55 protein-coding genes, 5 tRNA genes and 1 pseudogene (2 of these 61 only partly in view) are annotated in these 57671 nt (G+C 55.5%); 30 read left to right on the top strand and 31 right to left on the bottom strand.

The window, feature by feature from the left end; all coding sequences use genetic code 11:
- Positions 1–1693, bottom strand: partial view of a DUF1631 domain-containing protein gene (locus RHM59_RS20935; protein WP_322285318.1) — the 5' portion only. 551 nt of this gene lie to the left of the window's left edge; the window shows 1693 of its 2244 coding nt (coding positions 1–1693); it begins with the start codon at positions 1691–1693; the stop codon falls past the left edge of the window.
- 330 nt (positions 1694–2023) lie between these two features.
- On the opposite strand from RHM59_RS20935, the gene nadC reads away from it, so the two are divergent.
- A complete protein-coding gene (gene nadC / locus RHM59_RS20930) occupies positions 2024–2872 on the top strand; it encodes a carboxylating nicotinate-nucleotide diphosphorylase (RefSeq protein ID WP_322166091.1) in 849 nt (282 codons plus the stop codon).
- A gap of 57 nt (positions 2873–2929) precedes the next feature.
- On the opposite strand, the gene RHM59_RS20925 is transcribed toward nadC, so the two are convergent.
- Both RHM59_RS20925 and RHM59_RS20920 read right to left on the bottom strand, forming a co-directional pair.
- Positions 2930–3006, bottom strand: a tRNA-Thr gene (locus tag RHM59_RS20925).
- 131 nt (positions 3007–3137) lie between these two features.
- Complete coding sequence (locus tag RHM59_RS20920) at positions 3138–3575, bottom strand: pilin (protein WP_416195104.1); 438 nt, start codon at positions 3573–3575, stop codon at positions 3138–3140.
- Positions 3576–3793: 218 nt separating this feature from the next.
- On the opposite strand from RHM59_RS20920, the gene pilB reads away from it, so the two are divergent.
- The 5 genes from pilB to yacG are packed head-to-tail and all read left to right on the top strand — an operon-like array spanning position 3794 to position 8408.
- Positions 3794–5494 carry a type IV-A pilus assembly ATPase PilB gene (gene pilB, locus RHM59_RS20915; protein ID WP_322285316.1) on the top strand — a complete coding sequence of 567 codons (1701 nt, stop codon included), beginning with the start codon at positions 3794–3796 and terminating at the stop codon, positions 5492–5494.
- A 2-nt stretch (positions 5495–5496) separates the two neighbouring features.
- Entirely contained in the window at positions 5497–6714 is a 1218-nt protein-coding gene (locus tag RHM59_RS20910; protein WP_322285315.1) for a type II secretion system F family protein, read from the top strand.
- A 1-nt stretch (position 6715) separates the two neighbouring features.
- Positions 6716–7588, top strand: a complete 873-nt coding sequence (locus tag RHM59_RS20905; RefSeq protein ID WP_322285314.1) for an A24 family peptidase — start codon at positions 6716–6718, stop codon at positions 7586–7588.
- Complete coding sequence (gene coaE / locus RHM59_RS20900) at positions 7585–8208, top strand: dephospho-CoA kinase (protein WP_322285313.1); 624 nt, start codon at positions 7585–7587, stop codon at positions 8206–8208. Before RHM59_RS20905 ends, coaE begins: the two co-directional genes overlap by 4 nt.
- Positions 8205–8408 (top strand): DNA gyrase inhibitor YacG, encoded by a 204-nt coding sequence (gene yacG, locus RHM59_RS20895; RefSeq protein WP_322285312.1) that lies wholly within the window; start codon positions 8205–8207, stop codon positions 8406–8408. The genes coaE and yacG overlap by 4 nt, the downstream gene beginning before the upstream one ends.
- 27 nt (positions 8409–8435) lie before the next feature.
- Here the strand turns inward: yacG and RHM59_RS20890 are convergent, their stop codons facing one another.
- Complete coding sequence (locus RHM59_RS20890; RefSeq protein ID WP_322285311.1) at positions 8436–9134, bottom strand: energy-coupling factor ABC transporter permease; 699 nt, start codon at positions 9132–9134, stop codon at positions 8436–8438.
- Positions 9135–9333: 199 nt separating this feature from the next.
- Here RHM59_RS20890 and RHM59_RS20885 point away from each other — a divergent pair, with 199 nt between their 5' ends.
- Genes RHM59_RS20885 through RHM59_RS20875 form a run of 3 tightly spaced genes read left to right on the top strand, consistent with a single transcriptional unit; the run spans position 9334 to position 10679 of the window.
- Positions 9334–9963: a DUF1780 domain-containing protein gene (locus RHM59_RS20885; protein WP_322166099.1), complete on the top strand. Its 630-nt coding sequence runs from the start codon at positions 9334–9336 to the stop codon at positions 9961–9963.
- On the top strand, positions 9960–10469 hold the full coding sequence (locus RHM59_RS20880) for an MOSC domain-containing protein (protein WP_322166100.1): 510 nt from the start codon (positions 9960–9962) through the stop codon (positions 10467–10469). Before RHM59_RS20885 ends, RHM59_RS20880 begins: the two co-directional genes overlap by 4 nt.
- A 36-nt stretch (positions 10470–10505) precedes the next feature.
- Entirely contained in the window at positions 10506–10679 is a 174-nt protein-coding gene (locus RHM59_RS20875) for a DUF3094 family protein (protein ID WP_322285310.1), read from the top strand.
- 307 nt (positions 10680–10986) lie between these two features.
- Here the strand turns inward: RHM59_RS20875 and RHM59_RS20870 are convergent.
- The 7 genes from RHM59_RS20870 to rluD form a co-directional block, all read right to left on the bottom strand.
- Positions 10987–11063, bottom strand: a tRNA-Pro gene (locus tag RHM59_RS20870).
- 98 nt (positions 11064–11161) lie between these two features.
- A tRNA-Lys gene (locus RHM59_RS20865) sits at positions 11162–11237 on the bottom strand.
- 5 nt (positions 11238–11242) lie between these two features.
- Positions 11243–11319: transfer RNA gene (locus RHM59_RS20860), tRNA-Pro, on the bottom strand.
- Between the two features lie 23 nt (positions 11320–11342).
- Positions 11343–11418: transfer RNA gene (locus tag RHM59_RS20855), tRNA-Asn, on the bottom strand.
- 289 nt (positions 11419–11707) lie between these two features.
- On the bottom strand, positions 11708–14272 hold the full coding sequence (clpB, locus tag RHM59_RS20850; protein ID WP_322166102.1) for an ATP-dependent chaperone ClpB: 2565 nt from the start codon (positions 14270–14272) through the stop codon (positions 11708–11710).
- 259 nt (positions 14273–14531) lie between these two features.
- Entirely contained in the window at positions 14532–15257 is a 726-nt protein-coding gene (gene pgeF, locus RHM59_RS20845; protein ID WP_322285309.1) for a peptidoglycan editing factor PgeF, read from the bottom strand.
- An 8-nt stretch (positions 15258–15265) separates the two neighbouring features.
- A complete protein-coding gene (gene rluD, locus RHM59_RS20840; RefSeq protein ID WP_322285308.1) occupies positions 15266–16228 on the bottom strand; it encodes a 23S rRNA pseudouridine(1911/1915/1917) synthase RluD in 963 nt (320 codons plus the stop codon).
- A gap of 151 nt (positions 16229–16379) precedes the next feature.
- Here rluD and RHM59_RS20835 point away from each other — a divergent pair, with 151 nt between their 5' ends.
- The 6 genes and pseudogenes from RHM59_RS20835 to RHM59_RS20810 all read left to right on the top strand — a co-directional run bounded on the left by RHM59_RS20835 (position 16380) and on the right by RHM59_RS20810 (position 21829).
- Positions 16380–17396 (top strand): outer membrane protein assembly factor BamD, encoded by a 1017-nt coding sequence (locus tag RHM59_RS20835; protein WP_322166105.1) that lies wholly within the window; start codon positions 16380–16382, stop codon positions 17394–17396.
- Positions 17397–17512: 116 nt separating this feature from the next.
- On the top strand, positions 17513–17752 hold the full coding sequence (locus tag RHM59_RS20830; protein ID WP_322166108.1) for a PP0621 family protein: 240 nt from the start codon (positions 17513–17515) through the stop codon (positions 17750–17752).
- A complete protein-coding gene (locus RHM59_RS20825; RefSeq protein WP_322285307.1) occupies positions 17742–19334 on the top strand; it encodes a sensor histidine kinase in 1593 nt (530 codons plus the stop codon). Before RHM59_RS20830 ends, RHM59_RS20825 begins: the two co-directional genes overlap by 11 nt.
- Before the next feature lie 2 nt (positions 19335–19336).
- Positions 19337–20680, top strand: a complete 1344-nt coding sequence (locus tag RHM59_RS20820; RefSeq protein ID WP_322285306.1) for a sigma-54 dependent transcriptional regulator — start codon at positions 19337–19339, stop codon at positions 20678–20680.
- Positions 20681–20822: 142 nt separating this feature from the next.
- The gene (locus tag RHM59_RS20815; protein WP_416194726.1) at positions 20823–21407 is read left to right on the top strand and encodes a transcriptional regulator; all 585 of its coding nucleotides are present in this window, start codon (positions 20823–20825) and stop codon (positions 21405–21407) included.
- Positions 21400–21829 (top strand): annotated as a pseudogene (locus RHM59_RS20810) (hypothetical protein). The gene RHM59_RS20815 and the pseudogene RHM59_RS20810 overlap by 8 nt, the downstream one beginning before the upstream one ends.
- 62 nt (positions 21830–21891) lie before the next feature.
- On the opposite strand, the gene thiO reads toward RHM59_RS20810, so the two are convergent.
- Complete coding sequence (gene thiO / locus RHM59_RS20805) at positions 21892–22998, bottom strand: glycine oxidase ThiO (RefSeq protein ID WP_322166111.1); 1107 nt, start codon at positions 22996–22998, stop codon at positions 21892–21894.
- 345 nt (positions 22999–23343) lie between these two features.
- Here thiO and RHM59_RS20800 point away from each other — a divergent pair, with 345 nt between their 5' ends.
- The 6 genes from RHM59_RS20800 to RHM59_RS20775 are packed head-to-tail and all read left to right on the top strand — an operon-like array spanning position 23344 to position 30468.
- On the top strand, positions 23344–23811 hold the full coding sequence (locus RHM59_RS20800; protein WP_322184865.1) for a GspH/FimT family pseudopilin: 468 nt from the start codon (positions 23344–23346) through the stop codon (positions 23809–23811).
- A 35-nt stretch (positions 23812–23846) separates the two neighbouring features.
- Positions 23847–24338, top strand: a complete 492-nt coding sequence (gene pilV, locus RHM59_RS20795; protein WP_322285305.1) for a type IV pilus modification protein PilV — start codon at positions 23847–23849, stop codon at positions 24336–24338.
- On the top strand, positions 24338–25138 hold the full coding sequence (locus RHM59_RS20790) for a PilW family protein (protein WP_322166114.1): 801 nt from the start codon (positions 24338–24340) through the stop codon (positions 25136–25138). Before pilV (RHM59_RS20795) ends, RHM59_RS20790 begins: the two co-directional genes overlap by 1 nt.
- Positions 25135–25701 carry a pilus assembly PilX family protein gene (locus RHM59_RS20785; protein ID WP_322166115.1) on the top strand — a complete coding sequence of 189 codons (567 nt, stop codon included), beginning with the start codon at positions 25135–25137 and terminating at the stop codon, positions 25699–25701. The genes RHM59_RS20790 and RHM59_RS20785 overlap by 4 nt, the downstream gene beginning before the upstream one ends.
- A 24-nt stretch (positions 25702–25725) precedes the next feature.
- Positions 25726–30051: a pilus assembly protein gene (locus RHM59_RS20780; protein ID WP_322166116.1), complete on the top strand. Its 4326-nt coding sequence runs from the start codon at positions 25726–25728 to the stop codon at positions 30049–30051.
- A gap of 9 nt (positions 30052–30060) precedes the next feature.
- Positions 30061–30468, top strand: coding sequence for a type IV pilin protein (locus RHM59_RS20775; RefSeq protein WP_322166117.1), 408 nt, complete (start codon positions 30061–30063; stop codon positions 30466–30468).
- A 46-nt stretch (positions 30469–30514) separates the two neighbouring features.
- On the opposite strand, the gene RHM59_RS20770 is transcribed toward RHM59_RS20775, so the two are convergent.
- The 4 genes from RHM59_RS20770 to pilV (RHM59_RS20755) all read right to left on the bottom strand — a co-directional run bounded on the left by RHM59_RS20770 (position 30515) and on the right by pilV (RHM59_RS20755) (position 32659).
- Positions 30515–30901, bottom strand: coding sequence for a type IV pilin protein (locus tag RHM59_RS20770; protein WP_322286734.1), 387 nt, complete (start codon positions 30899–30901; stop codon positions 30515–30517).
- 29 nt (positions 30902–30930) lie between these two features.
- The gene (locus RHM59_RS20765) at positions 30931–31455 is read right to left on the bottom strand and encodes a PilX N-terminal domain-containing pilus assembly protein (protein WP_416195033.1); all 525 of its coding nucleotides are present in this window, start codon (positions 31453–31455) and stop codon (positions 30931–30933) included.
- 65 nt (positions 31456–31520) lie between these two features.
- On the bottom strand, positions 31521–32201 hold the full coding sequence (locus RHM59_RS20760) for a pilus assembly protein PilW (RefSeq protein ID WP_322285303.1): 681 nt from the start codon (positions 32199–32201) through the stop codon (positions 31521–31523).
- Positions 32198–32659, bottom strand: coding sequence for a type IV pilus modification protein PilV (pilV, locus tag RHM59_RS20755; RefSeq protein ID WP_322166121.1), 462 nt, complete (start codon positions 32657–32659; stop codon positions 32198–32200). Before pilV (RHM59_RS20755) ends, RHM59_RS20760 begins: the two co-directional genes overlap by 4 nt.
- Before the next feature lie 206 nt (positions 32660–32865).
- Between pilV (RHM59_RS20755) and RHM59_RS20750 the strand changes: the two genes are divergently transcribed.
- Positions 32866–33360 (top strand): GspH/FimT family pseudopilin, encoded by a 495-nt coding sequence (locus RHM59_RS20750; RefSeq protein ID WP_322184855.1) that lies wholly within the window; start codon positions 32866–32868, stop codon positions 33358–33360.
- 6 nt (positions 33361–33366) lie between these two features.
- Here the strand turns inward: RHM59_RS20750 and ispH are convergent, their stop codons facing one another.
- The 6 genes from ispH to murJ form a co-directional block, all read right to left on the bottom strand.
- Positions 33367–34314: a 4-hydroxy-3-methylbut-2-enyl diphosphate reductase gene (ispH, locus tag RHM59_RS20745; protein ID WP_322166123.1), complete on the bottom strand. Its 948-nt coding sequence runs from the start codon at positions 34312–34314 to the stop codon at positions 33367–33369.
- Between the two features lie 97 nt (positions 34315–34411).
- On the bottom strand, positions 34412–34879 hold the full coding sequence (locus RHM59_RS20740) for a peptidylprolyl isomerase (protein ID WP_322166124.1): 468 nt from the start codon (positions 34877–34879) through the stop codon (positions 34412–34414).
- Positions 34872–35372: a signal peptidase II gene (lspA, locus tag RHM59_RS20735; protein WP_322166125.1), complete on the bottom strand. Its 501-nt coding sequence runs from the start codon at positions 35370–35372 to the stop codon at positions 34872–34874. Before lspA ends, RHM59_RS20740 begins: the two co-directional genes overlap by 8 nt.
- The gene (gene ileS, locus RHM59_RS20730; RefSeq protein ID WP_322285302.1) at positions 35365–38196 is read right to left on the bottom strand and encodes an isoleucine--tRNA ligase; all 2832 of its coding nucleotides are present in this window, start codon (positions 38194–38196) and stop codon (positions 35365–35367) included. The genes lspA and ileS overlap by 8 nt, the downstream gene beginning before the upstream one ends.
- A 35-nt stretch (positions 38197–38231) precedes the next feature.
- Positions 38232–39158, bottom strand: a complete 927-nt coding sequence (ribF, locus tag RHM59_RS20725; RefSeq protein ID WP_322166127.1) for a bifunctional riboflavin kinase/FAD synthetase — start codon at positions 39156–39158, stop codon at positions 38232–38234.
- A gap of 120 nt (positions 39159–39278) precedes the next feature.
- The gene (murJ, locus tag RHM59_RS20720) at positions 39279–40817 is read right to left on the bottom strand and encodes a murein biosynthesis integral membrane protein MurJ (protein ID WP_322166128.1); all 1539 of its coding nucleotides are present in this window, start codon (positions 40815–40817) and stop codon (positions 39279–39281) included.
- 249 nt (positions 40818–41066) lie between these two features.
- Here murJ and rpsT point away from each other — a divergent pair, with 249 nt between their 5' ends.
- Positions 41067–41345, top strand: coding sequence for a 30S ribosomal protein S20 (gene rpsT, locus RHM59_RS20715; protein ID WP_322166129.1), 279 nt, complete (start codon positions 41067–41069; stop codon positions 41343–41345).
- Positions 41346–41425: 80 nt separating this feature from the next.
- Here the strand turns inward: rpsT and RHM59_RS20710 are convergent, their stop codons facing one another.
- The 5 genes from RHM59_RS20710 to rplU form a co-directional block, all read right to left on the bottom strand.
- Positions 41426–41899: a CreA family protein gene (locus RHM59_RS20710; protein ID WP_322285301.1), complete on the bottom strand. Its 474-nt coding sequence runs from the start codon at positions 41897–41899 to the stop codon at positions 41426–41428.
- 28 nt (positions 41900–41927) lie between these two features.
- On the bottom strand, positions 41928–43046 hold the full coding sequence (gene proB / locus RHM59_RS20705; protein WP_322171154.1) for a glutamate 5-kinase: 1119 nt from the start codon (positions 43044–43046) through the stop codon (positions 41928–41930).
- Positions 43047–43134: 88 nt separating this feature from the next.
- On the bottom strand, positions 43135–44358 hold the full coding sequence (gene cgtA, locus RHM59_RS20700; protein WP_322166131.1) for an Obg family GTPase CgtA: 1224 nt from the start codon (positions 44356–44358) through the stop codon (positions 43135–43137).
- Positions 44359–44571: 213 nt separating this feature from the next.
- Positions 44572–44856 carry a 50S ribosomal protein L27 gene (rpmA, locus tag RHM59_RS20695; protein ID WP_297836646.1) on the bottom strand — a complete coding sequence of 95 codons (285 nt, stop codon included), beginning with the start codon at positions 44854–44856 and terminating at the stop codon, positions 44572–44574.
- Positions 44857–44890: 34 nt separating this feature from the next.
- On the bottom strand, positions 44891–45202 hold the full coding sequence (gene rplU / locus RHM59_RS20690; protein WP_322166132.1) for a 50S ribosomal protein L21: 312 nt from the start codon (positions 45200–45202) through the stop codon (positions 44891–44893).
- Between the two features lie 238 nt (positions 45203–45440).
- On the opposite strand from rplU, the gene RHM59_RS20685 reads away from it, so the two are divergent.
- Together RHM59_RS20685 and RHM59_RS20680 are read left to right on the top strand one after the other, a co-directional pair.
- A complete protein-coding gene (locus RHM59_RS20685; protein ID WP_322166133.1) occupies positions 45441–46409 on the top strand; it encodes a polyprenyl synthetase family protein in 969 nt (322 codons plus the stop codon).
- A 252-nt stretch (positions 46410–46661) separates the two neighbouring features.
- Positions 46662–46904, top strand: a complete 243-nt coding sequence (locus RHM59_RS20680) for a hypothetical protein (RefSeq protein WP_322166134.1) — start codon at positions 46662–46664, stop codon at positions 46902–46904.
- A gap of 88 nt (positions 46905–46992) precedes the next feature.
- Here the strand turns inward: RHM59_RS20680 and RHM59_RS20675 are convergent, their stop codons facing one another.
- Both RHM59_RS20675 and RHM59_RS20670 read right to left on the bottom strand, forming a co-directional pair.
- Entirely contained in the window at positions 46993–47610 is a 618-nt protein-coding gene (locus RHM59_RS20675; protein WP_322166135.1) for an FKBP-type peptidyl-prolyl cis-trans isomerase, read from the bottom strand.
- Between the two features lie 93 nt (positions 47611–47703).
- Complete coding sequence (locus RHM59_RS20670) at positions 47704–48009, bottom strand: DUF6482 family protein (protein ID WP_322166136.1); 306 nt, start codon at positions 48007–48009, stop codon at positions 47704–47706.
- Positions 48010–48258: 249 nt separating this feature from the next.
- Here RHM59_RS20670 and RHM59_RS20665 point away from each other — a divergent pair, with 249 nt between their 5' ends.
- Positions 48259–50136: a hypothetical protein gene (locus RHM59_RS20665; protein ID WP_322285300.1), complete on the top strand. Its 1878-nt coding sequence runs from the start codon at positions 48259–48261 to the stop codon at positions 50134–50136.
- A 19-nt stretch (positions 50137–50155) separates the two neighbouring features.
- Here RHM59_RS20665 and RHM59_RS20660 read toward each other — a convergent pair whose 3' ends face one another.
- Together RHM59_RS20660 and RHM59_RS20655 are read right to left on the bottom strand one after the other, a co-directional pair.
- Positions 50156–50485, bottom strand: a complete 330-nt coding sequence (locus RHM59_RS20660) for a hypothetical protein (RefSeq protein WP_322166138.1) — start codon at positions 50483–50485, stop codon at positions 50156–50158.
- A gap of 168 nt (positions 50486–50653) precedes the next feature.
- The gene (locus RHM59_RS20655; RefSeq protein WP_322166139.1) at positions 50654–53107 is read right to left on the bottom strand and encodes a Lon protease family protein; all 2454 of its coding nucleotides are present in this window, start codon (positions 53105–53107) and stop codon (positions 50654–50656) included.
- A gap of 280 nt (positions 53108–53387) precedes the next feature.
- Between RHM59_RS20655 and RHM59_RS20650 the strand changes: the two genes are divergently transcribed.
- The 4 genes from RHM59_RS20650 to RHM59_RS20635 form a co-directional block, all read left to right on the top strand.
- Entirely contained in the window at positions 53388–53876 is a 489-nt protein-coding gene (locus RHM59_RS20650) for a DUF3015 domain-containing protein (RefSeq protein ID WP_322285299.1), read from the top strand.
- Positions 53877–53963: 87 nt separating this feature from the next.
- Positions 53964–55829, top strand: coding sequence for a DUF4105 domain-containing protein (locus tag RHM59_RS20645; protein ID WP_322285298.1), 1866 nt, complete (start codon positions 53964–53966; stop codon positions 55827–55829).
- 517 nt (positions 55830–56346) lie between these two features.
- Positions 56347–56844, top strand: a complete 498-nt coding sequence (locus tag RHM59_RS20640) for a GreA/GreB family elongation factor (RefSeq protein ID WP_322285297.1) — start codon at positions 56347–56349, stop codon at positions 56842–56844.
- 131 nt (positions 56845–56975) lie between these two features.
- Positions 56976–57671, top strand: partial view of an IS110 family transposase gene (locus RHM59_RS20635; RefSeq protein WP_322167083.1) — the 5' portion only. 405 nt of this gene lie beyond the right edge of the window; only the first 696 of its 1101 coding nucleotides appear in the window; the start codon lies at positions 56976–56978; the stop codon falls past the right edge of the window.

Below are 57671 nucleotides of genomic sequence, written 5' to 3'. Positions count from 1 at the left end.
CCAGCAATCGCTGCCGAGCTTCGGGCTCTTCATGGGGCTCGACGCTCCAGATCAAATCGTCCATGGCGCCCAAACCCGCACGCCATTCTGCCGACTGATCCCCGTGTTTCAAGCAGGTCAGCAGCAGCACCTTGCTCCAAGCTTCCTGAAGGAGACGCACCACCACTTCAGGCAAGGTTTTGCCCAGCAGGCGATGATTCAACTCATGCTGTACCAGCTCCCGTGCCAACTCAGCCCGGGCACGGCCTTCTTCCGCATCGCGGGTGCGTTGCTCAAGTAGCTCACTGCGACGACGCTCGTCGCCCGTAAACGCGAGGAAATCCACCAACAATTCGGAAAAGATCGCCGGGTCGTCGACGAAATCATTAAGTAACCGCTGCACAATCTGTTCGATTCGCACATAGAGCGTGTCGCGTTGATAGTCGTCGCGACCGCCCCAGCCCAATGCAGCGTAGGCGATTTCATTGAGCAGACGTCGCGCGGGATGGCTGCCACGACTGAAAAAACTTTTGTCGATCACCGCGACTTTCAACATCGGAATTTGCAGACGCCCAATCAACGCTTTGAGCGAGTCCGGCAAATTGCGGTCGTCGAGGATGAACTCAAACAGCATGGCGATCAGGTTGATGACATCTTCGTCAACGACACCCACCACACGATACTTGCCACTTTTCATGCTGACGCGGGCCAGCAACTCTTCGAGCTGGTTGCGCAGATTGAATTCGTCGTGCGCCTCGGGCGCCGGCACGTACTGCTGCAGGTGCGACAGAAGGCGTAGCAGGTCCTGGCTGGAAATCGGTTTGGCTTCAGTGGTGGGGTCAGGCAATGGCGCGACACTGCGCACGTATAAAAGCAACTCTTGAAGCGCAGCAAACACTTCGTGGACATCTTGGTCGAGTTGCCGACTGGCGATGGCTGCGGCGGCTGCATCGACCGCATCGGCCCCTTGCGAAGCTCGCGAACTGGCCTTTGCTCGATCAGAAACCCGCCGGGCAGGCGCGCCCTTGAGGTCCGGGAGAACGCCGCTGGTAATCAATAACTGGTTGGCTTCGTCGTAGAGTTGGTCGGCATCGGTCAGCACATATTTTTCAAACAATTTGAAAATGATCAATCTGACCTTTATTTCAACGCCCAAAGTGCGACAAGACTGCAAAAAGAAATCGCACAGCGCCGTCGGCCCCATTGGGTTGGACAGGTCGGTCAGGTGTTGGGGAATCAGGGTATTCAAGCGGGTGGTCAACTGAGAGAGAGCAAACCCGTCGCGGCTCAGGACCTTGGACACCATCGCGTCGACAGCAACGATTTTCTCCAGATCGTCGTTGTGTACCAGCGCCAGTTTATCGAACGTCATCGGCGAGTCGACTTCAGGCTCGCTGACCTCGTACTGACCCAGACGCAAAAAGGCTTCATAAAACTTATCGATGAAACCCCGCTCTATGCTTTTACGTTTGAGGCGAAGATCGCGCATCGCCTCAAAAAAACTGTTTTGCTCAGCATTGTTGTGGGCACGATCGGCCATTTCAAACAGCGTGTCATCAGCGTTGTCGAACAGCGTCTGCAACGCGTCCTTCACCTGCTGTGCGGCTTTGTCGCGAACTTGCAGCAATACAACGGGAATCCGAACCAGCGACGAGGCCGGCACTTGCTCTGGGGCACCCTTGTTCAGCGGAACCACTTTCCCGTCGTTTTGCATCAACGTCTCCAATGAGAACATCCGCGACCCCACTACAGACAAGACGCAATAGGTCGATCTGTAAAGTCAGTTTCTACGAAAAAGTTTGCGCCAAAGTCATGACGTCAATTGACCGACACAGTATCTTGCAAAAGATGTCAGTTAAGCCAGTGGTGATTACAGCTATTTACGTCCGTTAGCGCTGAATAGACCGCAGGTCTCAACTTCCATCGCGTAGACCACGGCAAAACCGACGAACTGCAGGCGCAGGCTCATGCCTGCGGCGCTTCGCGGGGTGGGTTGCTGCGATGGGGTGCCTTATACTCGGCCCACCTAGAAGTGGAGTTCGCAATGCCAAACCTACGCCTCGCCCCCCTGACGGCTGAAATTGAAGCCAACGTGCGCCGCGCGCTGCTAGAGGATGTAGGCAGTGGCGACATTACCGCCCAGCTGATTCCGGCAGAACGCCTGGCCAAGGCCACGATCATTACCCGTGATGCTGCCGTAATCAGCGGCACAGCCTGGGTGGACACGGTTTTTCGGCAACTGGACCCCCGTGTCGCGGTGCATTGGCAAGTCGCCGATGGTGAGCGGGTCAAACCCAATCAACCACTGTTCCACCTCGAAGGGCCCGCACGCTCATTGCTGACAGGCGAACGCAGCGCGTTAAACTTTCTGCAAATGCTCTCCGGCGTAGCCACTCGCGCGCAGTACTACGCCGACAAAGTGGCCAACACCCACGTCAAAATTCTCGACACCCGCAAAACCCTGCCCGGTCTGCGCCTGGCGCAGAAATACGCCGTCACCTGCGGCGGTTGCCATAACCACCGCATCGGCCTGTTCGACGCGTTCCTGATCAAAGAAAACCACATCGCTGCCTGCGGCGGCATCGCCCAGGCAATCGCCACCGCCCGCAAAATCGCCCCCGGCAAACCGGTAGAAATCGAAGTTGAAAGCCTTGATGAACTGAATCAAGCGCTGCTGGCGGGTGCCGACATCATCATGCTCGACGAACTGAGCCTGGACGACATGCGCGAAGCCGTACGCATTACCGCCGGACGAGCGAAACTGGAAGCCAGTGGCGGGATTAACGACACCACGCTGGTGCCGATTGCTGAGACCGGGGTGGATTACATTTCGATTGGTGCACTGACGAAAGATATAAAGGCGGTGGATTTGTCGATGCGGTTGAGTTTGTGAGGGGTTAGGTTTGCCAGATGTGAAAAAGCCCCGAATCGTGAGAATCGGGGCTTTTTTTGGTGCCGAAAATAGGAATCGAACCTACGACCTTCGCGTTACGAGTGCGCTGCTCTACCGGACTGAGCTATTTCGGCGATTGAGTGAGGCTAGCACTGAGCCAAACCTCTCACAACTTGACAATGGCCCAGCAATCCGTGGCATTGACGCATCGATAACCGAAACCAGTGACTGACTAAACTCCGATTCAAACATCATCCACTAAGGCTTAGTTTCTGATGTAGCCAGCCGTTACGCAGGAACCGCCCCACGTCCAAGTTATAGCGGTGTTAGCGACTGGTGCAGAAGGCGTAAGTGTGCAAGTTTCTCCAACCAAAATCCCTTTATATGCGTTTGGTGTAGCTGTAATCACAGCTGTCGAAGCAGTGATTGCAATACTGGCCAAAGCGGGCCCGGCACCTGGCATGGTTATACCTATAAGCGCAGGGGTATCGCAGCCAAGGTAGTTCGCACCGCCTTGAACTTGCTGCTGAGCACAAATACTGATGGCCGCCTTAATTGGGTCCATAGCCGACGTAATTTCTGCATAGGCCGCTTTCTTGATGTAGTTCTGGTACGCAGGAAGGGCCACGGCCGCTAGAATCCCGACAATCGCAACCACGATCATCAGTTCGATAAGTGTGAAGCCTTTTTGCAATTTCATGATATTTCTCCGTACGCCAATAGGTACCATCTGAAACAATCAAAGCACGGCCCGTGCCAAGCCGTTCAACGCTTCCCTTTAAAGGCAAACCGCACACGTGCGCAGGAAAAACCTCGCCTATAACCGCACAAACTGACAAATTTGGTCAGTTTGTCTTCGAGGGTTTGGCAGCACAGCCCGACTGCGCTATAACCGTCGCATTGTCTGTGTCCGGTGGTCTTATGACTGATGTCGCTTTAACAGGTTTGGCCAAGCAACTGGCGGTAGCGGGGCTGCTAAATGAAAAGGTCGCTCAAGACGCTTATCAGAAAGCTCAGCGCAGCAAAATATCGCTGGTTAGCTACCTGGTGCAGAATAAACTGCTTAAAAGCATCGTTTTGGCTGAGATTGCTTCAGAGCAATTTGGTGTGCCCTTTCTAGATTTAAGCACGCTTGATAAAGAGGGACAGCCCAAGGGGTTAGTAAGCGAAAAATTGATTCGCCAACACCATGTCTTGCCGTTATGGCGACGGGGCAATAAATTATTTGTAGGAATTTCAGACCCTACCAACCACCAAGCTGTCACCGATGTTCAGTTCAGCACCGGCCTCAACACTGAAGCTATCTTGGTAGAGGATGACAAATTAACTGACGCTATAGAAAAATTTTTCGAGGGTGCCAACGCCGGTTTAGGCGAAATGGCGGATGTCGACCTTGATAGTCTCGACATAGACACTTCGGATGACAAGAAACAAGACACCATCGCCGGGCAAGATGCCGACGATGCACCCGTAGTTCGTTTCGTTAATAAAATGCTTTTGGACGCCATTAAGCTGGGCTCATCGGACCTGCACTTTGAACCATATGAAAAGACTTACCGGGTGCGTCTACGCACCGACGGCATTCTTCACGAGGTAGCAAAGCCGCCCGTTCAGTTGGCCAGCAGGATCGCTGCGCGCTTAAAGGTCATGGCTAGCCTGGATATCTCAGAACGCCGCCGCCCACAAGACGGCCGGATCAAATTGCGGATTTCAAAAACCAAGGCGATCGACTTTCGAGTCAATACCTTGCCCACCTTGTGGGGCGAAAAGATCGTGATGCGGATTCTTGATCCGTCCACCGCACAGATGGGAATTGATGCACTCGGCTATGAGCCCGATCAAAAAGAGCTGTATCTGGCGGCGCTTAAACAGCCCCAGGGCATGATATTAGTTACCGGACCTACCGGTTCAGGAAAAACCGTTTCGCTTTACACCGGCCTGAATATTCTCAACACCGTTGACATCAACATTTCCACTGCAGAAGACCCGGTGGAGATCAACCTGGAAGGTATCAATCAGGTTAACGTCAACCCACGCCAAGGCATGGACTTTTCACAGGCATTGCGCGCCTTCTTGCGTCAAGACCCGGATGTAATCATGGTCGGGGAAATTCGCGACTTGGAAACGGCGGAAATTGCCATCAAGGCCTCGCAAACAGGCCACATGGTGTTGTCTACGTTACACACCAACAGCGCAGCTGAAACCCTGACTCGCCTTCAGCACATGGGCGTGGCTGCATTCAATATTGCTACCGCTATTAACCTGATCATCGCTCAACGTTTGGCACGAAAATTGTGTCCCTTGTGCAAGAAGGAAGCAGATATACCCCGTGAAACGCTGATCAGGGAAGGGTTTCCCGAAGAAAAAATTGGCACGTTTAAGATTTACTCTCCGGTTGGCTGTGACCATTGCAACAATGGCTATAAAGGCCGGGTCGGGATTTATGAGGTGGTGAAAAGCACCCCCGAGCTGCAACGGCTCATCATGGAGGAAGGTAACTCGATGGATATCGCTGTTCAAATGCGTAAGGACGGCTTTAACGACCTGCGTACGTCGGGATTGATGAAGGCGATGCAAGGTGTCACCAGCCTCGAAGAAATCAACCGTGTGACCAAGGATTAAGCATGGCGACCAAGGCAGTCAAAGTGAGTGTTTACGCTTGGGAAGGCAAGGACAAAAAGGGTGCAAAACTGACCGGAGAACTAAACGGGCACAATCCAGCCCTGGTCAAAGCACTGTTGCGCAAGCAGGGCATCACACCGATCAAGGTGCGTAAAAAAACCGCCTCATTTTTTGGTGAAGGCAAAAAGATAAAGCCCATTGATATTGCGTTTTTCACACGGCAGATGGCGACCATGATGAAAGCAGGGGTTCCGCTATTGCAATCTTTCGACATCATCGGCGAAAGCTCTGATAACCCGCGAATGAGAACCTTAGTCAACGAAATCAAACAAGAAGTGGCGGCAGGTAACAGCTTCGCGTCGTCGTTACGGAAAAAGCCAGAATACTTCGATGATCTTTATTGCAGTTTGGTAGACGCAGGCGAGCAAGCGGGTGCATTGGAAGCCTTGCTGGAAAGGGTAGCGACCTATAAAGAAAAGACAGAAATGCTCAAGGCAAAAATAAAGAAGGCCATGACCTACCCAATCGCGGTAGTTATCGTAGCCTTGATTGTGTCGTCAATTCTACTAATGAAAGTTGTTCCTCAATTCCAGACCGTTTTTTCAAGCTTTGGCGCAAAGCTACCCGCCTTTACGTTGATGGTCATTGGCCTTTCAGACCTGTTACAGAATTGGTGGTATATCGTTTTAGCGGGAGTTGTTCTTTCAATCTTTTGCTTTAAACGAGCCTATAAAACTTCTCAAAAATTCCGGGACGCGATAGACCGAGGCTTACTCAAAGTCCCCATTGTCGGCCCATTGATCTACAAATCATCCGTCGCCCGCTACGCCCGTACTTTGTCGACCACGTTCGCGGCTGGCGTACCGCTGGTCGAAGCACTGGAATCTGTCGCCAGCGCCACGGGGAATGTGGTGTTCAGAAACGCAGTGAACCGCATAAAACTCGACGTATCTACCGGCATGCAACTGAACTTTTCAATGCGCACCACCGGAGTGTTTCCCACATTAGCGATTCAAATGACAGCCATTGGTGAAGAGTCAGGCGCCTTGGATTCGATGCTCGATAAAGTCGCAACCTTTTACGAAGACGAAGTTGACGGCATGGTCGATAACATGACCGCGCTGATGGAGCCCTTCATCATGGCAGTCCTCGGCGTAGTAGTCGGTGGCCTCGTCATCGCGATGTACCTCCCCATCTTCCAGCTCGGAAACGTCGTTTAACATGCCGCTCATTAATTTGCTGGCCAGCTCTCCCCTGGCCTGTGTCATCTGCACTCTGGTATTGGGCCTGCTGGTCGGCAGCTTTCTAAACGTCGTCATCTACCGCCTGCCCATCATGCTCGACCGCGATTGGAAGTCTCAATCCCGCGAAATGCTTTCGCTCCCGGCTGAGCCGGAACCTGACACCTTTAACCTGATGCTCCCCCACTCCCGCTGCCCGCGCTGTGCGCACAAGATCCGAGCATGGGAGAACTTGCCGGTGATCAGTTATCTGTTCCTCGGCGGCAAGTGCTCCGGCTGTAAAGCGCCTATCAGTAAGCGTTACCCTATCATCGAACTCGCCTGCGGGCTGCTCTCGGCGTTTATTGCCTGGCATTTCGGGTTCGGCTGGCAGGCGGCGGCGATGTTAGTGCTGGCGTGGGGCCTGCTGGCGATGAGTTTGATTGATGCGGACCATCAACTGTTGCCCGACGCGTTGGTGCTGCCACTGTTATGGCTGGGTTTGATCGTTAACACCTTTGGGCTGTTCACTAACTTGCACGATGCCTTGTGGGGCGCGGTGGCCGGTTACATGAGCCTGTGGTTGGTGTTTTGGACGTTTAAGTTGGTGACCGGCAAGGAAGGCATGGGCTATGGCGACTTTAAGTTGCTGGCGATGCTCGGTGCGTGGGGTGGCTGGCAGATACTTCCGCTGACGATTTTGCTGGCGTCACTGGTGGGTGCGGTGTTGGGCCTGATTATGTTGCGGTTGCGCAACGCGAGCACCAGCACGCCGATCCCCTTCGGTCCTTATTTGGCAATTGCAGGCTGGATCGCGCTGCTCTGGGGTGGTCAAATAACCGCCTCTTACATGCAGTTTGCCGGTTTCAGATGACCAAAAACCCTTTCAAACCCTGGATTCTCGGCCTCACTGGCGGCATCGGCAGCGGTAAAAGTGCAGCGGCGCAGCACTTTATTGACCTAGGCGTGCACTTGGTCGACGCTGACCACGCCGCACGCTGGGTCGTTGAACCTGGCCGTCCCGCACTGGCGCAGATTGCCGAGCACTTCGGCGCTGGTGTGCTGCAGCCCGATGGCCAGCTGGACCGCACGGCGTTGCGCGGCCTGATCTTTCAAAATCCCGAACAGCGTCGCTGGCTTGAGACCTTGCTGCATCCGCTGATCGGCCAAGAGATCATGAGCTACTTGGCTCGGGCAGAATCGCCGTATGCGATTCTGGTTTCGCCGCTGCTGGTGGAATCAGGTCAATACAAGCTGACCCAGCGCGTGTTAGTGATCGATGCTCCAGAGCGGTTGCAAATTCAGCGCACCATGCTTCGCGACAGCACCAGCGAGGAGCAGGTCAAAGCCATTCTCAACGTTCAGGCCAACCGCGAACTACGCCTGAGTCACGCTGATGATGTGCTGGTCAACGACCGCGATCCCGCGTGGTTGAAAAGCGAAGTCGGGCGCCTGCATCATTTCTATTTAACTTTACATGGAGGCCAACCATGAGCCAGCCCTTGACCGTCGAATGCCCTACCTGTGGCGCCCCTGTGGAATGGGGCGCTACTAGCACCTTCCGGCCGTTTTGCTCTGATCGCTGCAAGTTGATTGATTTAGGCGCATGGGCCTCAGAAGAACACGCGATTCCAGTGAGCCCGGACGCAGAAGACGAATCGTTCTCCGGCGACTTCCCGTCCCGCGAACATTGATGGGGCACGACCGCTGGTTTGCAACGATCAGCGGTCGCCCTTGGACGGCCCCTCCTCGTTCCACGGCGCAGACAAGTACCGGGTACGGTTGAATGTCTCAAGCCATTCAGGGCAAAACACCACCAACGCGCTGACCACCATACCGTTGATGAAGGCCTCGGGGAAAATGATCAGCCACAAGTACCCGACAAAGTCCTCTAGCCAAAACGGCATCGCAAACAACCCGTCGAACCACAGCACGACCAACACCAGCAGCAGGCACAGCAAAGCAGATATCGCTGCGGCTAAAAAACCTGAGCAGTAGATGTACACGAAGGGATTTTTTGGCCGTGCGCGCTCTACCAGCAGGGCGCACGCTTCGGTCACTAACACCGGCAGGACGATCAGCAACAGACCATTCACGCCCAATGCGCCAAGGTCCTGCCGCCCGAGCAGCAACAGCCCCAATTGCGCCAGCAGCCCACCGACAACCGCCAGCGGCCAATCCAGCAGCAGGGTGACGGCGGTCATGCCGATAAAGTGATACGACACGCCGGTGTCGAAATCCCGACGCACTAGCCATAGCAAAAACAGCGCGAACACCGTGCCGTAAAACAAATGTTGCCGGCGGTTATCGGTGAACAACTCGACCCAAGGCGTGCGCCATATTGCCCACAGCACCACCGGCACATAGAGCAACCAACCAACGGTCATGGTTTCTGGGGAGAGCACTTGAGCACTGATCATGGTGCGATACCGGGCAGGAAAACGATGTCAATGTTCACTTAGATCTCCATGTTTTCAGTTTCGTTGTATCGAGGAGAAATTCGTTACCACGCCGCGCGCCAAGATCGCACTTAGCCGGTCGGCGCTAAATCATGCTCCAAAGTCTACACCTCCTCATTCTTCCTTCCAGTCATCACACTTTGAACGCTAAGCTTGGCCTATGGATGACTCAGACTACTTACGCCTGCTCACGATTCAGGCCGAACAAGCCAACGCATTTCTTTCCAATGCGCGCAAGTGGGAGCGTGAGCGCTGGGTTTGTCAGCGGTTGTTGCAAGGCCTGAACATTGCGCACCGCAACGAAGACTTCACCCCGGCAGGGCAAGAGCCACCCGACGTGTTGTTTCGCGATGCCAGTTTTGAGGTGTTTTTTGTGCTTGATGAAGGTCGACGCTTGAACGATGAATGGCGTGAAGAGTTACAACGGCGGCGCAGCGCCTTTTCGTTGAGCCAACTGGTGCGCCGTGAAGCGAAACCTAAACGCATCTCCGCGCCAGAATTACTGCAGCGTCTGGCGCCGACGTTACGCAAAAAAGCCCACAACTACCGCGAACGCGGGCTAGACCTCGGGGAGTTGGACATCATTGCGTTTGCCAGCCTCAAGCGTGAAGTGCTGGACTTGAACAGCCACTTCCCACCCCCGACTGAATACCTGCGCCAAGGCTGGCGCTCGTTGTCATTGGTCGGGCCGACGTTCGCTCGCGTGTTGTTTGCGCATCCCGACGCACCGGATTTCTTGCGAACTAACCTCGGTCGCAGCGTGGTCTTTGATGTGGGCATCAGCCTATGAGTCCCTTGCAGGAACTGCTTGCCGACGTGCCTCAACAGGGCCGTGTGCGCTGGATTGGCGTGCGACCTGAGTCGCGCCTCGATATGACCGTGCTGGACGCCGTGGAGGCGCGCCGCGAAGCTGGGCTGACCGGTGATCACTCACGGCCTGGCCCGCGTAACGCGCGGCAAGTGACGTTAATTCAATGGGAGCATCTGGCCGTGGTCAGTTCGTTGCTGAGCCGCGCCGACGACAATCCCATCGTGCCGCAAGACCTGCGGCGCAACTTGGTGATCAGTGGCATCAACCTGTTCAGTCTCAAGGGCCGACGCTTCAAGGTCGGCCAGGCGATTCTGGAAACCACGGGATGGTGCCAACCTTGCGCTCGGCTTGAGCATCGACTTGGCCACGGCACCTTTCAAGCTGTACGCGGCCATGGCGGAATTACGGCGCGGGTGCTACAAAGCGGAATCATCCGCCTGGACGATACACTCAGCGTTGAACCACTGGAATTCATCCACACCTGACTTTACCCGCGCGTTTCATTATCCAATGAGGCTCACATGACCAGCCGCCTAAACCCTGATGACCAACAACGTGTCGAAGAATACCTGCAAACGCCCCAACACCGAGTCGAGCGCAAGCCTTTCCGGCCGTGGCTGCTTCTTATCGTGGTAGTGGCGGTCACGGTTGGTTTGGGCCTGCTGAGCCGCTTGTTGAGTTACATGGCGCTCTGAAGGCTTGCACGAGCCGTTGTAGAGCCAACGTGTTGGCGAGGCGGTCAATGTGATGAAACAGATGCAAAGCTTCCCGAATAAATTCGGTCCCACGGATTTGTGAGCGCGGTTATCAGTGGGACCGAATTCATTCGGGAAAAAAACAAAGCGGTGTCTCAGGCATGCCGCTTCGCGAACACGTTTGATCCCACGGATTCGTTTATTTCAGGCATAAAAAAAGCGTCCCGAAGGACGCTTTTTTCATTTGGCTTCGATGCGCGGAGCATCTGGCCTGTATCTTCAAACCCATAACAACATGAGTAGAAAATGGTCGGGGTAAGGGGATTCGAACTCCTGACATCCTGCTCCCAAAGCAGGCGCGCTACCGGACTGCGCTATACCCCGGTGATACAAAAAGGCACCCCGTAAAAAGGCGCCTTTTAATTGGGTGATGCTTTTGGCATCACTCCCTAAGATTCAGCCCGGTACAACCCGGCAGAAAATGGTGGGTCGTGTGGGATTCGAACCTACGACCAATTGGTTAAAAGCCAACTGCTCTACCAACTGAGCTAACGACCCAAAAATGGTCGGGGTAAGGGGATTCGAACTCCTGACATCCTGCTCCCAAAGCAGGCGCGCTACCGGACTGCGCTATACCCCGATATGGCTACATCTAGAATTAAGTGGCTCCACGACCTGGACTCGAACCAGGGACCCAATGATTAACAGTCATTTGCTCTACCAACTGAGCTATCGCGGAACTATCGATTTCAGACGCAACTTTACAACTACATCGCTGAATTAACTACTAATTTCAGCCTTTTCGACCCTTTCGCATCGCTGCGTTAGCATCTCTGAGGCGCGCTATTCTACAATTTTAAAAAAGACTGTCAACCCTTAAAACTGCATTTAAGACAATGATTTGCGTTTTTTTCCACTCAACGGTGAGATCGCTCAAAATCGCGGTTTCTTACCCTAAAAAGCTTTACGTAGAAAAAAGGCCCTCATCGAGAGGGCCTTAGCTTATAGAGAGCTGAACCGTGATCCGATCAGCCGAAAACAATCTCGTCGTTGACCACTGTGCCGGTCACGCTAGCGCCAGGCAGGAAGCGACCGGACAGAATCAGCTGCGCCAACGGGTTCTCGATCCAGCGCTGTATCGCACGTTTAAGAGGCCGTGCGCCATACACCGGGTCGTAGCCCACCGCGATCAACTTATCTAACGCTTCGTCGCTCAACTCCAGCTTCAGTTCGCGCTCAGCCAGGCGCCCACGCAGGCGACCCAACTGAATATTGGCAATTCCGGCAATCTGATCACGCGCCAACGGCTCGAACACCACGACTTCATCGATACGGTTCACAAACTCCGGGCGGAAGTGCGAACTGACGGCATCCATCACGGCGGCATGTTGCGCCTCGCGGTCACCTACCAAGTCTTGGATCTGTGCCGAGCCCAAGTTCGAGGTCATCACGATCACGGTGTTGCGGAAATCCACAGTCCTACCATGGCTGTCAGTCAAGCGACCGTCTTCAAGCACCTGCAGCAACACGTTGAACACATCAGGGTGGGCCTTCTCGACTTCATCCAGCAGGATCACTGAATACGGCTTACGGCGAACGGCTTCGGTCAGGTAGCCGCCCTCTTCATAACCCACATACCCTGGAGGTGCGCCGATCAGTCGAGCAACGGAGTGTTTCTCCATAAACTCGGACATGTCGATGCGCACCATGGCCTCTTCGGTGTCGAACAAGAATTCTGCCAGCGCTTTACACAGCTCTGTCTTACCTACACCCGTTGGGCCGAGGAACATGAACGAGCCGCTCGGGCGATCCGGGTCGGAAAGTCCGGCACGGGATCGACGCACCGCGTTGGAGACCGCGATCACCGCTTCGTCCTGACCGATAACGCGCTGGTGCAGCAAGCTTTCCATCTTCAACAACTTGTCGCGCTCGCCTTCGAGCATTTTCGACACCGGAATACCGGTCCATTTGGACACGACCTCGGCAATCTCTTCTTCGGTAACCTTACTGCGCAGCAATTGGTTTTCGCTTTTGCCGTGCTGATCGACCATTTGCAGGCTGCGCTCCAGGTCCGGGATGATCCCGTACTGCAATTCAGCCATGCGATTTAAATCACCTCGACGACGCGCGGCTTCCAACTCCTGACGCGACTGTTCGATTTTCTGCTGGATCTGCGCAGAACCTTGGACCTCAGCTTTTTCAGCGGTCCAGATTTCTTCTAGATCAGCGTACTCACGCTCAAGCCGATTGATTTCTTCCTGAAGCTTTTCAAGACGCTTGATCGCCGCCTCATCGTCTTCTTTTCGTAGCGCCTGGGATTCAACCTTCAGTTGAATCAGACGCCGCTCCAGACGATCGAGCACTTCCGGCTTGGAATCGATTTCCATGCGAATACGGCTGGCGGCTTCGTCGATGAGGTCAATGGCTTTATCCGGCAACTGCCGGTCAGTGATATAGCGATGGCTCAGTTTGGCCGCCGCAATGATCGCGCCGTCGGTAATCGCAACTTTATGGTGGACCTCGTAACGTTCTTTCAAGCCACGCAGAATGGCGATGGTGTCTTCTTCGCTCGGCTCTTCTACCAGGACTTTCTGGAAGCGCCGTTCGAGGGCTGCATCCTTCTCTATATATTGGCGGTACTCATTGAGCGTGGTCGCGCCGACACAGTGCAGCTCACCGCGCGCCAAGGCAGGCTTGAGCATGTTGCCCGCATCCATCGCGCCTTCGCCTTTACCGGCACCGACCATGGTGTGCAGCTCATCAATGAACAGGATGATTTGACCTTCCTGTTTCGACAGCTCGTTAAGCAATGCCTTTAAACGCTCTTCGAACTCGCCACGGAACTTGGCACCGGCGATCAGCGCGCCCATGTCTAACGACAACACACGCTTGCCCTTGAGGCCGTCCGGCACTTCGCCGTTAATGATGCGCTGAGCCAGTCCTTCGACAATGGCGGTCTTACCCACCCCTGGCTCACCAATCAGCACCGGGTTGTTCTTGGTACGACGTTGCAGCACCTGAATGGTCCGACGAATCTCGTCGTCACGTCCGATCACCGGGTCAAGCTTGCCTTCTTCAGCACGCTTGGTCAGGTCAACCGTGTATTTGTCTAACGCCTGACGCGACTCCTCAACATTGGAGTCATTCACTGCCTCGCCGCCACGCAGGTTGCTGATAGCGTTCTCAAGCGCCTTTTTGCTGACGCCCTGGCCAAGCAACAGTTTGCCGAGCTTGCTGTTGTCTTCCATCGCTGCCAGCAACACCAGCTCACTGGAAATGAACTGATCGCCCTTCTGCTGAGCCAACCGATCAGCCTGGTTGAACAGGCGCGCCAAATCCTGCGACATATTGACGTCGCCCGTTGGGTTTTGGATTTTTGGCAGATGGTCGAGCTCTTTGCTCAACTCTTTACGGAAACTATTAACGTCGAAGCCAACTTGCATCAGCAGCGGCTTGAGGGTGCCGCCTTGCTGTTCAAGCAGCGCTTGCATTAAATGTGCGGGCTCGATGGCTGGATGGTCCAGGCCCACCGCCAACGATTGGGAATCAGATAACGCCAACTGCAATTTGCTGGTTAATCGGTCTATACGCATTAGTCACCTTCCTTTGAGCAGGCCGGAGCGATGGACACACCTATAAAGAAAACCTGCCAGATAGCCCATAAGATGTGGTCGATTTTGCAGTATTCAAGCGCAGTTTGATTGATGCAGGTCAGCTATTAAGTGAAGTGAGCGTAGCCGCTCAGGCGTTACTAATCTGTAGGAGCCAACGTGTTGGCGAAAAGTCTTATTGCTTGTTTCCGCTCAGGCGCCTCGCCAACAAGTTGGCCCCTAAAGAAGGTGGTGCCGACAATTACAGATCAATCCACACCAATGAGGCAAACCGACCGGTTCGAGCGCTGCGGCGGAAAGAATAGAAGCGTGGGTCGTTGACCGTACAGAAACCACCGCCGTAAACCGCTATCACTCCGCACGCGGCCAAACGCAGGCGCGCCAAGCCGTAAATATCGGCCATGAAGCGGCCGTCGTTCACGCTGGGTAAAAAAGCGTCGAGGGTTTCAGGGTGCGTACTAATGAACGCCTCCCGCACTTCCGGCCCGACTTCAAAAGCCTGGGGGCCAATTGCCGGGCCCAACCATACGATGATTTCGCTGGCAGGTACCGCCATCTGGACAACCGTCGCTTCCAAAATGCCCGCCGCCAAACCCCGCCATCCGCCATGCGCAGCAGCCACACGGGTTCCGGAACGGTCGCAAAACAGCACCGGCAAACAGTCGGCCGTCATGATGGTGCAGGCAACATGAGGGGTGTCGGTCCAACTGGCGTCAGCGGCGATCACCCGGCGCGGGTCCGCATGAACGACCTCGACACCGTGGACTTGGCTCAGCCAGGCCGGCTGAATACCCAAGTGAGACGTCAGACGAAAACGATTGGCAGCCACCGCGTCAGGATCGTCGTCAACATGATCACCAAGGTTGAAGCTGTCGAACGGCGCCAGACTGACACCGCCCGCACGGGTTGTGACGCAGGATTTGATATTCGCTGGCGCAGGCCAGTCAGGTATCAACCACTCCGTCACGAACTCTTTCACCCGATGAAGGCCTCACGATCCTGCTTCAACAACGTCAGTAGCCAGACAAAATCGTCTGGAAGTGGCGATTCCCACTTCATGCGCTTACCGGTGGTCGGATGATCTAGCTCCAGGAAACGCGCGTGAAGCGCCTGACGCGGAAAATGTTTCAACGATTCGACCATGGTCACGCTGGCCGCAGGTGGAATACGGAAGCGACCACCGTAGGCCGGATCTCCGACCAACGGGAAGTTCACGTGTGCCATATGAACGCGAATCTGGTGAGTACGGCCGGTTTCCAGCTTGACCCGCACATGGGTGTGAGAGCGGAAACGCTCAAGTACACGGTAGTGACTTACCGCCTGCTTGCCACCTTCCATGACCGCCATGCGTTGACGCTGCTGACCGTGACGACCAATCGGCGCGTCGATCTTGCCGCCGGCGGTAACGACACCGATGACGATGCATTCGTAAATCCGGCTGACCGCGCGGCTTTGCAGCTGCGTGACAAGCTGGGTCTGCGCCTGAATAGTCTTGGCAACCACCATCAAACCGGTGGTGTCTTTGTCCAGACGGTGCACGATACCGGCGCGCGGCACGTTGACGATGTCTGGAAAGTGGTGCAGTAGAGCATTAAGCAGCGTGCCATCGGCATGACCGGCCGCCGGGTGAACCACCAAACCTGAAGGTTTGTTGATCACCATGATTTGATCGTCCTCGTAGACGATATCGAGCTCAATATCCTGCGCCACCCATTCACCTTGGGCTTCCTGCTCTGCGGTCAGATGCAGAACAGCACCGCCATGCACGATGTCACGCGGACGTATAACGGCCCCGTCCACAGTCAGGCGGCCGTCTTTTATCCAGGCGGAAAGGCGCGAGCGCGAGTGCTCAGCGAATAATTGTGCGGCGACTTGATCGAGGCGTTGACCACCCATTTCGGACGGTACCTCTGCGCTAAGTTCTATATTCTCGGACATGGCCAGACTAGGAGGCGGCGTAGCCTTTGGTTTCGGCTGCGCGCTTGTGGTTAAATACGGCGTCTTTTGCCCCGGGGGTTTCCGCGGGGCGCCAATCATAACAGGACGGCCACGCCCAAGACAGCGGGCCGTCATAGGGACGCTAGCCGCCATGCAAGTGAAACACCTGCTGCTGATCGCCATCCTCGCACTCACCGCCGCCTGTTCGTCGAAAGAAGTCATCGACGAAAACCTGAGCGAAGTCGAGCTGTACCAGCTGGCGCAGGCCGACCTGGACAACAGTAGTTACTCAAGCGCAACCAACAAGCTAAAAGCGTTGGAGTCGCGGTATCCGTTCGGACGCTATGCCGACCAGGCACAGCTCGAGTTGATTTACGCCAACTATAAAAACGGTGAGCCCGAGGCTGCGAAGTCTGCGGCTGAGCGCTTTATCCGTTTGCACCCGCAACACCCCAACGTCGACTACGCCTATTACCTCAAAGGTCTGACTTCATTCGACCAGGACGTCGGCCTGCTGGCTCGGTTCCTGCCGTTGGACATGACCAAACGTGACCCTGGCGCTGCTCGCGACTCTTATAACGAGTTCGCGCAGTTGACCGCTCGCTACCCCAACAGCCGTTATTCGCCTGACGCCAAGCAGCGCATGATTTATTTGCGCAACCTGCTGGCGGCTTACGAAATTCACGTTGCCGATTACTACCTGACCCGTCAGGCCTACGTCGCAGCTGCCAACCGTGGGCGCTACGTGGTGGAAAACTTCCAGGAGACGCCGGCTGTTGGCGATGGCCTGGCAGTGATGGTCGAGTCTTATCAGCGCATGCACCTGGACGAACTGGCAGCTACCAGCCTGGAGGTCCTCAAGCTGAATTACCCCAACCATCCCAGTCTGGTTGACGGCCAGTTCGTGCCGCAAGTCTCCGACGCGGACAACCGCTCGTGGCTGTCCAAGGCGACTTTGGGCTTGATCGAAAACAGTGCGCCGCTGCCGCCGGGTGAAACTCGCGCCAACCAAGACGTGATCAAGCAATACCAAGATGCTAAAGATGCAATTCCCAAAGACCTGCTCCCAGACAATCAGGATCAGGTAGAAGAAGAACAGCATCAAGCGCAAGGCAACAACAGCGACCGCTCGTGGTTCAGCTACATGACCTTCGGCGTATTCGACTGATTCCGTCGCAGTGAAAAAGAGGCCCGCGGGCCTCTTTTTTTATTCGCGATTTCTGTGCTGTGCGCCCGTCATCTCCTTGGCTACACTGCGAATCTTTATTCAGAAAGCTGGTAGTCATGGTTCGCTTACTGTTGTGGGTCATTTTAATCGCGGTGGCGGTTTACTATTTCAAACGCCTGGGCAAACGCTCGGCGCCACGCAAAAGCGCCCCTCCACCCGAGGGCGTCGCGGCGCCCATGGTTAAATGCGATCACTGCGGCGTTCATTTGCCACGTGACCGGGCGCTTAACCAGCAAGACCATTGGTATTGCAGCCAGGCCCATCTCGAACAGGGCCCAGGTTCCCGTGCCCGCTGAAGTACTTCCACTAAACGGCACCCAAGGCCAGCGCATCCTAAGGCTTTATCATCTTTATCGCCTGGCCATCGGCATCACGTTAATCCTGTTGATCTCCAGCAACCTCGACAACGACCTGCTGGAGTTGGTCAACGTAGACCTCTTCAGATCGGGTTGCTGGGTTTACCTGATCGTCAACATTTTGGCCGGCGTCTTCCTGAACAGGCCGGAACACGCAGCACAGATTTTTGCCCTGGCGATGGCCGATATCGTGATGCTGTCCGCGCTGTTCTATGCCGGCGGCGGTGCTCCCAGCGGGATGGGCAACTTGCTGATCGCCTCGGTGGCCATCAGCAACGTGCTGTTGCGCGGGCGCATAGGCTTGCTGATTGCCGCCGCTGCCGCCATCGGCATTATCTACCTGACCTTCTACCTCAGCTTCAACCGACCTTCAGCCTTCAATCACTACTTTCAGGCAAGCATGCTCGGTGCGTTGAGTTTTGCGGCAGCGTTATTGGTGCAAATGCTTACTCGACGTCTGGACCTAAGCGAAACCTTGGCCAACGCGCGTGCAGCGGATGTCGACAACCTGGAAGAGCTCAATGCGCTGATCTTGCAACGTATGCGTACCGGCATTCTGGTGCTCGACGCCCGGCGCCTAGTGCTCCTGGCCAACCAAGGGGCATTGACGCTGATGGGTAATGAGCAGTTGATCGGCAAAACCATTGACGCTTACTCGCCCCAATTGGTGGATCGTTTACGGCAATGGTTGATCAACCCCATGTTACGTCCGCACAGCGTCGAGACGTCCGTTGCGGGCCCGCTGCTGCAACCGAGTTTTATCGCCTTAAACCATGGCGAGCACCGGCAAACATTGGTGTTCCTAGAAGACTTATCGTTGATCTCCCAACAGGCCCAACAACTTAAACTGGCCGCACTGGGGCGCCTGACGGCCGGTATTGCCCACGAAATTCGTAACCCGCTGGGCGCAATTAGTCACGCGGCCCAGTTGCTAAAAGAATCAGAGGAATTGACTACGCCAGACCGTCGACTGAGCCAGATCATCCATGACCAAACGCGGCGCATGGATCAAGTCATCGAAAACGTCCTGCAGCTGTCTCGTCGACGTCAAGCCGACCCTCAGCTGCTTGATCTCAAGAGCTGGCTGGAAGACTTTGTCGACGAGGTCCGCGCCTCAGCGCTTGCCAATCAACTGCTGCACGTCGACATCGGAACCGGCACGCTGAGCACACGGATGGACCCCGAACAATTGACCCAAGTGTTGGTCAATCTGCTGCAGAACGGCTTGCGCTACAGTGCTCAGAACCACGATCTGGCGCAGGTCTGGCTTCATTTGTTTCACGATCCGCTCAGCGACTTACCGGTGCTTGAAATACTCGATAACGGCCCTGGCGTGGCCGACGAGCAATTACCGAAGATTTTCGAACCGTTCTTCACCACGGAAACCAAAGGCACCGGCCTGGGCCTTTATATTTCCCGTGAGTTGTGCGAAAGCAATCAGGCGCATCTGGATTACAGACCTCGGGAAGGCGGCGGCAGCTGTTTTCGCATAACCTTTGCCCATCCGCTGAAGTTGAGCTGACCATGAGCCCACAGCAAAAAATCCTGATCGTCGACGATGAACCGGACATCCGTGAACTGTTGGAAATCACCCTCGGACGGATGAAGCTCGACACCCGCAGCGCGCGCAACGTTAGAGAAGCCCGGGACTGGTTGCAGCGCGAACCTTTTGATTTATGCCTGACCGATATGCGACTGCTCGATGGCAATGGCCTGGAACTGGTGCAGCACATCCAGCAGCGTTATCCGCAAGTGCCAGTGGCCATGATCACCGCCTACGGCAGCCTTGATACAGCGATCAATGCGCTGAAAGCCGGGGCCTTCGACTTCCTGACCAAACCGGTGGACCTCACTCGCCTTCGCGAGTTAGTGGCTAGCGCGTTGCGCATGCACACCCCCAGCGGGACCGAGAACACGTTCGACAGCCGCCTGCTGGGCGATTCGCCGCCGATGCGGGCGCTACGCAAACAGGTCAGTAAATTGGCCCGCAGTCAGGCGCCCATTTATATCAGTGGCGAATCGGGCAGCGGCAAAGAACTGGTGGCGCGCCTGATTCACGAACAAGGCCCGAGGATCGACCATCCATTTGTGCCGGTCAACTGCGGGGCAATTCCATCTGAGCTGATGGAAAGCGAGTTTTTCGGCCATCGTAAAGGCAGCTTTACCGGCGCGACTGAAGACAAACCAGGGCTCTTCCAAGCGGCCAACGGCGGGACGCTGTTCCTTGATGAAGTGGCGGATTTACCTTTGGCAATGCAAGTCAAACTGCTGCGGGTGATCCAGGAAAAAGCCGTGCGCAGCGTGGGCGGCCAGCAAGAACTGGTCGTCGATGTGCGCATCCTATGCGCTACCCATAAAGACCTGAATGCCGAAGTTGCAGCCGGCCGTTTCCGTCAGGATTTGTACTACCGGCTGAACGTCATAGAATTGCGCGTGCCTTCGTTACGCGAACGCCGGGAAGACATCGTGCAACTGACTGACAGCATTCTCCGGCGATTGGCTGAAGGGTCGGGCCAGCCTGCTGCCACGCTCAACGCCCAAGCGCTGGAAACCCTGAAAAGCTATCGCTTTCCGGGCAACGTGCGCGAACTTGAGAACATGCTAGAGCGTGCCTACACCCTGTGCGATAACGACCGGATCGAAGCCAGCGACTTGCGCCTCATAGACACCCCCAGCATCAGCGGTCCCGGCGAACACCACTTGGCCGACATCAACGACCTGGAAGACTATCTGGAAAGCATCGAACGCACGCTGATCCTGCAAGCCTTGGAAGAAACCCGCTGGAACCGCACTGCCGCCGCGCAACGCCTGAACCTTACGTTTCGCTCGTTAAGGTATCGGTTGAAGAAGTTGGGGTTGGATGATTAGGCCCAGTCTCGCCATAGGCCGCAGCTGATCACAGATCTCTGTCTTAAATTATGGAAATTAAACATCACCTATTGATAAGTCCCTAAAAGGGACCTATCGTCCCTATTTAGGGACTGAAGAGGCCTTCATTATTTCTACTTCATTGGGTGATGCGCTGTTCACGACAACACAGCAAAAAGTGCTGGGGTTGCTATATGGCAAGCCTGACGAAAGTTTCTTCACTAATGAAATTGTTCGTTGGGCGAGCGTTGGCAAGGGTAGCTTGGTTCGCGAACTGTCTCGCTTGCACGGCGCGGGAATTCTTTCCATTCGCAGGCAGGGAAATCAGGTCCACTATCAAGCCAACCCGGATTGCCCGATCTATTCAGAGCTAATGGGTATCGTTCGTAAAACGTTCGGGATTGCTGGATTGATACGCTTGGCCTTATCACCCATTGCGGACCAACTGAGATGGGCATTCATTTACGGATCTATCGCGAAAGGCAATGAAAGATCCACGAGTGACATAGACCTAATGCTGATTGGCGAATCATTGCAATACGGCGATGTCATGGAGCTGTTGATACCACTGGAAGAACAAACCGGAAGGACCATCAACCCCACGCTTTACACCCTTGCTGATTGGCAAACCAAGCTTGAATCCTCCAACAGCTTCGTTTTGCGCGTTGAGCAACAAGAAAAAATAAATATCATAGGAAGCAATCCAAAGGAGCCTAAGGATGGGTAATGAAGACAGTTTGGGAAATTTGGTTCGTAGCGGCGGCTTAAAAGCAGAACCGAAGGACCAAAGAGAATGCGCGGGGGCTGCTCAGCTCCGCCGCAGACCGATTGAAAGATGCGCATAATTCTACGCTGTCGTTCGCGAGTCGCTTTGATCTTGCCTACAACGCAGCGCACGCGTTGGCCCTAACAGCCCTTCGACTTTGCGGTTACAGATCAGATCGCCGCTATCTGGTTTTTCAATGCCTTGTGCACACGTTAGAACTGGACAAAGGTCAGACCCGACTTTTTGCCCTGTGCCATGATCGGCGAAACTTAGCCGAATACGAAGGGTACATGGCAGTTGATGAACCTTTGCTCGCAGAATTGCTTAGGGCAACTGACGCTTTATTGGAGCGGGTGGACCACGCTGTGAGTCAAGCCAGCTAGACCCACAGCTTAAAACCTCGCAATAAAACCGGTGCTCGCGACAAATCGAAGAGGGCACTCAGTCACCCCAAAAGCCGACCCTGCGGTGCATACGGCGCCGCATCAATAATCGGTGCCCTGCCCGCCAGCAAATCAGTTAACAAGCGGCAAGAAGCCGGCGCCAGCACCAAGCCATTTCGGTAGTGCCCGCAGTTCAACCACAAGCCAGCAAATCCCGGCACCGGGCCAATAAACGGAATGCCTTCGGGCGACGCCGGCCGCAGCCCTGCCCAATGCCCAACCACTTCGGCACCGGCCAGCGCCGGGATCAGTTCCTCGGCGGACGCTTTGAGGCTTTCAAGTGCGGTGCTGGTTGGAGTCTTGTCGAAGCCTTCATGCTCCAGGGTGCTGCCGACCAGGATGTGGCCATCGCGGCGCGGAATCGCGTAGCGGCCTTTGGCGAGAATCATCCTCGGGAGGAAGTCCGCCGCGCATTTGTACAAAATCATTTGGCCCTTGACCGGCTCGACAGGCAGCGCAAGGCCTAGCGTTTTCAACAATTCTCCGCTCCACGCGCCGGCCGCCAACACCACTCGGTCACCGAGTATGTCGCCAGAGGCGGTGCTGACGCCAAGAACGGTGTCGCCATCACGGATAAAACCGCTGACTTCACAGTGCTCATGAAGGGTGACATTGGGCAACGCTAACAGAGCCGCCCGTAGCGATTTCACCAAGCGTGGGTTGCGCACATTGGCAACGTCAGCCATGTAAATCGCACTGGAATACCCGCGACCCATGACCGGAACCGCTTCATACACCGTAGAAATATCTACCGCACTCAACGGCCGATTTGCACTCGCAGCCCATTCCAACGCTTCTTTTTCGTCGTCCAGATCGAGCCAGTACAGACCGGTGGTGTGAACCTCGGGGTCAACGCCCGTGGTCTCAAACAAGTGCGCCGCCAACTGCGGGTAAAAATCCTGCGACCAATGCGCCAGCGCTGTCACCGCCGAACTGTAGCGCCACGGATAAAGCGGCGAAACAATTCCGCCCCCCGCCCAAGACGATTCCTGCCCGACATCGGAACGGTCCAGCAGGACCACGCTTTCTACCTCTGCGGCCAGATTGAATGCGGTCAACAGACCGATCACACCACCGCCGACAATGACTACCTGTTGCTTGGACATCATGGACTCAACGCAAAAAGGAAAGAGAAACGGCGTCAGTACTGGGTGTTAAAAACGCCGGGATCGTCATTTACACAGTCAGTTATCGTCGCAGACTGTGGCGGTTTTTTCGACCCTGTCGTAGTAGGGTGCGACAACGTTACTCAGCGAAAAGCATCAAAGTGCCACTGGTCTGCCGAAAAGCCCGGACATCTATTAGATAACGACTTTAAAGTTGAGTAGTATCACGATATTTCCAACGGCAAAAATGGAATTTTCGTAATGGATTTCGGCTCTCGCGTCAGGCAGTCAAAGGCGCATCGTGGCCTTCATAGTCCATGTTTACACCAGGGTAGCTGTGGGTTCACCTTGATTGAGTTAGTGATTGTCGTGGTCATCGTCGGAATATTTGCGGCGCTCGCAATCCCCAGCTTCAGCAGCCTGATCCACAAAAACAACGTGACCACCACAGCCAATGAGTTTTACGACCTGCTGCAGTATTCGCGCGCAGAAGCAGCGACACGCGGTACGGGGATCACGATGTTGGCGGCGGGCTCTAGTAACTCCGCTTGGAATGGCGACATCAAAGTGATCCTTACCAATCAGGGCACTGTACTCAGAGAGATTGGCACGGGCGGCCTTCAAACAGGGGTGGCAATCACTACTCCGATAGGCAGTATCGTCTTCTCGCCCACCGGCAGCGCCTCGCCGGCTACTTGCTTCACCTTCACTTATACCGGGGACACGTCGATTAAAACCCAGTATGTTGGCGTGCTCGGGAGCGGCCGTATCAGTGTTCCGTCTACAACACTGCCAGCAACGGGAGAGTGCAATTGATAACAGGCATTCCCACTAAATCCTCAGGGTTCAGCATGATTGAGGTGCTGGTCAGCCTGCTCGTCATCGTTGTGGGTGTATTAGGCATGGTAGGCCTGCAAAGCAAAGCGATTCCTTACACTCAGGATTCCGCGCAGCGAAATACTGCCATCATGCTCGCAGATGATTTGCTGGAGCTGATCAGGAGCAACCCGAATTGCGGCACCATCGGTAGTTGTCAGAAGTTACCAGGTGCTTCGTTTCCAACCGTCCCCTCTGCCTGTATCCCTACGCCCATCAGTTTTAATGATCAAGTCGGCTGCTGGGCAGTTCAAGCGGGCAATGCCCTACCGGGCGCTAGCGCGCTATTGAAAACTGGTTTTTACGTCTGTAACAGTGCAACGCCAGGCGATGTAACCGCGTCAAGTTGCGGTACGGGGAGCGAAATAGAGATACAACTCTCATGGACCGTCAAAACGGCGGGTGATTGTATGGACCCCTCAAACAGCAGTACGACCTGTACATACAAAATCAGGACGCGGCGGTGATGAATTTAAATCCTAAAAAAAATAATATTTACCCTTATCAGCGGGGCGTTTCGTTGATTGAGCTGATGGTTGCCATGACCATTGGCTGTTTCTTAATCCTGGGTATTACCCAAATTTTTATCACCAATCAGAAAAGTTATCTGTTTCAGCAGAGCCAGCTTGGCAATGGGGAAAATGGTCGCTTCGCACTTGCTGTGCTGGGACAGGAACTGTCGAAAGCGGGCTATCGAAGTCTGCCGACCGCGCAAATCACTAACACCTCGGTTTCAGGCTGCAATTTCCCTGCGGGCGTCTCCGTGGTCGCCATTTCAGCCACAGCGCTGTGTATTCAGTATGAGGCCAGCAATAAAGCCGACGTGACCTGTCAAGGTACGCCGCTGTCGAGCACAAACCTAGGCGCCATCGTGACACCCTACATGCAAGCCAATCCTGTGATTGTTGAGCAAATCGCGCTGGATACCACAACAAACTCGATAACGTGCACGACAGGGGGCATCACTCAACAAATGGTGACGGGGGTGGCCGATCTCCGCTTCGATTACGGTTCCAGCAATGGCATTGGCAAGGACAGCTCTAAGACAGTGACCGTCTTTGGCCCCAGCCCCAGTAACGCTCAGACGATAGGTGCGGTCCGCTATGCCGCCCTTATGCAGAGCGGCTCATCAAGCATTCGGGACACCACTGATGTACCCAAAGCCCTGTCAGACTGGAATACTCGTTTTAGCGGGACCATTGCCGATAACACCAAGATTTACCAGATCGTGCAGGACACCATCATGATCAGGAATCAGATGCAATGAACGTGTCCTTGCGCTCGACCCATTTCCCCATGGCGCGCCAACAGGCGGGTATAACGTTGGTAGTTGCCATTATATTTCTGCTGATCATTACTGTTTTGGCCATTTCCAGCATGCGCGGAGTATCGCTTGAGTCTCGCATCACGGCCAATCTAAAACAGCAAAAGACCCTGAGGAGCGCAGCGGAAGCGGGTCTACGCATGGGAGAGCTAAGTATCGGCACGACCGTAGCCCCCACATCGGTTAAAACCTGCACGACAACAACCTGCCTACCGTGGGTGCAGTCTGAGCTTACGGCAACTTCCAGCGTCGATACACCTAGCCAATTCGTAGCGGCTAACGCTACAAACATGGCCACCGCCGCGACGGCATACAATACGAAAATTCAATGGTACGTCGTACAACTTGGAATGTTGGACGGCAAAAGCCAGAATAGCTGTGCAATCAAAGGGTGTGGCGCTTGGTACTACGAAGTCAATGCATGCGCGTCTACCGTATTGTGCACCAGTGATACCACGACTCAACGCGTCATCTTGCGTACAGTGATCGCCCGTTATTACCCCTAAGTAGATGCCAATACTGGATAACCCATGACTTGCTTAAAAAAAATTCACAGTATTTTCATCGCACTGACCGGTTTGCTTATTTTTAACGGCTCAACGACAGAAGCGGCCACCATCAGCCAAGTCCCCGCGCAGTTGCCAAACTTCGTGAACGCCGCCGTTCCGCCGTTAAACATGCTGCTGGTAGAACGCGACAACAAGCTTTTTTTTCCGGCCTATAACGATGCCTCCGATCTGGACGGTGATGGGTCTATCGACATCCGCTACAAACCGTCAATCACCTACTTGGGTTATTTCGATTCGGGAAAATGCTACACCTACGGGGGTAGTTATTTTTCTCCAACATCGATTACCGTCACTAAAAAATGCAGTGGTAACTGGAGCGGCGACTACCTCAATTACCTGACCACTTCCAGGGCCGACGCGTTACGAAAAGTACTGTATGGCGGCTATCGCTATGTCGACACCGCAACACAAACCATCCTGTCCAGGGCCTATATATCCACGAACGCCCAAACCTGGGGCAAGGAATATAATAGCCTGACAGTAGATGGCTACAATCTCTCCGACTACACACCTTATTCGAACCCCTCTTCCGGCAACTACACACTTTTTGCAAACAACAGCCAAGGCACCGTTGAAGCCCAGTACCCTCCACTGCTAAGGGTGCTTCCCAATATTGCCAACGTCCGTATATTTGGCTGGGTTTCCCGGGAAGTTGTTGAGGGCGGAACCACCGCCACCAACACAAGCCTCGTCGATATTACTGTCGCCCCCGTTGACTTTGCCGTCAGGGTAGAGGCCTGTAAAACCGGCTTTTTGGAAACAAATTGCAAGCTGTATCCGAATGGCCAATACAAGCCCACTGGCATCCTTCATGATTACGGTGAGGGCAATCAGATGTACTTTGGTCTGATGACCGGCACTTACACGAACAATCTACAAGGCGGAGCCCTGCGCAAAGCTATGGGCAGCTTTGCCAGCGAAATTGATTCCTCCACTGGTATTTTCGGGACCCAAACGGGCTCAACCTATACTAAAGGTGCCATCATCGGGACACTCGACGGCTTAATATTAAGCCCTCTCACGTGCCCCTCTATCACCATCCCGCTAAACTCAACCTGCCCAAACGCGGGAAATCCACTGGCAGAAATGATGTATGAAACAATGCGCTACTTTAGTGGCACTGTAACTCCCACCAATGGCTATCTTTCCGGTGCAGCTGATACGGCACTCGGTCTTAGCGGGTTGAGCAGTTGGACAAACCCTTACTCTAGTACACCGGACGCGAATGCTACCCCCCCTACTTACCCTAGCTGTTCCAAACCGTTTGAGACCTTATTCAGCGACGTAAACCCAAGTTATGACTCGGACCTCCCTGGTAGTAGCTTTGCTACCACCGGTCTTCCGACGGCGACCACTGCCTTAACGTCGCTGAACGTTTCAACCTTGGGCAGCACCATATGGAACAACGAGATAGGGGGTAGCGCAAGTATCAATATCGGTGAAGTGCCGACTCTTAACGATTCCGCGCCTACCGCCAAGACCGCATCAAGCTTCGGTAGCATACGTGGGCTTCCGGATGAACCTACGAGACAGGGGACTTATGATGCAGCAGCAGTTGCTTATTATGCTAACACCAATCCCATCACATCGATTGGCAATCAAAAAGTTCAAACGTTTTCTATTGCCCTCTCCTCGACGTTACCGCGGATTCAAATACCCCTCGGCAGCGGCATCATTACGCTAGTACCTTTTGGTAAAGTTGTCAGCACCGCCCCCAACTTCGCGACTGAACGCTTCAGTGGTTTCTACATAGATTCGCTCTATAACATGCCTGGCCAACCCTTCGACACAACCGTGAACGGAGGCCGGGCACAAGCTGTTTTCCGGGTTGTGTACGACGATTGCACCCAAGGTTGCGACTTTGATATGGACGCCATCGTGCTTTATACGGTAGCGGTCAATGCACTCGGGACGCTGGATGTTACGCTGCAGACAACTTACTCGGCTGCGGGCTACGAATCGCACATGGGTTATACCATCTCTGGTACTACGCATGATGGCATCTACATGGAAGTAAGGGGTGGAGGGGGCTCAACCACTACAAACAACTACGCGCTGGACACGCCTGGAACGAATTTACCCGGCCAATGCCCGTGCACGGGTACAACCAGCCAATTACCCGGTATGCTGACTAACAGCGTCCCCGTAACAATCAACGGTATCGCGAGCACTAGCCATACACGCAACTTCTCCGCGTCATCGACGAGCGCTGTCACCAACCTGCAAAATCCACTCTGGTACGCCGCCAAGTGGGGCGGATTCGGTAACTCGACCAATACGTCCAGCAGCTTGCCAGTCTCTGGACAGTGGGACTCGAACACGGCTAAGACACCTAACAACTACTTTTTGGTCACCAACGCCTCTACGTTAAAAGCTCAACTGTCCAAAGCCTTTAATCAAATTTTGCAAACAAATAGTTCAGTCAGCGCACCGGCAGTATTGCAGACACTAGGCACCAGCAGCTCTAATTCCACTTACGTGAACAGCATGAACGTCGCCTACTGGAGTGGAGACCTGACCAAAACAACCTTTACGACCACGACGGTGGGAACAAGTATTACGACGAGTTCGGCGATCAACTGGGTGGCCAGCCAACAAGTGCCGCCGTGGGGCTCGAGACAGATCAAAATGGCTAACTCGACCGGTACAGCCCTGCAGAGCTTCTCCTTTGCTAATCTCCCGATGGGCACGTTGACCTCAGCACAAGTCGACTTCATTCGTGGCGACACCAGCAATGAGATATCGACCTATCGCAAACGAGCCTCATTGATAGGCGACATCGTAGACTCTGCACCTGTGATCGTCAGCACCGCCAACTTCGTTCCCTCGGTTGCAGAAACCTTGAGTGGGCCAGTGGGTGCCTACTCGACGTTCAAAACCACCCAAACCACCCGCCGCGGTCAAGTATATGTGGGCGCCAACGACGGTATGTTGCACGCATTCGACACCACTACCGGTGTCGAAAAGTTTGCCTTCATCCCAACCGCCGTGATCCCCAACCTCAGCAAGTTAAGTGCCAGCACCTATAATTCAGACCCCTCGCTGCATCGATATTTTGTTAACGGCACACCGGTTACTTCAGACGTCTACTTCAGCGGAGCGTGGCACACCGTTTTGATCGGTACGCTGGGCGGCGGCGGGCGTGAGATATTCGCCTTGGACGTCACCGATCCGGACAACATCACCCTGCTTTGGGAGTTCACCTCCCAAGCGAATTCCGATTTGGGCTACAGCTTCTCTACGCCGGTCATTGCCAGGCTGAATTCAGGAAACTGGGGCGTCGTCGTAGGCAATGGTTACAGCGGCAACAATGGCGTGGCAGCGCTATTCGTTATCGACGTTGGCACCGGCCTCGTGACCGAAATAAAGACACCCATCGGCGGTAACAATGGCCTGTCGTCACCGGTGATATTGGACTCGAACTCCGACGGCATCGCTGACTATGTATACGCCGGCGATCTGCTCGGTAATCTATGGCGATTCGACTTTCTTGGCAGCAGCTCTAGTAGCTTCGCCATTTCCTTTGGTGGCACCACCCCCCTTTATAAGGCGACGGTGAGCGACACAGCGGGTTCAGCAGTTCAATCCATTACAGCCCCCCCCGTGGTCGTGGCTCACCCAAGCGGAGTGGGCACTCTGGTGATCTTCGGGACCGGCCGCTATTTCACGACCGCAGACAAGGCCAATACAGATCTCCAGACGTTATATGGCATTTGGGATAAACAACCGAGTACCGCGAGCACCCCTAACCTTGCGCGGGCCAGCCTACAAGCCCAAACGATTACGACGCAGGATAACAGTGCTACATTTAACGGCATCACAACGGCTATTCGGATTATCAGTAATAACACCGTGGATTGGACGACAAAATTTGGCTGGTATCTGGATCTGACCGCCAGCAGCTCCTTACTGGGCGAGCGGATAGTTGATCCGCTGATCATTTCTGGCAGTGTACTGCTTGCCTCTACACGTACACCCAGCACTGATATTTGTTCACCGGGTCTAATCGGATGGACCTATGGCCTGGATCCAACGACCGGCGGCCGAACCAACTTTACGGTATTCAACCTTTCCCAAAATGGAACCATTACCAGCACCGACAAATACAATTCAACCGTTGTCAGTGCTTTCAGTACTGGCGCAGGTGGTTTTACCGTGACTTCTGGCGCAAACAATGGATCGCTCACCGGGACACTTTTTAATAGTGGCGGTGGCATTGGCACTAACTATAACGGCGGAACATTTTATAATGGCCGCCAAACTTGGCGCGTTATCCCCTCGCCTTAGGAACTAAGCATGCGCAATGACACGAAAGGCCAGCACGGTTTTACGCTGATAGAATTGATGATCACCGTGGCAATCATTGGCATCCTTGCTGCGATTGCCTACCCGAGCTATACCGCGCATGCACTGCATGGTTATCGCTCGGAAGGGATTGCACAGCTGGCTGACGGGGTCGCTCGGATGGAGCGCTACTATGCTCAAAACAGCAATTATTCGGCGTCTAATTTGGCCGCCATAGGCATTACCAATGCCACCTCCCCAAGCGGAAAATATATCATCAGCTTTAACGGCATCCCAGGCGCCACGACCTATTCTCTTCAGGTCGTTCCACAAGGTGCGCAGTCAAGTGATAGCTGCGGGACATTGAGCACTGATCAAACGGGTGTCAAATCACCGGTTACCGCGAGCTGCTGGCAATAGATTTTCCAGTTCAAAAGCCCAGCCTTCCGCTGGGCTTTTGAACGGGTTAATGGCCCCAGCACTGTGTGGACGTAGCTCCACCGGCCAAGTTTAAGTTGTCGCGTTTACCCACGTTATCCATCAAAAACCCCCCACACTTATCCCCACTCATCACCCCCGTCGCAATAGGCATCGCAGTCAGCGTAAATGACTGAATCCCCCGCTCCGCCGCCACGGTATACACCCGATTTCCCTGCGTAATCTCCAACCCCACAGCAGGCGGCCCCGTAACATCCGAATACTGCCCATTGCGTGAATAAAACCGTTCCAGCTGTTGCGCCGTGTCGGTCAGCAACCCAGCGATCTCCGAGCGGTGAGCCCGTTTCAGGTACTCGGTGTAGCTGGGATAAGCGACGGCGGCGAGGATGCCGACTATTGCGATGACAATCATCATTTCGATCAGGGTTAAGCCGCATTGGCGACTCACTGTATTTGCCGCCACATAATGCGGCGCCCGAACACGTAGACGCTTTCCAACACTGTTCTGGAGTTGCCTTGGATGCCCACGCCGGTTATTCGATACAAGGTCCATACTTTCGGCTCCTTCCCTTCTGCTGGCAGTGGTACGTTTACCGGTTCAGTTGTTTCGGCGAAGTTTTGCACGGCGTAGAACCCTCCATTTACAGCTCTCCAAGTCACGCCGGAAGTCGGGTTCGATCCGGGTGCAGTAATGTCGAACGCCTCAGGCGGAGGCGCGCAGGTGGTGACGACTATGCAGCGCGCCAGCGAGTAACCCGGTTGTTGCACCGCCGATTCGCCGATTCGCAACGCCGCTTCTGCTGCTTGAAATGACTGATCACGTAGCTTTACGCTCCCGGCCATTTTTTCCTGAAGGGCGGCGTTTTGCAGGGATGAAACGCCGATCAGGCTAATCAACAGCAGAAAAACCAAGCTGATTAACAACACCATGCCGTGTTGGCTGTGGATATTCATGAAGACTTCACTCATTAATAAATACGAGTATTTCAACGGCACATGTTGGCTACTACAGGGATTGTGTTGTTGCTTCTCACCTATCCGAGCCTGTTTCGCAGTGCGGCGACGACTGTGAACGTCTGGTCTTCAACCCGCTTGGCTGGATCGCTCAGGGTAAGACTCAGACGAACGCTTCTAATTAGTCTGGGATCGGCAGGGTTGGCGGCGTAGCGTGAAACCGGTGTGTCTTCAACCGTATTGGCCACGCCAAACAACACCGAGAACGCGCTGACGTTTTTGATCAGTCCGCTGATTTCACCGCCGCGACGGTCGTAGGCGTAGGTGATTTGGCGGATCGGGAATTTCAATTGGCCGGGGCCTGGCTCACGGTCTCCGGCATAAGCGGTGGCGGAGGACTCACAGTCGGATAATACGACCCAGTCGGCTTTACCGCCGGTGGTGCCGACATCAGCGGTCACCAAGGTCAAGGTGTGTTTGGCGTTGTTCCAGCGGATCGGCGTTTGCCGTGCTGCAGAAAAGCCTCTGCCGGAATCCTCTATCGTCTGCAGGCAACCAAACATGCCCACCATGCGAATTTCCTGAAGCATTTTGCTCAGTAGAAATCGCGCATCTTCTTGCATGAATGCCGAGGCGTTTTGGCTGATGTAGGTATTTTTGGCGCCGATGAACAACTGAGTCAGGCCAAGGGTAATAACCAGTCCTAGGGTCATCGCCAGCATAATTTCGATCAGGCCGAAGCCCTCGGACGCCTGCTTCATGGACGCGCCCCTACATCAACCGCGACGCGGCTGCTCAGCCTGAATGTCTGCAGCTCGTTGAGTACATTGGCGGCTCTGGAGTCGTTCCAGGTGATCGTGATTTCCACGGCCCGCCCGATCACCGCGATGCTGGCATCGGCATCGTTGCCAGCGAAAGCATTGATGCTGGTGGCGAAGTCAAACAGGTCCTGGTCGCGCGGCATCGCGAGATTGCCTACTGGGGGCGCAGACGCTAGCGAAGCCAGGGTGTAATCCACATCCGGGTTGGCGCGGATGCGTTCCATCATGTCGTGGGCGACGAAGCTGGCGTGGCTGTGGAGCATCGCGCTGTCGGTGTACTTCAACGCATTGAGCTGTAACGCCGCCGCGCCCAGCAAACCGATGGCGAGAATCAGCAGAGCAATCAGCACCTCGATCAGCGTCATTCCGGTTTGAACATAGTCGTTTCCCTCACGCATCAGTAGGCTCCCTCCAAAACCAATTCGTCCGACCAGTGAAGTCGATAAAACGGCAATCGGGGTGCGGATGTGTGGCCTGATTTGTAACTCTTTAGCTGTTCGTTCCGTCGACACAGTGGCTGACAATTCAAGCGAGCCAAGGGCTAGGAACCAGAGCGAATCAGGTGTTTTCTAGCGAACCTGATGGACACGCAAGGACGCCGAGCATGAAGCAAACAGGTGTGGGTCTTATTCAATTGATGGCCGGTTTGGCATTGATCGCCGTCGCCGCGCAACTGGCGGTTCCGGGGTTTGGGCAATTGGTTGAGTCTCAGCGGCGCACGGAGGTCGCTAACCAACTAACCAGTGCGCTTCGATCTGCGCGCACCGAGGCGATCCTGCGCAACACACCGGTTTTGGTTCATGCGATAGATGACAACTGGAGCGTTGGCTGGCGGATTATGCTCGAGCACAAAGCTGCGGGTGGGGAGTACAGCGAAGTATTGCGCGAGCACGCCAGCGGCGGAAAAGTACCGATTACCGGTAATTTCCGAGGAAAACCCTATGTGCGGTTCAATGGCTTAGGTTCTGCCCTGACCAGCAACGGGACATTGCTGGTCTGCGACACACAGAAGCCCATCAGTCATTATCAGATCGTGGTTGCGGCCAGCGGCAGGGTTCGATTGGAGAGCGACCAAGCCCATCCGCGACCATGCCGCTAATCGATCTCACAACAACGATTTGACCCGTAACTCTTTGGGCATCGAAAAGGTGATGTGTTCTGCACGCCCTGCCAACTCATCAGCGCCGGTCGCGCCCCAGGCTTGCAGTTGCTGAATCACGCCGCGCACCAGTACTTCGGGGGCCGAGGCGCCTGCGGTGATACCGATCCGCTCCACCCCGTCAAACCAGCTGCGCTGCAGGTCTTCGGCGCCGTCGATCAAGTAGGCTGGTGTCGACAAGCGCTCTGCCAATTCGCGCAAACGGTTAGAGTTTGAGCTGTTCGGACTACCAACGACCAACACCACATCACACTCGCTGGCCAATTGCTTGACCGCATCCTGGCGGTTTTGCGTGGCGTAACAGATGTCGTCTTTACGCGGGCCGCCGATGCTCGGGAAGCGCTTGCGCAGGGCGTCGATCACCCGACCCGTGTCATCCATGGACAACGTAGTCTGGGTAACAAACGCCAGGCTTTCAGGGTTGTTCACTTGAAGATTGGCGACATCTTCTTCGTCTTCCACCAGATAAATCGCGCCGCCATTGCTGCCATCGTACTGGCCCATGGTGCCTTCGACTTCTGGATGGCCTTCATGGCCAATAAGAACGCACTCACGGCCGTCACGGCTATAGCGTGCGACTTCGATGTGAACCTTGGTCACCAACGGACAAGTGGCGTCGAACACTTTCAGGCCACGGCCGGTGGCTTCAGTGCGCACCGCCTGAGACACGCCATGGGCGCTGAAAATTACGATGACGTCGTCAGGTACCTGATCCAGCTCTTCGACGAAGATCGCGCCACGGGCACGGAGGTCTTCGACGACAAATTTGTTGTGTACCACTTCATGGCGCACGTAGATCGGCGGGCCAAAGACTTCCAGGGCACGATTGACGATCTCGATCGCCCGGTCCACTCCAGCACAGAAACCACGGGGGTTAGCGAGTTTGATTTGCATGGGGCGCCTCGTTATCTACACGCTGGGGTGACAGGACATCATGCTCGGCCTGAACCTGGTTAAACAGGGCCAGGCCAATCATTAGGGCCCGGAACACTCAGAGCGCCTTGACCTCGAAGATTTCCACTTCGAAGCTTAGTGTCTTGCCGGCCAGCGGGTGATTGAAGTCGATGGTCACTTGAGCATCATCAAACGCTTTGACGATGCCCGGCAGTTCAGTGTTGGCGGCGTCGTTGAAGATAACCAACAAGCCGTCAGACAAATCCATGCCCTCAAACTGCGAGCGCGCAATGACCTGGACGTTTTGCGGGTTCGGCTGACCGAACGCGTTTTCCGGCAACACTTCAACAGTGCGCTTGTCACCCGCTTTGAAGCCGAATATCGCCAGTTCGAAACCTGGCAACAGGCTGCCGTCGCCGACCTTGAAGGTGGCCGGCGCTTTTTCAAACGTGCTGTCGACGGTGTCGCCATTTTCCAGGCGCAAAGCGAAATGCAAGGTGACTTCCGTGTTCTGGCCGATGCGTTGCTCGTTCGACGAGCCTTGGGCCAACGACTGTTCAGTCATGAACGGGTTCTCCAGATTTTTTACTTTTGAACATGTCCAGCGCCAACATAATTGCGCCTACCGTAATCGCGCTATCGGCAAAGTTGAACGCTGGGAAATACCAGCGGTTCTGCCAGTGCACCAGAATAAAGTCGATAACATGACCCAGCACGATACGGTCATAAAGGTTGCCCAAGGCGCCCCCCAAAACCAGCGCCAATGCAACGGCCAGCCAGGTTTCACCCCGGCCAAGACGTTTCAACCACACCACCAGCACCGCGCTGACCACTACCGCGATCAAGGCGAACAACCAACGCTGCCAGCCGGAGCTGTCGGCGAGGAAGCTGAATGCCGCCCCGGTGTTATAGGCCAGGGTCCAACTGAAATAGTTCGGAATGACGATGATTTGCTGATAAAGCGTCAGCCCGTGCTCAAAGTAGAACTTGCTGATCTGGTCAATGACCAACACCAGCACGCTCAACCAGAGCCAGCTCAAGCGGCCTGCGTTAGGCATAGTGACGCACCTCGCCTTTGCCACTGATGTTATCGACACAACGACCACAGATTTCCGGGTGCTCAGGATCAACCCCGACGTCTTCACGGTGGTGCCAGCAACGGGCGCACTTCGGATGACCCGACTTGACCACTTTCAGTTTCAGCCCAGCGACTTCGGTAACAACCGCGTCGGCTGGCGCATCGATGAATGGCGCAACGGTAGTGGTGGAGGTGATCAGCACGAAACGCAATTCGTTGCTCAGCTTCGACAGGTCAGCGACCAGCGAATCTTCAGCGTACAAGGTTACTTCTGCTTGCAGGTTGCCGCCGATGGCTTTGGCTGCACGCAGGTTTTCCATCTCTTTGTTGACCGCAACTTTCACCGCCATGATCCGCTCCCAGTAGGCGCGATCAAGCTCAAAGCCTTCTGGCAATTCGCTGAGACCTTCGTACCAGGTATTGAGCATCACCGATTCGTTGCGTTCGCCTGGCAGGTACTGCCACAGCTCGTCAGCGGTGAAGGCAAGGATCGGAGCTATCCAACGCACCAGCGCTTCGGAAATGTGGAACAGCGCCGTCTGGCATGAGCGACGCGCGGTGCTGTCGGCGGCCGTGGTGTACTGACGGTCCTTGATGATATCAAGGTAAAAACCGCCCAACTCCTGCACGCAGAAATTGTGCACCTTGGAATACACGTTCCAAAAGCGGTATTCGCCGTAGTGCTCTTGCAGCTCACGTTGCAGCAGCAAGGCGCGATCCACCGCCCAACGGTCCAGCGCCAACATTTCTTCGGCAGGCAAGATGTCGGTGGCCGGGTTGAAACCGGTCAGGTTCGAAAGCAGGAAGCGTGCAGTGTTGCGAATCCGCCGGTAGGCGTCCGCGCTACGCTGCAGAATCTGGTCAGAAACCGCCATTTCGCCCGAGTAATCGGTGGCCGAAACCCAAAGACGCATGATGTCGGCGCCCAAAGAGTCGTTGACCTTTTGCGGCGCGACGACGTTGTTGAGCGATTTCGACATCTTACGACCGTTCTCGTCGACCACGAACCCGTGGGTCAGCAGTTCGCGGTACGGCGCGTGGTTGTCGAGCATGCAACCGGTCAGCAACGAGGAGTGGAACCAGCCCCGGTGTTGGTCCGAGCCTTCCAGGTACAGGTCAGCCCGAGGGCCGCTTTCGTGGCCCATCGGATGGGAACCACGCAGAACATGCCAGTGCGTGGTACCTGAGTCGAACCAAACGTCCAGCGTGTCGGAAATCTTGTCGTATTTCGGCGCTTCATCGCCCAGCAACTCGGACGCGTCCATCTTGAACCAGGCTTCGATGCCTTCTTTCTCAACACGCAGCGCGACTTCTTCCATCAGCTCGACCGTGCGTGGGTGCAGCTCGCCGCTTTCCTTGTGCAGGAAGAACGGGATCGGCACGCCCCAGTTGCGCTGACGGGAAATGCACCAGTCTGGACGGTTGACGATCATCGAGTGCAAACGCGCCTGACCCCAGGCCGGAACGAAGGCGGTGTCTTCGATGGCTTTGATTGCGCGTTTGCGCAAGGTGTCGCCCGTGGTCGGCTGTTTGTCCATACCCACAAACCACTGCGCTGTGGCGCGGTAGATCAGCGGGGTTTTGTGGCGCCAGCAGTGCATGTAGCTGTGGGTGATGACTGCGGTGTCCAACAGGGCGCCGACTTCAGCCAACTTGTCGATGATGTTCTGGTTGGCCTTGAAGATGAACTGGCCACCGAAGAACTCCAGCGAATCGACATACACCCCGTTGCTTTGCACTGGGCTGAGGATGTCGTCGTTGGTCAGCCCGTAACTTTTGCTGATTACAAAGTCGTCGACACCATACGCCGGCGAGCAGTGAACCACACCGGTACCAGCGCTCAATTCGACGTAGTCAGCCAGGTACACCGGCGACAGGCGGTCATAGAACGGATGGCGGAAATTAATCAGTTCCAGCTGTGCGCCGGTGGTGGTAGCGACCACCGAACCTTGCAGGTTGTAACGGGCAAGGCAGGCCTCGACCAGCTCTTCAGCCAGCACCAGGTATTTGTCACCCACATCAACCAACGCGTAGGTGAACTCTGGATGGACGTTCAGCGCCTGGTTAGCCGGAATGGTCCACGGGGTGGTGGTCCAGATCACGATGGAGGTCGGCTTGGCCAGCGTTGGCAGACCGAACGCAGCGGCAAGCTTGGCTTCATCAGCGATGGGGAACGCGACGTCGATAGTGGAAGACTTTTTGTCCTGATATTCAACTTCCGCTTCAGCCAGGGCCGAACCGCAGTCGAAGCACCAGTTCACAGGCTTAAGGCCCTTGAACACGAAACCGCCCTTGACCATTTCAGCCAAGGCGCGGATTTCTCCGGCTTCATTGGCGAAGTCCATGGTGCGATAAGGGTTGTTCCAGTCGCCCAAGACACCCAAACGGATGAATTCCGCTTTCTGGCCTTCAATCTGCTCGGCAGCGTAGGCACGGCTGAGTTCACGAGTCTTGTCCGCAGGCAGGTTCTTGCCATGGGTGACTTCGATTTTGTGTTCGATCGGCAGACCGTGGCAGTCCCAGCCAGGAACATAAGGTGCGTCGAAACCCGAAAGGGTTTTCGAACGGATGATCATGTCCTTGAGAATCTTGTTAACGGCGTGACCGATGTGAATATTGCCGTTGGCATACGGAGGACCGTCGTGCAGCAAGAACTTTGGACGATCTTTGCCAATCTCACGCAGCTTCTGGTACAGGCCAATGCTGTCCCAGCGCTGCAGAATTTGCGGCTCGCGCTGTGGCAGGCCGGCCTTCATTGGGAAGGCGGTGTCCGGAAGGTTTAGCGTGGCTTTATAGTCGGTCATTTAAGGCTCTTAATTAGCGATTAGCGCTACAGATGTTACTTGCGCCAATGGGCACGTGCGGTGGCGACATCCGCATTGATCGCCGTCTTCAGCGCCTCCAGAGAGGCAAATCGCTGCTCATCACGCAGCTTTTGGTGGAAAGCCACCGTCAAACGCCGGTCATAGAGATCGCCGGTAAAGTCCAGAATATGTATTTCCAAGTGGGCATTGCCGTCACCGGCAACGGTTGGACGCACGCCAATATTGGCGACCCCCGGCCAGGTCTTGCCGTCAATCTCCGTGCTCACTAGGTACACCCCGGTAAACGGCACGCGACGACGCTTGAGTTGTACGTTGGCGGTGGGCGCTCCCAACTGCCGGGCCAGTTTCTGACCATGCAAGACGCGCCCGGTAATTCGGAACGGCCGGCCTAACAAGCGCTCGGCCCATGCAAAATCTGCAGCGGCCAGGGCGTCTCGAACTTTCGTGCTGCTGACCCGAACGCCATCAATTTCTACCGTCTGCGCCGCTTCCACAGTGAAACCCTGGGTCGCGCCTGCTTGTTGTAGAAAGTCGAAATCACCCAGCCGGTCGCAGCCGAAACGGAAATCGTCACCCACTTCCAGATGCTTCACGCCAAGGCCGTCAACCAGAATGGTGTTAACAAACTCGGCAGCACTGAGTTTTCTCAAGCGTTGATTAAAGGCCAGGCACAGCACCAGATCAACGCCCTCCTTCGCCAACAATTCGAGTTTGTCACGCAGGCGAGTCAAGCGTGCCGGCGCCGTTTCGGGGGCGAAGAACTCGCGCGGCTGCGGTTCAAAAATCACTACACAGCTGGGCAGGCCCAACTCGACGGCGCGTTCACGCAGTCGCGCCAGGATAGCCTGGTGACCACGGTGAACACCGTCAAAGTTGCCAATAGTGGCGACACAGCCCCTATGCTGGGGGTGCAGATTTTGGAGGCCTCGAACCAGCTGCATAACGCGCTTCTTGCTCATAAAGTGGCCGATTATAACCACACCAGGCCCGGTACGACAGGCAACAGTCCCAGGCAAAACATATGCAATGGCCTTGGGACGCGAAAAATCGACGAATCTTGCTTACATAATCGCCTTGCGAGCAAAGTCCTTCAAACGAAAGCCCAACAGCAGCAGCACACCGAAATACGTCACCACACCCGCCGCCACCAGTGCGCCCAAGCGAAGCAGTCGCTCCAGCATGCCGCCTTGGTCCCACGCCGGCATCAAGTGCATCAGCCCCAGCAACACACCAGACATGACCAACACCGCGACGATCAACTTGGATAAAAAAGCCGTCCAACCGGGCTGTGGCTGAAATAAATCCTGCTTACGCAGTTGGTAAAAAAGCAGACCGGCGTTGATGCACGCCCCGACGCTGATCGCCAACGCCAGACCGGCATGGTGCAGCGGGCCAATGAAGGCCAGGTTGAGCAGTTGAGTAACAATGAGGGTGAAGACAGCGATTTTCACCGGGGTACGGATATTTTGTTGCGCATAAAACCCTGGCGCCAACACCTTGATAACGATGATTCCCAGTAATCCCACCGAATACGCGACCAATGCGCGCTGAGTCATTGACGCGTCGAATGCATCAAACTTACCGTATTGAAACAACGAAACTGTCAGCGGCTCAGCCAGCAAGCCAAGCGCCAAGGTGCACGGCAACACCAACACGAAGCACAGCCGCAGCCCCCAATCGAGAATCCGCGAATATTCATGGCGGTCTTTGCTGGCATAGGTTTTCGACAGCACCGGCAACAGAATCGTACCCAGCGCTACCCCGAGAACCCCGGAAGGCAGCTCCATCAAGCGGTCGGCGTAATACATCCACGAGACCGAACCCGCTGCGAGGAAGGAAGCGAAGATGGTGTTGATGATCAAGGAAATCTGACTGACAGAGACCCCGAGAATCGCCGGTAGCATCTGTTTCATGACACGCCAGACGCCGCTGTCCCGCAAATTCAGGCGCGGCAAGACCAGCATGCCTATTTTCTTCAGGTGCGGCAGTTGATACAGCAACTGCAACAACCCCCCCACCAATACAGACCAGCCGAGGACCATGACCGGCGGATGAAAATACGGCGTCAGGAACACCGCAAACACAATCATGCTGAGGTTAAGCAGGGTCGGCACGAACGCCGGCACCGAGAAGCGATTCCAGGTATTGAGGATCGCTCCGGCCAGCGAAGACAAGGAAATGAGCAATATATAAGGAAAGGTCACCCGGAGCAGATCAGTGGTCAGGGCAAATTTTTCCGGCGTATCGGCGAAACCGGGGGCCGTTATCCAAATCACCCAGGGTGCCGCGATGATCCCCACTAACGTCACAACCGCCAATACCAGCGTCAGCAAACCACTGACATAAGCGATCAGCGTGCGCGCAGCCTCCTCGCCCTTTTGATTTTTATATTCAGCCAGAATCGGCACGAACGCCTGGGAGAACGCGCCCTCGGCAAATATTCGACGCAGCAGATTGGGCAGTTTAAACGCAATAAAAAACGCATCCGTCGCCATCCCTGCGCCAAAAGTGCGCGCAATGATGGTGTCCCTCACGAAGCCCAAAACGCGGGAAACCATCGTAATAGAGCTGACGGCAGCTAGTGATCTGAGTAGGTTCATTGAAAGAGTTTTGCGCCTTGGCTAAAGGACCCGCCATTGGGCTGTCCATTTATGCGATACTCCGCGCCGCAGCAGCACAGAGCCAAAGCCCGCGAGTTTACAGGTCGCACGCTGGAAATAAATAACCCGGCGTTGCATTAGCACCACTCAGCGGAACGCATCATCTGCCCTTGACAAGACATCAACTCGTCGGCATGATTCGCGGCCTATTTTGTTTGCTAATTCCCAAGTCTTTCGAGGAGCTCGACGGTGGCCAACACACCTTCCGCCAAAAAACGTGCAAAACAGGCTGAGAAGCGTCGCAGCCACAACGCCAGCCTGCGTTCCATGGTTCGTACTTACATCAAGAATGTAATTAAGGCCATTGACGCAAAAGACGCTGAAAAAGCGCAAGCTGCTTATGTTCTGGCTGTGCCAATCATCGACCGTATGGCCGATAAAGGCATCATCCACAAGAACAAAGCTGCTCGCCATAAGAGCCGCCTGAACGGTCACGTCAAGGCTCTGAACCTTGCTGTTGCTGCTTAAGCGATAAGCTTTTAAAAAACCGACCCTAGGGTCGGTTTTTTATTGCCCAGAAGAAACCTGTAGATACCGTCTTGAGGGGATTATTGCGCTGGCGGAGCAGACACCCATGGCAGGATCGGAATCGCGGTCACGGCGTTTTGCGGGCTGCCTTCGATGATTCGGTCGCTATAGACCAGGTACACCAAGGTGTTGCGCTTTTTGTCGAGGAAACGAACCACTTGCATGGTTTTGAACACCAGCGACGTGCGCTCCTTAAACACCTCGTCGCCGTCCTTCAACGGCTCCGTAAACTTGATCGGCCCCACCTGACGACACGCAAGGGATGCCTCGGCACGGTCTTCAGCAAGACCCAAACCACCTTTCACTCCGCCCGTTTTCGCTCGGGACAGGTAACAGGTCACGCCTTCGACCTTGGGATCATCAAACGCCTCGATCACAATCCGGTCGTTCGGGCCGACAAACTTGAACACCGTCGACACCGAACCGATCTCTTCCGCCGAAGCCAGCAACGGAACAGCCAACAAAACACCCAACAACCCACATACGATTCGCATAGCATCTTCCTTAATGAAGCGTCGCCACTCAGACCAGAATCAAATTGTCGCGATGCACCAGCTCCGGCTCGGCCATGTAGCCCAACACGCGAACGATGGCATCAGAAGACTGGCCAATTATTTTTTGTGCTTCCAGCGCACTGTAGTTACTCAAGCCCCGAGCTACTTCACGACCGTCCGGAGCGACACACACCACCATTTCGCCCCGTCGAAAGCTGCCTTGGACCAGCTTTACACCCACTGGCAACAAGCTTCGATGACCCTCCGCCAGCGCCACAACCGCGCCCGCGTCGAGCACCAGGGTGCCACGGGTTTGCAAATGCCCGGCAAGCCATTGCTTGCGTGCCGCGAGCATTTCGCGCTCGGGAGACAGCAATGTGCCCAGTTGCTCGCCCTCTTTAAGACGCGCCAAGACACGATCAATCAACCCGCCGACAATCACGGTATACGCGCCCGAACGTGCAGCCAGCCGCGCGGCACGCAACTTAGTCTGCATGCCGCCACGACCCAGTGCGCCGCCAGTGCCGCCAGCGACAGCGTCCAGCGCCGGATCGTCGGCACGCGCCTCGTGAATCAGCTTGGCATTGGGGTTATTGCGAGGGTCCGCATCGAACATACCGTCGCGGTCCGTGAGGATTACCAACAAATCAGCTTCGACTAAATTGGCCACCAGCGCCGCCAGCGTGTCGTTGTCGCCGAAACGAATCTCGTCGGTGACCACGGTGTCGTTTTCGTTGATCACCGGGACTACGCCCAGGTCGACCAGCGTGCGCAAAGTGCTACGAGCGTTCAGGTAGCGCTTGCGGTCGGACAGGTCGTCGTGAGTCAGCAAAATCTGCGCAGTATGGCGGCCGTGCTCAGCAAAGCTGGATTCCCACGCCTGTACTAGCCCCATCTGGCCAATGGCGGCCGCAGCCTGCAGCTCGTGCATGGCGCTGGGCCGAACGGTCCAACCCAAACGACTCATGCCAGCGGCGACAGCACCGGAAGACACCAGAATCAGTTCGACGCCCGCTTCTTGCAGCGCCACCATCTGTTTGACCCAGACCGCCATTGCCGTCCGATCCAGCCCTTTGCCGTCAGCCGTCAGCAGCGCGCTGCCGATTTTCACGACCCAGCGCTGGGCACCTGTCACTTTGCTGCGCATCATCTTCCAACCTTAGCCAGAGAATTTTGATTAATTCGAGATACAAAAACGCCGCTAATAATAGCGGCGTTCAGTTTACTGCACCCGATCAGTCACGGACGTAAATGATTTCCGGACCGTCTTCATCGTCCTCATCGTCATCGCCCCACACATCTTCTTCGGCGTCGTGCACGCTCTTCACACCCGTGCGGCGCAAGGTGCGCGCATCATCCAGCGCTTGCAACTGAGCGCGCGCTTCGTCTTCGATGTTCTGATCCAGTTCGGCCAATTCACGGGCGAAGACAGGGTCTTCAACGATACGCAGGTTACGCTCTTCGAGGTAACGCATGATGTCGCGGCTAAGCTGCTCGGTGCCCTGCTTGGAGATAGCCGAGATCACATAGACCGGGCCCGTCCACTCCAAACGGTCAACGATTTCCTTGACCCGCTCTTCATGCTCTTCTTCGAGGATCTGATCGCACTTGTTCAGCACCAGCCAGCGATCACGATCAGCCAGTGACGGGCTGAACTTGACCAACTCGTTAACGATAACCTCGGCTGCGTCAGGTGCGCTGGTTTCATCCAGCGGCGCCATGTCGACGAGGTGCAGCAGCAAACGCGTACGCGCCAAGTGCTTGAGGAAACGGATGCCCAGGCCTGCGCCGTCGGAAGCGCCTTCGATCAAGCCAGGGATGTCAGCGACCACGAAGCTTTTCCAGCGGTCAACACTGACGACGCCCAGGTTCGGGATCAAGGTAGTGAACGGATAGTCCGCCACTTTCGGCTTGGCCGCTGAAACGGAGCGAATAAACGTGCTTTTACCCGCGTTCGGCAAGCCCAACAACCCAACGTCCGCCAGCACTTTCAATTCCAGCTTAAGGTCACGCTGATCGCCGAATTTGCCTGGCGAGGTCTGACGTGGCGCTCGGTTAGTACTGGATTTGAAACGGGTGTTGCCCAGACCGTGCCAGCCGCCGCTCGCTACCAGCAGACGCTGGCCCGCCTTGGTCAAGTCGCCGATGATTTCCTGGGTCGCCGCATCGATCACTGTGGTGCCTACCGGTACGCGCAGCACCATCTCTTCGCCTTTCTTCCCGGTGCAGTCTGCGCTGCCACCGTTGGAACCGCGCTCAGCGTCAAAGTGACGGGTGTAACGGTAGTCGACCAGGGTGTTGAGGTTTTCGTCGGCGATCATGTAGATCGAGCCGCCATCACCGCCATCACCGCCGTTAGGGCCGCCGTTTTCAATAAATTTTTCGCGACGGAAGCTCATGCAACCGTTGCCACCATCGCCTGCTTTTACTCGAATCGAAACTTCATCAACAAACTTCATTTTGAAAGCACGCCTCTCGCCACAGGGACGAGCTGAATAGTACAAAAATATAAGACTCTTGCCAAAAATGAGCGTTGCGATACCGATCAGAAACCAGCGACCTCAGAGGTCCACATCACAACAGCCCGCACAAACAGTTTTGCAAGAGACTCACCTACGCCTACAAACAAAAAAGCCCCGTCGCGAGACAGGGCTTTTCCAGCAACTACGTAATTATGCAGCGACGACTACTGCAGCTGCAGTCTTCGGAACGATGCTTACGTAACGACGACCGAAGGCGCCTTTAACCTGGAACTTGATCACGCCTTCCACTTTCGCGAACAGGGTGTGATCTTTACCCATGCCAACGCCGTAGCCAGCGTGGAATTGGGTGCCGCGCTGACGCACGATGATGTTGCCCGGAATGATTGCCTGGCCGCCATACATCTTGACGCCAAGGCGTTTGGCCTCTGAGTCACGACCGTTACGGGTACTACCACCAGCTTTTTTGTGTGCCATGAGTTCAATACTCCAAATAGAGGATTAGGCTGAATTAAGCCTGAATACCGGTGATTTTGATCTCGGTGTACCACTGGCGGTGGCCCATACGCTTCATGTGGTGCTTACGACGACGGAACTTGATGATGCGGATTTTATCGTGGCGACCTTGGGAGATCACCTCAGCAACAACGGTTGCGCCTACAACGACAGGAGCGCCGATGTTGACTTCTTCGCCGTCGCCGATCAACAAAACACGATCAAAAGTCACGGATTCGCCGGTAGCGATTTCGAGCTTTTCGATCTTCAGGTATTCGCCCGGGGCGACTTTGTACTGCTTGCCACCGGTAACAATTACTGCGTACATGGTATTTCTCCGTTAATCCTGCTCACCCAGCTCTTTATAAGTAGAGTATCGGCTGGCATGGCTGCGTTGGGCTGGAGGGCCCGTTGCAATTGCGTAAGGCAGGTGCTGCCCAGGAAAGTTAGGGTGCGCGATTGTACGCAAGGCGCAAACGCGATGCAAGTGCCTAAACGTCATGCCTTGACAGGTTCCGGCCCTGCACCTAGCATGCCGCGCAACCCTTCTGGAGCACCTGTCGCTGATGCAACCCCAAGCTTTCTACCGCGCGGTGGCGGACGACTTTAGTGCCGTTGACGTCATCATCAAGAAGCAGCTGGCTTCGCGTGTGCCGCTGGTGTCCAAAATCGGCGACTACATTACCTCGGCTGGCGGTAAGCGTCTGCGTCCTTTATTGGTCTTGCTGTGTGGCAAGGCGCTGGGTCGCGAAGGTGACGATCTGCGCCTGCTGGCGGCGACCATCGAGTTCCTGCACACCGCGACCTTGCTGCACGACGACGTCGTTGACATGTCCGGCATGCGCCGTGGCCGTTCCACCGCCAATGCCTTGTGGGGCAACGCTCCCAGCGTTTTGGTCGGTGACTTCCTGTATTCGCGCTCCTTCGAGATGATGGTCGAATTAGGCTCGATGCCAGTGATGAAAATCCTGTCCAAAGCCACCCGCGTGATTGCCGAAGGCGAAGTGTTGCAGCTGTCGAAGATTCGTGACGCCAGCACCACCGAAGAAACCTACATGGAAGTGATTCGCGGCAAGACAGCCATGCTGTTCGAAGCCTCGACCCACAGCGCTGCGGCCCTGTGCGAAGCCTCACTTGAGCAAAGCGAAGCCCTGCGCACCTTTGGCGACCATCTGGGTGTAGCGTTTCAGTTGGTCGATGACCTACTGGATTATCGCGGCGACGCTGAAACCCTGGGTAAAAACGTCGGTGATGACTTGGCCGAAGGTAAACCTACCTTGCCGCTTATCTACACCATGCGCGAAGGCACCCCGGAACAGGCCGCCCTGGTACGCCAGGCTATCCAGAAAGGAGGCCTTGAAGACCTCGAAAGCATCCGAGAAGCCGTCGAAAATGCGGGCGCCCTGGATTACACCGCGCAGTTGGCGCGTGACTACGTAGCCCGCGCCATTGCCTGTCTCGACGTACTGCCTGCTAGCGAATACCGCGACGCATTGATAGAACTGAGTGAATTCGCGGTAGCGCGTACGCACTAATCCCACCGGTACGTGTGATTTCCTGTAGGACCGAATTTATTCGGGAATCGGACGACGCGGTTTGTCTGGAACACCGCGTCGCGGCTTTCGCGAATGAATTCGCTCCCACAGAGATTTGCCCCTCGCCAGCAAGTTGGCTACAGAAAAATTCCGCTGCTCTGCCGCTAGCTGTCTTTCCCACAAAATATCCAATAGTCCCTTGCTATTATCGAAATAAGAATTATTCTCATTAAAACTCAGAGGAGATGAGACATGACTTATTTGATCGATGCATGGCTGGACCGCCCACATCCGTACCTGCGAATTCTTCACCGGGAAACGGGAGAAGTCTGTGCAGTGCTGGGGGAGGAGGCGCTGGGTGAATTACGTGATCAGGGCGATCTGGATGTCACGGACCTAAGTTCGAATGAACCCGGCGTACTGAAGGAAACGGTGCGTAATTTGTTTCTGTTTTGCTACGCCCGGGCATTACGACCTGCCGGTGAGCTGCACTGAACATGGGGTTTGGCAACGGCCTCTCCAACCACGATTGCTGAACGAATCTGGTCGATCCGCTCAGCAATCATCAGCGTGGAAGGGCTACTTACAGTACGTCCAGCAACTCGACGTCAAATACCAAAACAGTGTGTGGTGCAATGCTGCCAGCGCCCTGAGCGCCGTAAGCCAGTTCACTCGGAACGTGCAAACGCCACTTGCTACCGGCTTTCATCAGTTGCAGCGCTTCAGTCCAGCCGGCAATGACGCCGCTGACCGGAAATTCAGCAGGCTCGCCACGATCATAAGAGCTGTCGAAGACGGTGCCGTCGATCAGCGTGCCGTGGTAGTGAGTACGAACCTGGTCGTCAATGGACGGCGAAGCGCCCTCGCCCGCGGTCAGCACTTCGAATTGCAGGCCGGAAGGCAGAGTGGTCACGCCTTCGCGTTTGCTGTTCTCAGCAAGATAAGCCAGGCCAGCGCCGGCGGCTTGTTCAGCCTTGGTCGCCGCTTCAGCTTGCATGATTTCGCGAATAACTTTGAAGCTCGCAGCCATTTGCGCTTGGTCAACACGGCTTTCTTTGCCATGAAACGCGTCATTCAGGCCAGCCAGGATCGCGTCCAGGTCGATGCCCGGTGGCGGATTATCACGCAGTTGGTCGCCCAACTGACGGCCGATACCGTAGCTGACGCGGGTTTCGTCGGTGGACAGATTAACTTCGGACATAACGCTGCTCCGCTGAGGAGCGCCATAAAGACGCCCCGAACTAAAAGGCCGAGCAGCCTAGCACAATTGGGCAGCACCCCCCATCCACAGGTACTACCACGCAGAGCGGAAGGAAATCGGGACGCGCAGGGTTTGCTCGTCGACATTGCGCAAGCCACACATTTCATCGTGAACCACTGAATGCACCAGATTGAACGGCACGGCCGGCATCGTATGCAGCACGTCTCGCGCATGCTCCACCGAGCGCAGGTGCATCGTTTTGCCACTCATGTCGTTGAGAGGGTGCGCCATCCCTTGCATACGGGCTTGCAGCAGATAGATCCCACCCTCCATCGAGATCAGATTCAATTCATCAACATGTCCAGCGTGTGCGTAAGCGGTCAGTTCTTGAAGATTCATAAGGTAATCCTTTCGCCGCGGTGCAGGTTCCGAGAGGTAAGTTTCGTACAGCACAGCGAAATCACAACCCTGAGGTGGGCCCGTCGGTCTATTGAGTGAGATATCAATGGGTGCAATCGCAACAGGGCCGATTGTTACAAGCCTACGTGCGCAAGACTTTGATCGGTCTGCGAAGTGAAAATATCGCCTCGTACTTCTGCGCCGTGCCTTACACTTCTGAGCTGCGACCACCTGACAGGAACACCGTGAATGGCATCCAGATTCCCGCTTACCGGCCTCGCGCTGGCGTTTTCTTTGCTATTGAGCGGCTGCTTCGACAAAACCGAGGAACAACAGCTCACCGCGCTTAAGGTGAAAGCTGATCAGCTCGAGAAGAAGGTCGAGGCCATTCAAGACCCGCAGCTGAAGGAAGCCGTCACCACGCTAGGCGCTTCGCTGCTGATGATTCAGCGGATCGCGCTCGAAATGCAGACGAAACCGGTAGAAACGGAATACGGCGAGGACGTTATGGCGCTGCTCAAGGATTATCCTGACAGCCAAGCGGTAACCGATACCTATATAAACGGCCTGTTCATACAACGCAGAACCTCCGATTCTGACTTTTTAACCACACTGGAACCGATATTCCCGTTCTCGTTCCGCTCACCTGATGAGTTTCCGTTCCCACACAATGTGGACTGGAAGTCGGTCACGCTGGACAACCAAAAGGTTGTTCCTTTCTCCAAAGACCGTGAAGAAGAAGCTACCGAACTCCAGTTGGTACCGGCGACCGATAGCGAAACCGCGACCAATGACCTGGAATTGATCTACCCGTACAAAGATGACGCGCTGCCACCCATCCAGAAAAACAAGCCAAACCCAGTGACGTTGATCGGCGAACTGCAGGTCGTGACGCCGCGCAAAGTCAGCAGCTTTGAGCTGACAAAAAAAGATGTCGGCGCCAAACGGGCTGACGACAACATCACGGTCACGTTGCTGAGCCTGGACAAGAATTTCGCAGAAGTTGAAATAGAAAACAGCGCCGACCTACCCGACGAACTGGTCGACGAGGAACTCAACCCGTTGGTCGTCCAGGCCCAAGACAAAACCGGGCAGTTCCTCACCCGTGCGGGCGGAATCACGCAGAACCCCAGCCAAGTTACGTTCTACGAGAAGAAGCTCGACACGTTGATGGAACAGAAACAACTGACCCCTGAGTTTCAAGCTCAGCTCAACGCAGAAATGCACACCTTCCACCGCCAGCAAAAAACCCACTACGCCAAGGTGTATTTCAACGGGATGGTGGACAAGGTCGATGTCAGCGTACTGGATTACTCGCAAACCAAGATCAGCAAGACCGAGCTGAGCGTTCCGATACGCCAATTCGATGAGCACACCTTTGGCCTAGAGGTTCAGCCGCTGCTGTTACCGGTCGTGGTGCACGACAATCAGGCGGCGGATTTCCTCAAAACCTACGACATGAATGAGGAGCAACTCAAGAAGTCGATCGTCATCCATCAGGACGTAGAAAACCTGGAAGATGCGAAAATCGAGTTCAGCCATCCGCAGACCTTCAATGAAGAGTTAGTAGGATCCTCGTTGAGCATCGACGACAGCCCGATCGCGTTCTACGCACAAGGCGCCGATGATAAGCCGGGAAGCAAGATCGACTTACCGCTCGACTCCTACGAGCTCGACGTGGCACAGGGCGATATCAGCTACGACTTGACCCAATTCCCACAACTGCCAGCTTATGCAAAAGGCATGATGCCGCTGTTCTTGGCAAACATCGAAAAAAGCTTCATGGACGTCGCCGAGTTGCCCAAAGGTTTGTCGTTGAAAGGCAATGCACTGGTGATCGATCAGGCGGCATTTCCGACTGACACATGGCGTTTTTATGCAAAAGACAACGCCGGAAAGTACCTCAAGGAAATCCTCGCGGTGAGTCATCAAGCGTCGCAGTACAGCGAAAATGTGTTCGACGTGCATTACTTCTACGGTCAGCCGACCAGCCTGGAAGCCTACCAGCGCACGGACCTTAAGCGTGTCGATTACAACTTCCAGGTAAAATTGGACAAGCCGAATGCTGCCAGCCTTGAACAGCTGAATCAGAATACCCCGGCCACACCTGATGACGACGACGAGTAGACCTCGACGCCGTTACGACTCAAAACGGTGATGAGCGCTGACAACGCGAGCTGTCGCCATTAATACGGCGCAGCTCGCCTTGCAGGTGCAATTGCCAAATGGGCACGTCTTCAGCCACTTGATAGCCATGCAAGGCAAGGCTTTCAGCGATGGCCATCAATACGGATTCGGCGGCCAGCGGGCCATGAAACGGACCTTGGGCTTTGAGTGCGGAGGGTTGTTCGCCAGACATACCAGCGGCGAACAGCAAGGTCCACATGCCGTTATCCCCGGAGAGCGGGCGAATCACACATTCGATACGGGTCGTTAAGCCCAGGCATTGGCGGGTCAGGCAGAGGCTGCGCGACATGGCGAGCTCCTTGTTGGCTACAGTATTCACGCCTCAAAACCAGGGAGGCGCGCGTCAATCCTTTTGACAACTGTGTGTCTTTCCAGAATAGAAGAAAAGTCGAATTCTAAAAGCGTGGAAAACAACGGGGCGCCGAATGGTCATTTCTGCCCATCGGCGCCCCGCCGTTTATTTCTTCTTCTTGGCCAAGGCTTTCAGCTCTGGCTGCAACTGCGCCGGTTCTTTTTCCAACTCTTCCTTGAAGTCTTCATCACTGAGCATTTCGGCGATGTCGCGCAAGCGCTCGACCACTCGAGCATTGACGCTGCCTTCAGGAAACTGGCCTTTTTCGTTCGGTGCTCCGGCGGGTTCGCCTACCAACAAGCTCAATGCTTCGTCAGCTTGGCGCACGGCGTAAATGTGGAATTGTCCGTCCCGCACAGCCTGAAGCACCCGCTCATCAAGCATCAGGGTGGTGACGTTGGCTTGAGGAATGATGGCGCCGTGGTCGCCTGTCAGGCCCCTGGCTTCGCAGAGCCGGAAGAACCCCTCGATTTTCTCGTTGACCCCACCCACGGCCTGCACTTCGCCGAATTGATTGATTGAGCCAGTGATCGCGAAACACTGCTTGAGCGGCGTTTTCGACAACGCGGAGATCAAGGTGCACGCTTCGCCGAGCGACGCGCTGTCCCCGTCCACATACCCGTAGGACTGTTCCAGCGCGATGCTCGCGGAGATCGCCAGCGGGAATTCTTGCGCGTAACGGCTGCCCAGGTAACCGGTGAGGATCATCACGCCCTTGGAGTGAATCGGCTGACCAAGATTCACCTCGCGCTCAATGTCGACAATGCCACTGCCACCGGGATAGACCGTGGCTGAAATCCGCGCGGGTACGCCAAAGGCCGAGTCGCCAACTTCCAACACGGTTAACCCATTGCACTTGCCCACGGCAGCACCATCGGTATCAATGAGGATGATCCCGGCAAGCATGTCGTCGAGAATCCGCGCCGACACCCGACCGGTGCGGGTCGCTTTGGCCTTGAGCGCCCGCTCGATATGCCCAGCGTCGGTTTTGTCATCATTGGCCAGTTGGCGAATGAAATCCGCTTCACTGACCAACTGGAACAAGTCACCGATACGCGCCGACAAGCGCCCTTGGTGCTCGGCCAGTCGTGCACTGTAAGTCGCCAAACGCGCGACCGCATCAGCGGTCAACGGCGCCATGCCTTCTTCCGAGGTTCGGGTTTTCAGCAACTGGGCGAACTGCTCCAGGCTTTCGTCGACCATCGGGATGTCTTCATCGAAATCCACCAGTACCCGGAACATTTCCTGGAAGTCTGGATCCAGGTCCTGCAGCGTGTAATACAGCGAACGCGCACCGATGATAATGACCTTGACCTGCAGCGGGATAACCTGCGGAGTCAATGTCACGGTCGCCAGACGACCCAGCTCACCCAGCGGCGATTCCATTTTCAGCTTGCGTGATTGCAGGGCGCGTTTCAGGGCGTCCCACACAAACGGTTCACTGAGCATTTTTTCCGCTTCAAGCACCAGAAAACCGCCGTTGGCTCGGTGCAAGGCGCCGGGACGCAGTTGACGGTAGGTGGTGTAGAGCGCGCCTTGATCGGTGCTGTATTCGATGCGGCCAAACAAGTTGTCGTACGTCGGGTGTGGCTCAAAGACAATTGGCGCGCCGGCGTTGGTCGGATGACCCACCACCAGGCTCGGGCAGTATTGCTCTTCGAGCAATTTACGCGCCTCGGCGTCGGTTTTGCTGTCGTCGACCAATTGCTCGACCACTGTCCTCAACAGGTACACCTGCACGGCCTGCAAGTACGCGCAGACCCCGGCATTTTCGGCGTATTTCTGCGACAACGGCGCCAACAATGGCTGTAAGGCCAAGGTGATGGTTTCTTCGTTCAGGTGGCGCATCAGGTTGCTGGATTCACGCTTCCATTGCGGCAAGCTGGCCAACTCTTCGTTGAGACGCTCTTCGAGGCTGGAAATATCATCGTGAAAGCGGTCGCGGTCAACTTCCGGTAGCTGTGAAAATTCTGCCTCGTCCAACGCCTTGCCATCGCTCATCGGCGTGAAAGCGATGTTGGTGCTGTCACGGTAAAGGGCAATGTCCTTTTCCAGCGCCAAACGCTCGATTACGTCCAGCGCTTTGTCGTAACGCTGGTTGAACGCTCGGTCGATGGCGCTTTTTTTCTGCTGATACGAAGGGTGTTCGAACACTGCCGGAAAGGTTGCCAGCAGGTTATCAATCAAGCCATTGATGTCAGCGATAAAGGCCCCGGCGCTGCCAGACGGCAATTCCAGCGCACGCGGCTCGCGGGGCTCGTCGAAGTTATTGACGTACACCCAATCCGGAGGGGTTTGCATGCGCTTGCCCTCAGCCTTGAGGTAGCGCTTAACAAACGAGAACCGACCGGTGCCGGGTTCGCCCATGACAAATACGTTGTAACCAGGGCGCGGCATGGCCACGCCAAACTGCAGGGCTTCGACTGCTCGCTCCTGGCCGAGCACACCGCGAAAGGGTTCCAGATCATTGGTCGTCGTGAAGCTGAACTGTTCGGCGGAAAAAGGACGTGTCAGCGCTTCGGGCGCAAGACGCAGGCTAGCAGCAACAGTATCGGGCATCGGTCATCCTTACATCAGGCGGGGCAGATGGGGGCATTCTGGCGCTCGCCGCACCCGGCTGGCAAGGCGCGCCGAAACTGAATATTTTTCGCCGGGTCGCGACCCCGTCCGCGTGAGACAAAAGCTACTTTTCAGATAACAATTTGCAATAAATCACGGAACCCTTGGATCGTGCCTAAACTCCAAATTGCGCAGCTGGTAATAATAAAACTGGCTAGCCCTGGTGCCCTTATATGCCAGGAACCCGACCCTTGGTATGAACATAAAAGAGAATAAAGCTATGAAACGGATTCTTCTCGGTACTCTTTTCACCGTGGTATCTCTCAACGCAATGGCCCAGGCACCCGGTGGCCCGGACTGTGGCTGGGGCAACATGCTGTTTGAGGGCCAGCGCGGTACGCCGGCGCACTTCCTTGCGTCGACCACTAACGGGACGTCGGGTAATGCCACTTTCGGCATGACCTCTGGCACTAACGGGTGCGCAACTAACGCCGCCCTGACTTACGGCGGCAAGTCCTGGATTGCCATGAATGGCATGATGGACGAACTCTCTAAAGACATGGCCGTCGGCCAGGGCGAGGCATTGACCACCTACGCGGTGGTGCTGGGCGTTGCACCGCAAGACCGTGCGCATTTCGCCGCAGTCACCCATGAGCACTTCCAGCAGATTTTCAGCAAGGCTGACACCACCGCCGATGATGTTCACACCAACACCTTGGCAGTGTTGAAAAACGATCCTGTTCTGGCCAAATATGCGACTCAGGCTTAAGGTTCGTTCACCTGCCCCTCGGTTAAAGGGGCAGGCCTTCGATACAACGCAACACCCGTGATCCTTAATCCTGACTAGTTGCCGTCTATGCCCAAACGCATTGTTTTTGTGGCGCTCTTTGTCTGCGCCCCGCTGTATGCCGCGCCCCCTATCGACAATGATCGCTTGCAGCAACTAGCAAACACACCCCTTTGGATTTCCCTGGGTCATTACGTCACTGCAAAACTGGGCGGGTGGCGCAGCTACGTTGACGATCCCACGTTCTTTCTTGCGGCCAATGGTGCCCATGACCCTGCGGCGGAATTGCGCGCGACCCTCAATGCGATCTACAAGCCCGCGAGCAATGACCCAGCGAGACAAAACGCCCATGCGCAATGCGTTTACCCGGCACGCACGCACTTTCTTCGTGATCAATTACACCTGACCGACTTGCCTGCCGTGGACTGCACGGATTTCAAACAGTGGTACAGCAGCGTAGCCCCGGACAGCACCGTGTTGATTTTCCCGGCGGCGTATTTGAACAGTCCCTCGTCGATGTTCGGCCATACCCTGCTGCGAATCGATCAGGCCGATGTACAGAAAGACCACACGGCCCTGCTGAGTTACGCCATCAACTTCGGCGCCTACATCGAAGGGATGGACAACAGCATTCTTTACGCTTGGAAAGGCTTGATGGGCGGCTATCCCGGCCTGTTCGCGCTGGTGCCGTATCAGGAAAAGCTCTCTGAATACCGCAGTCTGGAAAACCGTGATTTATGGGAGTACCGGCTCAACCTGACGCCTGAAGAAACCGGGCGAATGGTGGAGCACGTTTGGGAACTCAAGCAGATTCGCTTCGGTTATTTTTTCTTCGACGAAAACTGTTCCTACCGTTTGCTGGAATTGCTCCAGGTCGCACGTCCGGGCCTTGAGCTGACCAAACTGTTCCCGCTGACGGCGATCCCCACTGACACCGTGCGCGCGGTGAAACAGGCCGCACTGGTCGAGAAGATCGACTACCGCCCATCCCGTGAGCGTGAGTTGCTCAACCGGGCAGCACCGTTAAATGACGAGGAGCAGCAATGGGTGCTGAACGTCAGCGCCGACCAGAAACAGCTACAGAACCGCGATTATCGGCTTCTACCGAAAGAGCGCCGGGCGTTGATTCAGGACGCCGCCTACCGCCTCGAACGTTACCGCGCCAATGGACAGGAACGCGACACCGAGCGCTCGCAACGCAGTTTCGACCTGCTGCGTGCAATCAGCCAGAACCCACCACCACCGCTGGACATTGCCCGCCCAGGACTGCCAGAAGACGGCCATGAATCCCGCACCTGGCAACTGGTAGCGGGGAGCCGTGGCGACAAAGCCTACGCCGAATATGGCCTGCGCATGGCGTATCACGACCTCAACGACAACGCGTATGGTTTTCCACTGGGGGCACAGATCGAGATTCTGCAACTCAAGCTGCGCCAGTACGAAGGTAACCATTGGCAAGTGCAACAGCTCGACGTCGCCACCATCCGCTCCCTGACGCCGCGCACCGAACTGCTCAAGCCTTGGTCCTGGCAAGTCACGGGCGGTCTCGAACGGGTACTGGGCAAGCATGATTCAGAAAGACTGGTTAGCCATGTCAATGGCGGCGCGGGCGGCACCTGGCAATTAGGCGACGAGCTGCTCGGTTTTGCGCTGGGGACGGTAAGGGTTGAACACAACACTGACTTTTCAGCCCTCGTGTCCCCGGCAGCCGGCTTTGACAGCGGCCTGCTCTGGCGCAATCCGCTGGGTAACCTGAGCCTTGAAGCCAAAAGTGATTACTTCACCAATGGCGAAGTGCGCCGCAACCTGAGCCTGAATCAGCAATGGGAGCTGTCACGCAACCTCGGCCTACGCCTGACCGCTCAACGGGAATTCAGCCAATTGACGTCACCGGTAAACGAAGTGATGTTGGAAGTGAAGTGGTATCACTATTGAGCGGTGCTTGAGCTGAATGCATCGCACGCGGAGCCGAAAGTCTGTAGGAGAGTCTGCCACGTCTTCGACGCCGCGCTGTCGCGCAGCAAACTGTGTGGCACTTTGTGTGGTTTGAGGTTGCAGGGTGTCAGGACTGAAGCCTTCCCGAATAAATTCGGTCCCACAGATGTTGGCGATGCACAGATTCTGTAGCTGCCGAAGGCTGCGATAGGTCCGAAGGACCTTCGCCAACACGTTGGCTCTTACAGATAGTCGCCCGCCTATAGATCGCCGGTGAATTGAATATCAAATTACGCAAAGAGGCCCCGTGAAACCATGCAGCCGAACGCAGCCGTGCGCGGCCAGGGATGGCCGCTCACGGCGACGCCCGGAGCGACGCCGGAGTGAGGGAAGACCGAGCCTAAAAGTAGTTTTATAAGAGTGAACTTGTTCGCGAGGCGGCTTATCTGATTTACCACACCCAGCCGCCTCGCCAACAAGTTAGCTCTAACAGTTCAAGTACACGGGAGAAATCGCCATGAGCCGCGCTTTCGTCAATGAAGATAACGCTGCCGCCCAAGCCGACCAGCCGGTGGAGCGGCGAGTCAGTGAACAACCCAACTACGTGACCGCTGCCGGCCTTGAGCAACTACACGCGCGAGTTGCGCAATTGCAGGCGCAATACACTGAGCAATCCTCCCGGGGAGATCAGGCTGACAAACAACGCCAGGCCGATATCGAACGTGACCTGCGTTACTTCAATCAACGCCTGCAAAGCGCTCAGGTCGTCGCTGCGGCGAACTCGACTGACAAGGTGCAAATCGGCAGTTGGGTAACGTTCGCGGATGAAGACAACACCGAACAGCGCGTGCAACTGGTCGGCGAAGACCAAGCGCAAGCAGGCAGTGGGTTGATCAATTGGGATTCGCCATTGGGCCGCGCATTAGTCGGCGCAGCGGTAGGCGACGAGGTGCTGTGGAAGCGCCCGGCGGGGGATCAATTGATTGAGGTTTTGCGGATTGAGAAGGATGCTTGAAGGCCAAAAGCTCACCAACCGTTGGCTCCTACAGCGTGTGCGATCCCTGTAATTGGATGGACTCGCCCAAGCCGAGGCGTCAATGCGCCACGGTGGCAGTCTAAGAAGCCAACGACAGCGAGGGCGAGTCCATGAAAAAGAATACGACGATTAATCAGTCTTTGTCTTCTGCCGCTCTATCGGCCTGCACGACAGTGGCGGTCGATCTTGCCAAGCGGGTATTCCAGGTCGCCGGGGAAGATGCCCTGGGCCATGTACTTTACGAAGAGCGGATCAAGTCGCGCGAAGCGTTTTTTACATTTCTGCGTCACCTGCCGCCAGAGGTCATAGTGCTGGTGGAAACTGGCCCAGGCGCTCAGTCGTGGGCGCGGCAGCTCCAGGATCAGGGCAATCTGGCGCGGATTCTTCCAGCGGGGTTGGTGGCTAATCATCGCAGCGGTGCCAAGAACGATCGCAACGATGCGCTGGCGATATTGCGTGCCGGCCGCGATAGCCGCATTGCGGCTGTGCCCATCAAAAGCACCGCAGCGCTGGCCATGCAGGCCTTGCATCGGGCTCGTCAGGGTTATGTACGCCGCCGTACAACGATCAGTAATCAGATGCGAGGCTTACTGTTAGAGCACGGCGTTGCGCTGGCGCAGGGCGATGTTGCTATCAGCCAAACCATACCCCGAGTGCTGGAAGACGCTACTCAGCCGTTGCCCGATATGTTGCGCGAACTGATAGACGAATTACTGGGTGAATGGCACCACACGGGCGAGCGAATCAACATCTTGACTGGCCGTCTGGAGACTGCTGCGAACGATGACAAAACCGCCAAACGGCTA

Origin of the sequence: Pseudomonas sp. MH10, assembly GCF_034353045.1 — a bacterium.
Lineage (GTDB): Bacteria > Pseudomonadota > Gammaproteobacteria > Pseudomonadales > Pseudomonadaceae > Aquipseudomonas.
This window is presented reverse-complemented; position numbering and strand designations above follow the sequence as displayed.

Bases quoted from the DNA above. Each gene is read 5' to 3' on its own strand.
- thiO (WP_322166111.1), bottom strand. From the start codon at position 22,998: ATGATGTCCAAGCAACAGGTAGTCATTGTCGGCGGTGGTGTGATCGGT.
- RHM59_RS20885 (WP_322166099.1), top strand. From the start codon at position 9,334: ATGGATGACTCAGACTACTTACGCCTGCTCACGATTCAGGCCGAACAA.
- RHM59_RS20910 (WP_322285315.1), top strand. From the start codon at position 5,497: ATGGCGACCAAGGCAGTCAAAGTGAGTGTTTACGCTTGGGAAGGCAAG.
- ispH (WP_322166123.1), bottom strand. From the start codon at position 34,314: ATGCAAATCAAACTCGCTAACCCCCGTGGTTTCTGTGCTGGAGTGGAC.
- RHM59_RS20710 (WP_322285301.1), bottom strand. From the start codon at position 41,899: ATGCGAATCGTATGTGGGTTGTTGGGTGTTTTGTTGGCTGTTCCGTTG.
- RHM59_RS20785 (WP_322166115.1), top strand. From the start codon at position 25,135: ATGAACGTGTCCTTGCGCTCGACCCATTTCCCCATGGCGCGCCAACAG.
- RHM59_RS20780 (WP_322166116.1), top strand. From the start codon at position 25,726: ATGACTTGCTTAAAAAAAATTCACAGTATTTTCATCGCACTGACCGGT.
- RHM59_RS20775 (WP_322166117.1), top strand. From the start codon at position 30,061: ATGCGCAATGACACGAAAGGCCAGCACGGTTTTACGCTGATAGAATTG.
- coaE (WP_322285313.1), top strand. From the start codon at position 7,585: ATGACCAAAAACCCTTTCAAACCCTGGATTCTCGGCCTCACTGGCGGC.
- RHM59_RS20675 (WP_322166135.1), bottom strand. From the start codon at position 47,610: ATGTCCGAAGTTAATCTGTCCACCGACGAAACCCGCGTCAGCTACGGT.
- RHM59_RS20640 (WP_322285297.1), top strand. From the start codon at position 56,347: ATGAGCCGCGCTTTCGTCAATGAAGATAACGCTGCCGCCCAAGCCGAC.
- rpmA (WP_297836646.1), bottom strand. From the start codon at position 44,856: ATGGCACACAAAAAAGCTGGTGGTAGTACCCGTAACGGTCGTGACTCA.
- RHM59_RS20655 (WP_322166139.1), bottom strand. From the start codon at position 53,107: ATGCCCGATACTGTTGCTGCTAGCCTGCGTCTTGCGCCCGAAGCGCTG.
- RHM59_RS20650 (WP_322285299.1), top strand. From the start codon at position 53,388: ATGAAACGGATTCTTCTCGGTACTCTTTTCACCGTGGTATCTCTCAAC.
- RHM59_RS20680 (WP_322166134.1), top strand. From the start codon at position 46,662: ATGACTTATTTGATCGATGCATGGCTGGACCGCCCACATCCGTACCTG.
- yacG (WP_322285312.1), top strand. From the start codon at position 8,205: ATGAGCCAGCCCTTGACCGTCGAATGCCCTACCTGTGGCGCCCCTGTG.
- RHM59_RS20760 (WP_322285303.1), bottom strand. From the start codon at position 32,201: ATGAAGCAGGCGTCCGAGGGCTTCGGCCTGATCGAAATTATGCTGGCG.
- RHM59_RS20880 (WP_322166100.1), top strand. From the start codon at position 9,960: ATGAGTCCCTTGCAGGAACTGCTTGCCGACGTGCCTCAACAGGGCCGT.
- RHM59_RS20740 (WP_322166124.1), bottom strand. From the start codon at position 34,879: ATGACTGAACAGTCGTTGGCCCAAGGCTCGTCGAACGAGCAACGCATC.
- pilB (WP_322285316.1), top strand. From the start codon at position 3,794: ATGACTGATGTCGCTTTAACAGGTTTGGCCAAGCAACTGGCGGTAGCG.
- RHM59_RS20765 (WP_416195033.1), bottom strand. From the start codon at position 31,455: ATGAGTGAAGTCTTCATGAATATCCACAGCCAACACGGCATGGTGTTG.
- proB (WP_322171154.1), bottom strand. From the start codon at position 43,046: ATGCGCAGCAAAGTGACAGGTGCCCAGCGCTGGGTCGTGAAAATCGGC.
- lspA (WP_322166125.1), bottom strand. From the start codon at position 35,372: ATGCCTAACGCAGGCCGCTTGAGCTGGCTCTGGTTGAGCGTGCTGGTG.
- rluD (WP_322285308.1), bottom strand. From the start codon at position 16,228: ATGTCCGAGAATATAGAACTTAGCGCAGAGGTACCGTCCGAAATGGGT.
- cgtA (WP_322166131.1), bottom strand. From the start codon at position 44,358: ATGAAGTTTGTTGATGAAGTTTCGATTCGAGTAAAAGCAGGCGATGGT.
- clpB (WP_322166102.1), bottom strand. From the start codon at position 14,272: ATGCGTATAGACCGATTAACCAGCAAATTGCAGTTGGCGTTATCTGAT.
- RHM59_RS20830 (WP_322166108.1), top strand. From the start codon at position 17,513: ATGGTTCGCTTACTGTTGTGGGTCATTTTAATCGCGGTGGCGGTTTAC.
- ribF (WP_322166127.1), bottom strand. From the start codon at position 39,158: ATGCAGCTGGTTCGAGGCCTCCAAAATCTGCACCCCCAGCATAGGGGC.
- RHM59_RS20835 (WP_322166105.1), top strand. From the start codon at position 16,380: ATGCAAGTGAAACACCTGCTGCTGATCGCCATCCTCGCACTCACCGCC.
- RHM59_RS20905 (WP_322285314.1), top strand. From the start codon at position 6,716: ATGCCGCTCATTAATTTGCTGGCCAGCTCTCCCCTGGCCTGTGTCATC.
- murJ (WP_322166128.1), bottom strand. From the start codon at position 40,817: ATGAACCTACTCAGATCACTAGCTGCCGTCAGCTCTATTACGATGGTT.
- RHM59_RS20820 (WP_322285306.1), top strand. From the start codon at position 19,337: ATGAGCCCACAGCAAAAAATCCTGATCGTCGACGATGAACCGGACATC.
- ileS (WP_322285302.1), bottom strand. From the start codon at position 38,196: ATGACCGACTATAAAGCCACGCTAAACCTTCCGGACACCGCCTTCCCA.
- RHM59_RS20890 (WP_322285311.1), bottom strand. From the start codon at position 9,134: ATGATCAGTGCTCAAGTGCTCTCCCCAGAAACCATGACCGTTGGTTGG.
- RHM59_RS20665 (WP_322285300.1), top strand. From the start codon at position 48,259: ATGGCATCCAGATTCCCGCTTACCGGCCTCGCGCTGGCGTTTTCTTTG.
- rplU (WP_322166132.1), bottom strand. From the start codon at position 45,202: ATGTACGCAGTAATTGTTACCGGTGGCAAGCAGTACAAAGTCGCCCCG.
- RHM59_RS20685 (WP_322166133.1), top strand. From the start codon at position 45,441: ATGCAACCCCAAGCTTTCTACCGCGCGGTGGCGGACGACTTTAGTGCC.
- nadC (WP_322166091.1), top strand. From the start codon at position 2,024: ATGCCAAACCTACGCCTCGCCCCCCTGACGGCTGAAATTGAAGCCAAC.
- RHM59_RS20875 (WP_322285310.1), top strand. From the start codon at position 10,506: ATGACCAGCCGCCTAAACCCTGATGACCAACAACGTGTCGAAGAATAC.
- RHM59_RS20770 (WP_322286734.1), bottom strand. From the start codon at position 30,901: ATGATGATTGTCATCGCAATAGTCGGCATCCTCGCCGCCGTCGCTTAT.
- RHM59_RS20750 (WP_322184855.1), top strand. From the start codon at position 32,866: ATGAAGCAAACAGGTGTGGGTCTTATTCAATTGATGGCCGGTTTGGCA.
- pilV (WP_322285305.1), top strand. From the start codon at position 23,847: ATGATTGAGGTGCTGGTCAGCCTGCTCGTCATCGTTGTGGGTGTATTA.
- pilV (WP_322166121.1), bottom strand. From the start codon at position 32,659: ATGCGTGAGGGAAACGACTATGTTCAAACCGGAATGACGCTGATCGAG.
- RHM59_RS20790 (WP_322166114.1), top strand. From the start codon at position 24,338: ATGAATTTAAATCCTAAAAAAAATAATATTTACCCTTATCAGCGGGGC.
- RHM59_RS20645 (WP_322285298.1), top strand. From the start codon at position 53,964: ATGCCCAAACGCATTGTTTTTGTGGCGCTCTTTGTCTGCGCCCCGCTG.
- RHM59_RS20660 (WP_322166138.1), bottom strand. From the start codon at position 50,485: ATGTCGCGCAGCCTCTGCCTGACCCGCCAATGCCTGGGCTTAACGACC.
- RHM59_RS20670 (WP_322166136.1), bottom strand. From the start codon at position 48,009: ATGAATCTTCAAGAACTGACCGCTTACGCACACGCTGGACATGTTGAT.